General features: G+C 56.0%; 57 protein-coding genes and 1 riboswitch (2 of these 58 running past the window's edge). Of the genes, 26 read left to right on the top strand and 31 right to left on the bottom strand.

The window, feature by feature from the left end; translation table 11 throughout:
* The 8 genes from M2Q46_RS14445 to hpaI form a co-directional block, all read left to right on the top strand.
* Positions 1-115, top strand: partial view of a glycosyltransferase gene (locus tag M2Q46_RS14445; RefSeq protein WP_302357534.1) — the end only. Its footprint begins 902 nt before the window's first position; only the last 115 of its 1,017 coding nucleotides appear in the window; its start codon lies off the left edge, out of view; its stop codon occupies positions 113-115.
* Between the two features lie 204 nt (positions 116-319).
* On the top strand, positions 320-1,111 hold the full coding sequence (locus M2Q46_RS14450; RefSeq protein WP_302357535.1) for an ABC transporter permease: 792 nt from the start codon (positions 320-322) through the stop codon (positions 1,109-1,111).
* A gap of 1 nt (position 1,112) precedes the next feature.
* Positions 1,113-2,357, top strand: a complete 1,245-nt coding sequence (locus M2Q46_RS14455) for an ABC transporter ATP-binding protein (RefSeq protein WP_302357536.1) — start codon at positions 1,113-1,115, stop codon at positions 2,355-2,357.
* The gene (locus M2Q46_RS14460) at positions 2,357-4,567 is read left to right on the top strand and encodes a methyltransferase domain-containing protein (RefSeq protein ID WP_302357537.1); all 2,211 of its coding nucleotides are present in this window, start codon (positions 2,357-2,359) and stop codon (positions 4,565-4,567) included. Before M2Q46_RS14455 ends, M2Q46_RS14460 begins: the two co-directional genes overlap by 1 nt.
* Before the next feature lie 157 nt (positions 4,568-4,724).
* The gene (locus M2Q46_RS14465; RefSeq protein ID WP_302357538.1) at positions 4,725-5,738 is read left to right on the top strand and encodes an ABC transporter substrate-binding protein; all 1,014 of its coding nucleotides are present in this window, start codon (positions 4,725-4,727) and stop codon (positions 5,736-5,738) included.
* Positions 5,738-6,565 carry an ABC transporter permease gene (locus tag M2Q46_RS14470; RefSeq protein WP_259672633.1) on the top strand — a complete coding sequence of 276 codons (828 nt, stop codon included), beginning with the start codon at positions 5,738-5,740 and terminating at the stop codon, positions 6,563-6,565. Before M2Q46_RS14465 ends, M2Q46_RS14470 begins: the two co-directional genes overlap by 1 nt.
* On the top strand, positions 6,541-7,284 hold the full coding sequence (locus M2Q46_RS14475; protein WP_226791389.1) for an ABC transporter ATP-binding protein: 744 nt from the start codon (positions 6,541-6,543) through the stop codon (positions 7,282-7,284). The genes M2Q46_RS14470 and M2Q46_RS14475 overlap by 25 nt, the downstream gene beginning before the upstream one ends.
* A 181-nt stretch (positions 7,285-7,465) precedes the next feature.
* Entirely contained in the window at positions 7,466-8,272 is an 807-nt protein-coding gene (gene hpaI, locus M2Q46_RS14480) for a 4-hydroxy-2-oxoheptanedioate aldolase (protein WP_302357541.1), read from the top strand.
* Between the two features lie 95 nt (positions 8,273-8,367).
* On the opposite strand, the gene M2Q46_RS14485 is transcribed toward hpaI, so the two are convergent.
* The 5 genes from M2Q46_RS14485 to rimO form a co-directional block, all read right to left on the bottom strand.
* Complete coding sequence (locus M2Q46_RS14485; RefSeq protein ID WP_302357542.1) at positions 8,368-9,255, bottom strand: LysR substrate-binding domain-containing protein; 888 nt, start codon at positions 9,253-9,255, stop codon at positions 8,368-8,370.
* Positions 9,256-9,355: 100 nt separating this feature from the next.
* Complete coding sequence (locus tag M2Q46_RS14490; RefSeq protein ID WP_302357543.1) at positions 9,356-10,120, bottom strand: aspartate/glutamate racemase family protein; 765 nt, start codon at positions 10,118-10,120, stop codon at positions 9,356-9,358.
* 240 nt (positions 10,121-10,360) lie between these two features.
* The gene (locus M2Q46_RS14495) at positions 10,361-10,885 is read right to left on the bottom strand and encodes a gamma carbonic anhydrase family protein (RefSeq protein WP_115634458.1); all 525 of its coding nucleotides are present in this window, start codon (positions 10,883-10,885) and stop codon (positions 10,361-10,363) included.
* 15 nt (positions 10,886-10,900) lie between these two features.
* Positions 10,901-12,574: a sulfatase-like hydrolase/transferase gene (locus M2Q46_RS14500; RefSeq protein ID WP_302357544.1), complete on the bottom strand. Its 1,674-nt coding sequence runs from the start codon at positions 12,572-12,574 to the stop codon at positions 10,901-10,903.
* A 65-nt stretch (positions 12,575-12,639) separates the two neighbouring features.
* Positions 12,640-13,959 (bottom strand): 30S ribosomal protein S12 methylthiotransferase RimO, encoded by a 1,320-nt coding sequence (rimO, locus tag M2Q46_RS14505; RefSeq protein ID WP_250756182.1) that lies wholly within the window; start codon positions 13,957-13,959, stop codon positions 12,640-12,642.
* Between the two features lie 204 nt (positions 13,960-14,163).
* Here rimO and rsmB point away from each other — a divergent pair, with 204 nt between their 5' ends.
* Genes rsmB through M2Q46_RS14525 form a run of 4 tightly spaced genes read left to right on the top strand, consistent with a single transcriptional unit; the run spans position 14,164 to position 19,154 of the window.
* Entirely contained in the window at positions 14,164-15,468 is a 1,305-nt protein-coding gene (gene rsmB, locus M2Q46_RS14510; protein ID WP_302357649.1) for a 16S rRNA (cytosine(967)-C(5))-methyltransferase RsmB, read from the top strand.
* 48 nt (positions 15,469-15,516) lie between these two features.
* Positions 15,517-16,101, top strand: coding sequence for a DUF4390 domain-containing protein (locus M2Q46_RS14515; RefSeq protein ID WP_026483737.1), 585 nt, complete (start codon positions 15,517-15,519; stop codon positions 16,099-16,101).
* Positions 16,101-18,437 (top strand): ATP-binding protein, encoded by a 2,337-nt coding sequence (locus M2Q46_RS14520; RefSeq protein WP_035270606.1) that lies wholly within the window; start codon positions 16,101-16,103, stop codon positions 18,435-18,437. Before M2Q46_RS14515 ends, M2Q46_RS14520 begins: the two co-directional genes overlap by 1 nt.
* A 21-nt stretch (positions 18,438-18,458) precedes the next feature.
* Positions 18,459-19,154, top strand: a complete 696-nt coding sequence (locus M2Q46_RS14525; protein ID WP_060185356.1) for a response regulator — start codon at positions 18,459-18,461, stop codon at positions 19,152-19,154.
* A 113-nt stretch (positions 19,155-19,267) separates the two neighbouring features.
* Here M2Q46_RS14525 and M2Q46_RS14530 read toward each other — a convergent pair whose 3' ends face one another.
* From M2Q46_RS14530 to M2Q46_RS14540, 3 genes are all read right to left on the bottom strand, one after another.
* Entirely contained in the window at positions 19,268-19,759 is a 492-nt protein-coding gene (locus M2Q46_RS14530) for a 6,7-dimethyl-8-ribityllumazine synthase (protein ID WP_060185355.1), read from the bottom strand.
* Positions 19,760-19,857: 98 nt separating this feature from the next.
* A riboswitch (FMN riboswitch) is annotated at positions 19,858-20,000 on the bottom strand.
* A gap of 33 nt (positions 20,001-20,033) precedes the next feature.
* Positions 20,034-21,374, bottom strand: coding sequence for a HAMP domain-containing sensor histidine kinase (locus M2Q46_RS14535; RefSeq protein WP_302357545.1), 1,341 nt, complete (start codon positions 21,372-21,374; stop codon positions 20,034-20,036).
* Complete coding sequence (locus M2Q46_RS14540; protein ID WP_302357546.1) at positions 21,371-22,051, bottom strand: response regulator transcription factor; 681 nt, start codon at positions 22,049-22,051, stop codon at positions 21,371-21,373. The genes M2Q46_RS14535 and M2Q46_RS14540 overlap by 4 nt, the downstream gene beginning before the upstream one ends.
* Positions 22,052-22,134: 83 nt before the next feature.
* Between M2Q46_RS14540 and M2Q46_RS14545 the strand changes: the two genes are divergently transcribed.
* Positions 22,135-24,156 carry a TonB-dependent receptor gene (locus M2Q46_RS14545; protein ID WP_115634453.1) on the top strand — a complete coding sequence of 674 codons (2,022 nt, stop codon included), beginning with the start codon at positions 22,135-22,137 and terminating at the stop codon, positions 24,154-24,156.
* 7 nt (positions 24,157-24,163) lie between these two features.
* On the opposite strand, the gene M2Q46_RS14550 is transcribed toward M2Q46_RS14545, so the two are convergent.
* On the bottom strand, positions 24,164-25,078 hold the full coding sequence (locus M2Q46_RS14550; RefSeq protein ID WP_031232879.1) for a methyltransferase domain-containing protein: 915 nt from the start codon (positions 25,076-25,078) through the stop codon (positions 24,164-24,166).
* A gap of 81 nt (positions 25,079-25,159) precedes the next feature.
* Between M2Q46_RS14550 and M2Q46_RS14555 the strand changes: the two genes are divergently transcribed.
* Together M2Q46_RS14555 and M2Q46_RS14560 are read left to right on the top strand one after the other, a co-directional pair.
* On the top strand, positions 25,160-25,909 hold the full coding sequence (locus M2Q46_RS14555; RefSeq protein WP_302357547.1) for a ComF family protein: 750 nt from the start codon (positions 25,160-25,162) through the stop codon (positions 25,907-25,909).
* Positions 25,910-25,963: 54 nt separating this feature from the next.
* On the top strand, positions 25,964-26,434 hold the full coding sequence (locus M2Q46_RS14560; RefSeq protein WP_035270260.1) for a tRNA (cytidine(34)-2'-O)-methyltransferase: 471 nt from the start codon (positions 25,964-25,966) through the stop codon (positions 26,432-26,434).
* Positions 26,435-26,582: 148 nt separating this feature from the next.
* On the opposite strand, the gene M2Q46_RS14565 is transcribed toward M2Q46_RS14560, so the two are convergent.
* The 5 genes from M2Q46_RS14565 to M2Q46_RS14585 form a co-directional block, all read right to left on the bottom strand.
* A complete protein-coding gene (locus tag M2Q46_RS14565) occupies positions 26,583-27,581 on the bottom strand; it encodes a tripartite tricarboxylate transporter substrate binding protein (protein ID WP_035270263.1) in 999 nt (332 codons plus the stop codon).
* 78 nt (positions 27,582-27,659) lie between these two features.
* A complete protein-coding gene (locus M2Q46_RS14570; protein ID WP_060185554.1) occupies positions 27,660-28,709 on the bottom strand; it encodes an NAD(P)H-dependent glycerol-3-phosphate dehydrogenase in 1,050 nt (349 codons plus the stop codon).
* Positions 28,710-28,711: 2 nt separating this feature from the next.
* Entirely contained in the window at positions 28,712-29,200 is a 489-nt protein-coding gene (gene secB, locus M2Q46_RS14575; RefSeq protein ID WP_009458614.1) for a protein-export chaperone SecB, read from the bottom strand.
* A gap of 39 nt (positions 29,201-29,239) precedes the next feature.
* Positions 29,240-29,497 carry a glutaredoxin 3 gene (gene grxC / locus M2Q46_RS14580; protein WP_009458616.1) on the bottom strand — a complete coding sequence of 86 codons (258 nt, stop codon included), beginning with the start codon at positions 29,495-29,497 and terminating at the stop codon, positions 29,240-29,242.
* Between the two features lie 23 nt (positions 29,498-29,520).
* Positions 29,521-29,868, bottom strand: coding sequence for a rhodanese-like domain-containing protein (locus M2Q46_RS14585; protein WP_226349166.1), 348 nt, complete (start codon positions 29,866-29,868; stop codon positions 29,521-29,523).
* A 161-nt stretch (positions 29,869-30,029) separates the two neighbouring features.
* On the opposite strand from M2Q46_RS14585, the gene gpmA reads away from it, so the two are divergent.
* The 4 genes from gpmA (at position 30,030) to M2Q46_RS14605 (ending at position 34,816) form a co-directional block, all read left to right on the top strand.
* Entirely contained in the window at positions 30,030-30,776 is a 747-nt protein-coding gene (gene gpmA / locus M2Q46_RS14590; protein WP_009458620.1) for a 2,3-diphosphoglycerate-dependent phosphoglycerate mutase, read from the top strand.
* A gap of 3 nt (positions 30,777-30,779) precedes the next feature.
* Positions 30,780-32,354, top strand: a complete 1,575-nt coding sequence (locus tag M2Q46_RS14595; protein ID WP_302357548.1) for a murein hydrolase activator EnvC — start codon at positions 30,780-30,782, stop codon at positions 32,352-32,354.
* Between the two features lie 164 nt (positions 32,355-32,518).
* A complete protein-coding gene (locus tag M2Q46_RS14600; protein WP_021447177.1) occupies positions 32,519-34,030 on the top strand; it encodes a S41 family peptidase in 1,512 nt (503 codons plus the stop codon).
* 15 nt (positions 34,031-34,045) lie between these two features.
* Positions 34,046-34,816 (top strand): HesA/MoeB/ThiF family protein, encoded by a 771-nt coding sequence (locus M2Q46_RS14605; RefSeq protein ID WP_257112483.1) that lies wholly within the window; start codon positions 34,046-34,048, stop codon positions 34,814-34,816.
* A gap of 19 nt (positions 34,817-34,835) precedes the next feature.
* On the opposite strand, the gene M2Q46_RS14610 is transcribed toward M2Q46_RS14605, so the two are convergent.
* Positions 34,836-35,765, bottom strand: a complete 930-nt coding sequence (locus M2Q46_RS14610) for an AraC family transcriptional regulator (RefSeq protein ID WP_302357552.1) — start codon at positions 35,763-35,765, stop codon at positions 34,836-34,838.
* 195 nt (positions 35,766-35,960) lie between these two features.
* Here M2Q46_RS14610 and M2Q46_RS14615 point away from each other — a divergent pair, with 195 nt between their 5' ends.
* Positions 35,961-37,415, top strand: coding sequence for an aldehyde dehydrogenase family protein (locus M2Q46_RS14615; protein ID WP_302357554.1), 1,455 nt, complete (start codon positions 35,961-35,963; stop codon positions 37,413-37,415).
* A gap of 6 nt (positions 37,416-37,421) precedes the next feature.
* Here M2Q46_RS14615 and M2Q46_RS14620 read toward each other — a convergent pair whose 3' ends face one another.
* The 6 genes from M2Q46_RS14620 to M2Q46_RS14645 form a co-directional block, all read right to left on the bottom strand.
* Positions 37,422-38,147: a pyrimidine 5'-nucleotidase gene (locus M2Q46_RS14620; RefSeq protein ID WP_035270278.1), complete on the bottom strand. Its 726-nt coding sequence runs from the start codon at positions 38,145-38,147 to the stop codon at positions 37,422-37,424.
* Between the two features lie 3 nt (positions 38,148-38,150).
* Positions 38,151-39,047 carry an acetylglutamate kinase gene (gene argB / locus M2Q46_RS14625; RefSeq protein ID WP_009458643.1) on the bottom strand — a complete coding sequence of 299 codons (897 nt, stop codon included), beginning with the start codon at positions 39,045-39,047 and terminating at the stop codon, positions 38,151-38,153.
* A 76-nt stretch (positions 39,048-39,123) separates the two neighbouring features.
* Complete coding sequence (locus M2Q46_RS14630; protein WP_021447175.1) at positions 39,124-39,624, bottom strand: peroxiredoxin; 501 nt, start codon at positions 39,622-39,624, stop codon at positions 39,124-39,126.
* Positions 39,621-40,310 carry a BON domain-containing protein gene (locus M2Q46_RS14635; protein ID WP_060185345.1) on the bottom strand — a complete coding sequence of 230 codons (690 nt, stop codon included), beginning with the start codon at positions 40,308-40,310 and terminating at the stop codon, positions 39,621-39,623. Before M2Q46_RS14635 ends, M2Q46_RS14630 begins: the two co-directional genes overlap by 4 nt.
* Entirely contained in the window at positions 40,307-40,900 is a 594-nt protein-coding gene (locus M2Q46_RS14640; protein ID WP_009458645.1) for a phosphoheptose isomerase, read from the bottom strand. Before M2Q46_RS14640 ends, M2Q46_RS14635 begins: the two co-directional genes overlap by 4 nt.
* Before the next feature lie 186 nt (positions 40,901-41,086).
* A complete protein-coding gene (locus M2Q46_RS14645; RefSeq protein WP_035270287.1) occupies positions 41,087-41,545 on the bottom strand; it encodes a YraN family protein in 459 nt (152 codons plus the stop codon).
* A 34-nt stretch (positions 41,546-41,579) separates the two neighbouring features.
* Here M2Q46_RS14645 and rsmI point away from each other — a divergent pair, with 34 nt between their 5' ends.
* Entirely contained in the window at positions 41,580-42,518 is a 939-nt protein-coding gene (gene rsmI, locus M2Q46_RS14650) for a 16S rRNA (cytidine(1402)-2'-O)-methyltransferase (protein WP_035270288.1), read from the top strand.
* 11 nt (positions 42,519-42,529) lie between these two features.
* Here the strand turns inward: rsmI and M2Q46_RS14655 are convergent, their stop codons facing one another.
* The 10 genes from M2Q46_RS14655 to M2Q46_RS14700 form a co-directional block, all read right to left on the bottom strand.
* Entirely contained in the window at positions 42,530-43,618 is a 1,089-nt protein-coding gene (locus tag M2Q46_RS14655) for a septal ring lytic transglycosylase RlpA family protein (RefSeq protein WP_035270291.1), read from the bottom strand.
* Entirely contained in the window at positions 43,615-44,490 is an 876-nt protein-coding gene (rapZ, locus tag M2Q46_RS14660) for an RNase adapter RapZ (protein WP_009458649.1), read from the bottom strand. Before rapZ ends, M2Q46_RS14655 begins: the two co-directional genes overlap by 4 nt.
* 98 nt (positions 44,491-44,588) lie before the next feature.
* Positions 44,589-45,515, bottom strand: a complete 927-nt coding sequence (gene hprK, locus M2Q46_RS14665) for an HPr(Ser) kinase/phosphatase (RefSeq protein ID WP_009458650.1) — start codon at positions 45,513-45,515, stop codon at positions 44,589-44,591.
* Positions 45,487-45,987, bottom strand: coding sequence for a PTS sugar transporter subunit IIA (locus tag M2Q46_RS14670; RefSeq protein ID WP_051316301.1), 501 nt, complete (start codon positions 45,985-45,987; stop codon positions 45,487-45,489). The genes hprK and M2Q46_RS14670 overlap by 29 nt, the downstream gene beginning before the upstream one ends.
* A 154-nt stretch (positions 45,988-46,141) precedes the next feature.
* On the bottom strand, positions 46,142-46,468 hold the full coding sequence (raiA, locus tag M2Q46_RS14675) for a ribosome-associated translation inhibitor RaiA (RefSeq protein ID WP_009458652.1): 327 nt from the start codon (positions 46,466-46,468) through the stop codon (positions 46,142-46,144).
* 189 nt (positions 46,469-46,657) lie between these two features.
* Positions 46,658-47,449, bottom strand: a complete 792-nt coding sequence (lptB, locus tag M2Q46_RS14680) for an LPS export ABC transporter ATP-binding protein (RefSeq protein WP_009458653.1) — start codon at positions 47,447-47,449, stop codon at positions 46,658-46,660.
* An 18-nt stretch (positions 47,450-47,467) separates the two neighbouring features.
* Positions 47,468-48,118 carry a lipopolysaccharide transport periplasmic protein LptA gene (lptA, locus tag M2Q46_RS14685; protein ID WP_021447173.1) on the bottom strand — a complete coding sequence of 217 codons (651 nt, stop codon included), beginning with the start codon at positions 48,116-48,118 and terminating at the stop codon, positions 47,468-47,470.
* Complete coding sequence (lptC, locus tag M2Q46_RS14690) at positions 48,115-48,735, bottom strand: LPS export ABC transporter periplasmic protein LptC (RefSeq protein ID WP_009458655.1); 621 nt, start codon at positions 48,733-48,735, stop codon at positions 48,115-48,117. The genes lptA and lptC overlap by 4 nt, the downstream gene beginning before the upstream one ends.
* A gap of 2 nt (positions 48,736-48,737) precedes the next feature.
* On the bottom strand, positions 48,738-49,343 hold the full coding sequence (locus M2Q46_RS14695; RefSeq protein WP_080655515.1) for an HAD family hydrolase: 606 nt from the start codon (positions 49,341-49,343) through the stop codon (positions 48,738-48,740).
* A gap of 2 nt (positions 49,344-49,345) precedes the next feature.
* Positions 49,346-50,335 (bottom strand): SIS domain-containing protein, encoded by a 990-nt coding sequence (locus tag M2Q46_RS14700; protein WP_021447172.1) that lies wholly within the window; start codon positions 50,333-50,335, stop codon positions 49,346-49,348.
* 157 nt (positions 50,336-50,492) lie between these two features.
* Between M2Q46_RS14700 and M2Q46_RS14705 the strand changes: the two genes are divergently transcribed.
* The 5 genes in view from M2Q46_RS14705 to cydD are tightly spaced (at most 15 nt apart) and all read left to right on the top strand, a layout consistent with a single transcriptional unit that may run on beyond the window.
* Complete coding sequence (locus M2Q46_RS14705; RefSeq protein WP_009458660.1) at positions 50,493-51,059, top strand: GbsR/MarR family transcriptional regulator; 567 nt, start codon at positions 50,493-50,495, stop codon at positions 51,057-51,059.
* The gene (locus tag M2Q46_RS14710) at positions 51,052-52,635 is read left to right on the top strand and encodes a cytochrome ubiquinol oxidase subunit I (protein WP_009458662.1); all 1,584 of its coding nucleotides are present in this window, start codon (positions 51,052-51,054) and stop codon (positions 52,633-52,635) included. Before M2Q46_RS14705 ends, M2Q46_RS14710 begins: the two co-directional genes overlap by 8 nt.
* 15 nt (positions 52,636-52,650) lie before the next feature.
* The gene (gene cydB, locus M2Q46_RS14715) at positions 52,651-53,802 is read left to right on the top strand and encodes a cytochrome d ubiquinol oxidase subunit II (protein ID WP_035270300.1); all 1,152 of its coding nucleotides are present in this window, start codon (positions 52,651-52,653) and stop codon (positions 53,800-53,802) included.
* A gap of 14 nt (positions 53,803-53,816) precedes the next feature.
* On the top strand, positions 53,817-53,957 hold the full coding sequence (gene cydX / locus M2Q46_RS14720; protein WP_009458674.1) for a cytochrome bd-I oxidase subunit CydX: 141 nt from the start codon (positions 53,817-53,819) through the stop codon (positions 53,955-53,957).
* Positions 53,958-55,170: the 5' portion of a thiol reductant ABC exporter subunit CydD gene (cydD, locus tag M2Q46_RS14725; RefSeq protein ID WP_239054707.1), read on the top strand. 488 nt of this gene lie beyond the right edge of the window; 1,213 of the gene's 1,701 nt are visible here — the first part of the coding sequence; its start codon is at positions 53,958-53,960; the stop codon falls past the right edge of the window.

The following is a 55,170-nucleotide window of genomic DNA, read 5'->3' on the forward strand; positions in this document are numbered from 1 at the left end:
AGCTTTTGCGGTCAAGGACGACGTTCAGTATCGTGCGCGTATGCGTCAGTTGGCGGACGAGAATGACTGGTCGGCCAGAGCCGAGAAAATGGCACCTTTGTTTCCTACCAAGTAGAGTGGGTAGCGCCGATGACAACTGTTGTCGCACTTGGGCAGATTGAGACGGCGTGTGAGTCGTGAAACGGTACGCAGCACAGACGGTTTCAGAATTTACTGATGAGCTACTTGTTTTGTTCTCTCTTTGTGTGATCATCGTCTTACATAGCGTTGTCAAACGTCCGCGGACTCTTTTATCGCCTTGTTTTCATAGTGTTGATTTATGATATTTTCTGATTTAATAAAAAATCGGTATCTTATAAAGGTATTAATTTACAGGGATATTCAAACAAAATATAAAGGTTCTGTCCTTGGTTTGTTGTGGTCTTTATTGATTCCTCTGGTTCTGTTGCTGGTTTACACTTTTGTTTTTAGTGTCATTTTTCAGGCCCGCTGGGGTAAATCAGAAGGAAGCAGAGTTGAGTTTGCGTTGATTCTTTTTGCTGGGCTGATTGTATTCAATTTTTTTTCAGAATGTTTGAACAGGGCTCCGGGTATCGTTCTTGGAAATGTCAACTATGTGAAAAAAGTTGTTTTCCCAATTGAAATATTGGGTGTTGTTACTGTTGGCTCTGCTTTATTTAATTTTTTTGTTAGTTTTTTAGTCTGGCTGCTGGTCTATTTTGTTTTTTTTGGGGTGCCACATCCGACTGTTTTTCTGATTCCTATTTATATCATTCCCCTGTTTCTTTTCGTATTAGGGTGTGTTTGGGTTTTTTCTGCGGTTGGGGTTTATCTTAGAGATATTAGCCAGTTTGTTGGTATTCTGACTACTATTTTTATGTTTCTTTCTCCGATTTTCTATCCTATTGAGGCTCTTCCCGCGCGGTTTCAGAAGGTTATTTATATAAATCCGCTTTCTTATTATATTGAAGCATTTCGTGATATCGTTTATTGGGGGAAAGTTCCTGGCTTAATGCTTAGCCTTTATGCTTTTGCTTTTTCCTTTGTTTTCTTCTTGTTGTCATTTGTTTTTTTCAAGAAAATGAAAAAGGGATTTGCAGATGTGCTCTGACATGGTTATTGTTCAGGATATATCGAAGGTATATAAAATCTACGAAAAGCCTTCTGATCGTCTTAAACAAATGTTTAAGCGAAATAAAAGTTATTATAGGGAATTTGCGGCGCTCCAGAAAGTCAGTTTCACCATTCGTAGTGGTGAAACATTCGGGATTGTAGGAAGAAACGGTAGCGGAAAATCTACTTTATTACAGATTATTTGTGGAACTGTTACGCCAACAACTGGCGAGGTTAAGGTGGGTGGGCGGATAGCAGCATTGCTGGAGTTAGGTGCAGGCTTTAATCCGGAATTTACGGGTAGAGATAACATTCTGCTAAATGCGGCGATTCTAGGCTATCCAAGAGAAAAGATTGAAAGCAAAATAGATAAAGTTATTGAATTTTCTGAGCTGGAAGAGTTTATAGATCAGCCAATTAAAACTTACTCTAGTGGAATGTATGCGCGACTGGCTTTTTCAGTCGCTATTCACGTTGAACCCGAGATTTTGATAGTCGATGAAGCACTGGCGGTGGGTGATGCGCGCTTTGTTGCTAAATGCATGCGACGAATCAATGAAATCCGAGACTCTGGTGCTACCATTATTTTTGTAAGCCATGATATCTCCAGTATCCGTACGTTATGCGATAGGGTGCTGTGGTTGGATAAAGGAAAAATGATTGATATAGGAGAGGTCTTTCCTATTACCAGCAGATATATGGAGTATATGTTCAAGGAAGATGAGGATATAGAAACAGTATCGAATCCGAATCCTCTTCAAGATGTTAAGGAAGATGTTGAAGAAGGCCTCGATGATCGTCCTTCATCTCATTGGGGATCCAATATTGGTATTATAAAATACGCTGCTATCCAGGACAGTACAGGAAAGAAAACTGACCTGGTATCTTGGGGGCAAGATATCAGGGTTAAAGTTAAGTATCAGCTGACAGAATCTATTTCTACTCAGGATCTCGTTATTGCATTTTCAATTAAAGATCTTAAGGGTAATGACATTTTAGTGGCAACCCACAGAAATGGTTTGAAAGATGATTCAAGGCTTCAGGAAAGAAGTATTGAATTTTCGTTTAAGAATTATCTCGCGCCTGGTCGTTACCTCTTGGTGGCTACGGTGGAGAAGCGTAACAATACAGATGTGCATTATTATGAATATTACGAGGGGGCACATTATTTTGTAGGCCTCAGTGAAGAGAAAATGTTTGGTATTTTTTGTCCCGATGTTGTTGTTCAGGAAATGGTCTCTTAATGAAAAATAATATTAATTCGAAAGATTATTGGGAAACTAGATTTCTGGAAAACTGGGACGAGAACTCAGGGCCGGAACAGTCCCGTTTTTTTGCTAGAACAGCCATGACGAATCTGCCTTCATGGTTTCTCAAGGCAGTCAATGCTGAGGGGTTAAGCATTGCTGATTGGGGCTGCGCTCAGGGTGATGGGACAAATGTCCTTGTTGACTATTTTCCTCCGTCTAATCTACATGGAATTGATTTTTCGGAAGAGTCGATACGTGTTGCTAACGAACGCTATCCGGCAATTAATTTCTTGGCTCAAGATTGGCTTCAAGATGATGTGGATGGAAGTAAGTATGATTTTATATTTTCATCCAATACCTTGGAGCATTTTCATGACCCATTTTCGGTCATCCGAAAAATATCCCTTAAGGCAAGATTGGGTTTGATTTTTGCGCTTCCGTATAGGGAGTATCAGCGCATTGATGAGCATTTTTTTACATTTACAGAAAATAATATCCCGATTTATTTGAATGGTTTCAAGCTGGCTTGGTCTAAGGTAGTCGACTGCAGTATCGTTCCTAATAATATGTGGCCAGGCGATCAGGTTATTCTTTTATATGTGAAAGAAAGTTGGGTTGAAAACAGAGGGTTGAGTTTAGGAGATGTACACATTGATGCGGATTCCTTTAATTCTCCTTTGCTAGGGTATGACTCATCAAGCTGGAAGCGAGAGTATGAATTTTCCAGGATTCTTAGAGAATCTATGGAGGAGTTGTCGAGCTTGATTGTGGACTCTAATGTTTACAAGGAAGAGTTACGCATAAAGGAAGAAGCCAATAAGGACTTGCTAGATAGGGTTAAAAACCTAAGTGCTTCTTTAGCCATGAAAGAGAATGATTTAGCTGTAAAAGATGGTTTTTTGGCAGCTAAAGAGGTAGAGGTTAATTTACTTCGTTCCTCCTCTTCGTGGCGTTTAACCCGTCCATTACGCGCATTGAGCCGTTTTGTTAAAGACCCGGTCCATTTTTGGCAGGACGCAAAAAATTATTTTGCATGGAAGCGTGCGGGTGCTTCGCGTGCTGTTGCGGCTTTTGCAGGCACTGCCGGCGAAGGGCAAGGGGATTGGAGTTGGGCCCAGTTTGAGGCTAATGTCCTCGCTTTCCGGCATGAGTACAGAGGGGTGTTCGTTCAATCGGTTGTTATCGATTGGGATGTGCCTTTATACCAACGTCCACAGCATATGGCTAAGGCGTTGGGACGCCTGGGCTTTCTGGTGATTTATGAAACGGTGTGCTGGACAGCCGACAAGGTGAAAGGCGCCCGATACCTTGGCGACAATGTATGGCTGGTGAATGCTGTCGAGTCTCATAGTCTGAAGGGGGTATTGCGGTCGTTTTACAGCACAGCGCATAACGAGTATGGCCCTCATATGCTGGAGGGCAACGCCATGGTGTATGAGTACATCGACCATATTGATCCGGCAATTTCAGGGGACAATGTCCAGTCGCTAAGCCGCTTCAAGGATATGGCCTTTGGGGGTGACGCTGACTATATCGTTGCGTCTTCCAAGGCCTTGCGCGAAGAGGCCATTGAGGGGGTGGGTGCTGAGAAGGTGGTCTTCATTCCTAATGGCGTTGACTGTGCGCATTATCGGCGGGACTGGAGCCATGTCACCTTGCCTGAGCAATACGAGCAGTTTCTGGGTAAGTATCAGCGTATCGTCGGTTACTTTGGGGCCTTGGCGCCTTGGCTGTGGTACGACGTGCTCAATGAGCTGGCAGAGCGATTGCCGGATCATGGTTTTGTGTATTTGGGGCCGGATTATTACGGTGGCATTGAGAAGTTGTCCAAGCGAGATAACGTGTTGTGGTTGGGGGCGATTGATTATGCGGTGCTGCCAGCCTATGCCCAGCGTTTTGATATTGCCATTATTCCGTTCGAGCCCGGTGAGATAGCTCGTACGACGTCGCCGTTGAAGTTGTTCGAGTATTTTGCGTTGGAAGTGCCGGTGGTCGTGACTTCGGCGATGGACGAATGTACTTGTTACCCCGAGGTGTTTTCTGCGGCTTCTTCAGAGGAGTATCTGGAGCAGATCGAGCGAGCTTTTGCGGTCAAGGACGACGTTCAGTATCGTGCGCGTATGCGTCAGTTGGCGGACGAGAATGACTGGTCGGCCAGAGCCGAGAAAATGGCGCCTTTGTTTCCGAGTTTTGATAAACAGTAAGTCACTGTTTTATTAGTATTTTGAGTTGGCTGTCATGCCGGGCTAAGTCGCGGTTACGTAAAGAATCTGATTTTTATAATAAATGGTTATAAACAAATAAAGATGCGTCTCCCCAACAGGTTTAAGCTTCAGTTTTCGCCTGTTTCACGAGATCTTTATGTTTTCCCGTTATTTAGCCCCTGGCCTTCTTGCTCTATCCGTCTCCTTCTCCGCACAGGCTGCCGAGCAAGCGCTGGAGATTGGCTATTTACCCATCATGCCTGCCGCTCAATTGTTCGTGGGCTTAGGATCTGGCGACTTATTGCCAGAGGGACAACCGGACCCCAAGCTGGTTCAGTTCCAAAGCGGTCCAGCGCTGACCCAGGCCTTGATCGCTGGTCAACTGGACGTTGCGTATGTCGGTATTGGGCCCGCCTTGGTGGCCAAGGCTAAAGAGGCCGACGTCAAAGTTGTTGCCTCCAACATCGTGGAACAGGTCAGCGTGGTCGCTATTGGCGATCTGGCCGCTTATCTGGATGCCGATAAGCCTGATTTTGCAGCGGCTGTAGCCAAGTTCACCCAAGAGAAGGGTCACAAGCCCAAGGTTGCCAGCTACCCCAAAGGTGCTGTGCCTGAGGCTGCCTTGCAGTACTGGCTGCGCAATATGCTGAAAGTAGACCCGAATGTGGTCGAGGTTATTTACCAGGGCGAGGCTCAGATTCAGCAGGCCTTGAGCAATCATGCGGTTGATGCCGCCGCCATTCTGGAACCTACTGTTAGCCAGATTCTGCAACGCCAGCCTGATGCCAAGATCGTGGCTCATGGTGGTGAGCTGTTCCCCAATGAGCCCGGTTCGGTGTTGCTGGTACGTGAAGGTCTGATCAACTCTCATCCTGATCTGGTTCAGCATTTGGTGAATGCTCATTTGCGTGCCACTGCCTTGCTGCGCGATGAACCTTCCAAGGCAACACCTTATGTGCAGAAATATGTAGGCGGTGGTCGCTTGCCTAAAGACATTGTGCAGGCCGCTATCGAACGTTCGCGCGATCAGTTCCAGCCTGACCCTCGCAAGATTATTGATGGCACGGTTCAGCTGCAGGATTTCCAGGTGTCTTTAGGCACGCTGGCGACCAAGCTGGACGATGTTCAAAGCCTGTTTGACGTTCGCTTTTATGAGAAGGCGGCACCGTAATGAGCGTTGCGAAACAAGCAAGTTTGCCCGCCGCGGCACCTGCACCGGCGGGTGCCTTGGTTGATGCCTTGTGGCGTCGTGGTCTTGAGCGGATTGTTTACGGTGTAGCCGGCCTGGCTTTGTTTATCCTGGTGTGGCGACTGGCTTATGTCTATGGCTGGGCTCCACGCGGTACCTTGCCTGATCCCTTGAGCTTGCCTTCGGCCTTGTTCCAGGAGATTGAGGCTGGTCGTCTCTGGCCTGCTGCTCAGTCCAGTCTGGTGCATTATTTCTGGGGCTTGGGCATCGGCACTTTCCTGGGTATTGCTTTTGGTCTGGCGGCGGCAACTATCCATCGCTTTGATTTGCTGCAAGCTTATTTGGTTCGTTTGTTGCGTCCTATCCCTCCCTTGGCGTGGGTGGTGTTTGCAATTGCCTGGTTCAAGGTTAGCCATACTGGCGCAGCCTTTGTGATTGCAATCGGTGTGTTCTGGCTGAATTACTTTGCCACTTACAGTGCGGTGCGCTCAGTTGATCCCCGCTATTACGAGCTGGCTGCCGCATTCGGGCATAACTCCTATTTCGCTCGCGCCTGGACGGTGGTTCTGCCAGCGATCAGCCCCGGTTTGTTGAGCGGTGTGCGTGCCGGTATCGGCCAGGCCTGGATGACGCTGATTGCGGCTGAATTGCTGGGTGTGCCTGGCATGGGTCAGGAAATGAATGCCGCTGCGGGTGTGGGTGCTTACGATGCGGTTGTGGTCTATATGTTGATCATCTCGGTGGTCTATACCTTGTGCGACATGCTTTTTCTGACTTTCAACAAATGGGTACTTCAGTGGCAGCCTTGATTCAGTTTCAGGGGTTTGGTTTTCAGTACCCCGGTGCGCCTGCACCTGTGATCCGTGATGTGAATCTGGAAGTTCAGGCAGGGCATTTTGTGGCGATTGTGGGTGGTTCGGGCGTAGGCAAGAGCACCTTGCTGCGTGCTGCGGCCGGTTTGAGCCAGCCCAGTTTCGGGCATCTGCGATCCAATCTGCAAGACAGCCCAGGCCGTCGGGCCAATGCCTTCGTGTTTCAGGACAGCCGCCTCTTGCCTTGGCGACGTATTGCTTCCAACGTGGCTTATGGCCTGGAAGGTCTGGGGCTGTCGCGTGAAGAGCGCGATCAGCGTGTGGATGCTGCCTTGAATCAGGTGGGCTTGGCGCATCTGAAAGACCGTTGGCCTCATCAGTTATCGGGTGGCCAAGTACAGCGTGTTGGTATTGCCCGTGCCTTGGCCGTGCAGCCCGATTTGCTGTTGATGGACGAGCCTTTTTCTGCCGTGGATGCCTTGACCCGTCAGGCTTTACAGGACGAGTTGGTTCAGGTGTGGCAGCGCAGTTCGGCAGCGGTTTTGTTCGTGACGCACGACATTGACGAGGCGGTCTTTTTAGCCGATACCATTATCGTTCTGGGTGGCAGCCCGGCCGGTGTCAGCGCCCGGATAGAGGTAGACCTGCCGCGCCCGCGAGATCGGACTACGCCCCGCTTTGGAGAGTTGGTGAAAGAGGTCGGTCAGGCCCTGTAATGACGCTAGTCATTGCATCAAGAAAAACGGCCCATTGAATGGGCCGTTTCTGTTGCTGACTCTTGTCTGCTGGTTATGCGTGACGATGCTCAGAGACAAAACAATCAGGCCTTGTGCTCACTTCCGCCTTGTGCGCTTTACACTGCTTGTTTGACGCCTAAGCATGTGACAAGGAGAGGACATGAAGCACCCGGTAAATGCATTCAAGCAGGCTTTGCGGCAAGGCAAGTCCCAGATTGGTTTGTGGCATGGCCTGGCCAGCCCGTATGTGGCGGACCTCTGTGCTGGCCTGGGCTATGACTGGATCTTGCTGGATGGCGAGCATGTCCCTAATACGGTACAGACCCTGTTGGCCCAGTTGCAGGCCGTCTCGGCTCATCCCATCACGCCGATTGTGCGTCCCAGCTGGAACGACCCCGTGCAGATCAAGTTGCTGCTGGATATGGGGGCTCAGAATCTTTTAATTCCCATGGTGCAAAACGCTGCACAGGCCAAAGCGGCTGTTGCCGCGACACGTTATCCTCCGCAGGGTATTCGCGGGGTGGGTGCAGCTCTGGCTCGTGCTGCTCGTTGGGGGGCGACCACGGACTATGTGGCGCGAGCCAATCAGGAAATGTGCGTGATTTGCCAGGTGGAAACTCGCGAGGCACTGGATAAGCTGGACGAGATTCTGGCGGTGGAGGGCGTGGACGGTATTTTCATCGGCCCGGCGGATTTGGCGGCCAGTATGGGGTATTTGACCGAACCAGGGCATCCAGACGTCTTGTCAGCAATTGAGGACGCGATTGTGCGTATCAGCAAGGCGGGTAAGGCCCCCGGAATCCTGCAGGCGAATGTTGAGGCAGCGCATCGCTATCTGTCTTTGGGGGCCCTGTTTGTGGCCGTAGGCGTGGACGCGGTGTTGTTGCGACAGGCGGCAACGGCCTTGCTCGCGCAGTTCAAGGACGAGGTGGTAGAGCCTGTGGCTCAGCCGGGTGCGGCGTATTGAGGAGAAGCTGGCATGCCAAGAGCCAAATGCCAACCGTTTTTGGCTTGGCATGCTTGCCTCGTATTTGACGGTGGCCGTAGTGGCGACGCTTGTCGTTAAGCAGCGCTTTCCAGCAGAAAGCTCAGCAAGCTCTCTGCGCTCGGTTGCAGGTCACTGCGGCGGCGCACACCGATCAGAATTTCGCGCTGACTCCACTCTTCGTTCAGCTCAATGACGCGCGTATTCGGGATCTGATAGATGCTGGCGCTTTTGCGCGGCAAGATGCCAATACCCATGCCCGCATTAATCAATAAACACATGGCGTCGTAGCCCGACACTTCGGTCCGGATGCGCACCGAGCGGTTGGCTTCCATGGCGATTTTGGTGATCTGGTAATGCAATTGCGTGCCGGTCAGTAGCGTGATCTGTTCATGCTCCAACGTTTGCTCGAAACGGACTTTGTCATGCTGGGCCAAGGGGTGTTTGATAGGCACCAGCACCACCAGTTTGTCACTGCGAAATGGGTAGGCCTCGATGTCGGCCGCGTAAGGCAAGCGGGTAAAGACACCGAGGTCGGCTTTGCCTTCAGAAAGGGCTCGGATAATGTCCAGGCTGGTTTGTTCCTCCAGTTGCAGGGGGATAGCCGGGTGCAGGCGTCCGAACTGTCCCAGGGGCTCTGCCAGAAACTGAGAGATGGCGGACGTGTTGGCCAGAATATGTACCAGCCCTTGTTGTCCTTGTGAATAGGCCTGCAGGCGCGTCTCGATTTCCTGGGCGCTATTAAGTAAGGCGCGAGAACGATACAGCAGTTCCAGCCCGGCGGCTGTTGGGCTGACACCCTTGTTCGTACGCAGCAGCAAGGTGGTGTTCAGAGACTGTTCCAGATCCGCAATCCGACGGCTGACTGCGGCGGCAGCAATATGCTCACGCTCCGCCGCTTGGCTGATCGTGCCTTCTTCCAGTATGCGGACAAACAGTTTGAGGGTCAGAAGGTCCAGTTTCATGCAGGCATCATATCGTTTTTTTTAGTTTGTACTGCATTCAGACATGAAAAAGCCCTGCCAACGCAAGGTTGGCAGGGCGATGTACTGCAAGCCGAATTGCTTAGGCTTGTTGTGGCTTGGCGCCCGACAGGATGTGGCCAGCGTTAGGAACGCGGGTTTCCAGACCCAGGGTCTTGAGCATTTGGTACACGGTGCAAACAGCGGCGGACAGAACGGGCTTGCCGATCTGGTCTTGAGCGCGCTGGATGGCGGGCAGGGAAGGCATCTGCACGCAAGCGGACAGAATAACTGCGTCCACGCCGTCGTGGTTCAGGCGCTTGACGTGCTCCAGCAGGTTCTCTGGATTCAACAGGCCCACTTCCAGGTTGTCCGACACTTCCAGGCTGATGGAGTCTTGAACTTCGATGCCTTCAGCTTCGATGTAGTCAGCCACGCGCTTGGTCAGCGGTTTCATGTAAGGGGTGATGATGGAGACTTTCTTGTAGCCGAATTCTTTCAGCGTATCGACCAGGGCACCGGCCGAGCTCAGCACAGGAATTTCCACGCCGTTGTCTTTTACGGTGTTTTGCAGACGCTCTTGCGAGACGCGGTGGTAGCCGTCGCCTTGGGCCATGATGGCGACCAGGCAAGCGTAGGCCATCACGCTCATGCGGGCGTCGCTCAGCTCAACAGCGCAGCGATCGCTGGCGATGTCCATGGCTTTCAGCTCTTCGGGATTCACGTGCATCATGCGCATGCGCGAGGAGTGGAAGGTGAAGCGCTCTTCAGGAAACTCGGCGTAACGAGCCTGCAACATGGCAGGAATCTCGGTTTCCATGGTGGTGTTGGAGCTGGGGACGATCTGACCGATGCGGTAGGTTTTCATAGGGATCTGTCTCTGAAGGTGGTTTTTAGATTGACGCCTTCATTCTAGGACCCGTTTTCTTCCTTGCAAATCAATCATCTGTCAACGTGCCATCGCCAACGGCGATGGCAGGAGGGGTAGGGACCAGGGCAGTCCGGATTGCCAGCGTTGAGTGGCCTCGCATATTTTCCGGAGGCTTTTTAAGCGACAGCTGACTGCATGGTGTGTGACAAAGAGGAACCCGGTGTACGCCTGTTTTTCTTAGCCTATGCGTTTCAAGGCCGTTTTGTAGTGGCCACCGCGTTGGGCGTAAACACTGGCGTTTTGACGTAGCTTGGCAATGTCCTCATCGCTCAGGGTACGTACGGCTTTGGCGGGCGATCCGATGATCAGGCTGCGCTCCGGGAACACTTTGCCTTCAGTGACCAATGCGCCAGCACCAACTAGGCTATCGCGGCCGATGACAGCACCGTTCAGCACCACAGCCTGAATGCCGATCAATGAGCCTTCACCGATGGTACAGCCGTGCAGCATGGCCTGGTGGCCGATGGTGACGTGGTCGCCAATATTCAGGGGATAGCCGGGGTCGGTGTGCAGTACGGCACCTTCTTGTACGTTCGAGCCTACGCCTACGGTAATGGTTTCGTTGTCACCACGGATAACGGCACCGGGCCAGACACTGCTGTGCTCTTTCAATACGACCTTGCCAATCAGGGTGGCCTCTGCGGCAACAAAGCTGCTGTCATGGATTTGTGGGCTGTGTTCGTCTAGTTGATAGATAGGCATAACAATGTACAAAAATCAGAAGTCGAAGAGGGAGGCGGAATATAGCCAGCCTGGATAGGATTCACTGCGCTGGGTATAGGTGAGCTTTGGGGTGGAAGAGCAAAGATCATAATGCCTGGCGTATTGGAACGCTGGCAAGACAGCACCTGCGGAGGCGTCATTAATGATCTGGCCAAGGCAGAAAAAGGGCTGATGGTTCAAATGGGCTGTCAGATCCTGACCACGATAGTAAATATAGCCCGGTACGTCACCCAGTATTTCTTTTGGGGCGGAGGGAGCGAACATATAGTCGTCGTTCATTTCCCCCGTTCGTATGAAGAAATCATCTGGAAAGACATTTTCTTGGTGGAAAAAACGGGTCAAGGCTGGCTTGTGGTCTCCAACAAGCATAATAAGGGAGTCCGGATGGTCGGCAAGAAGTCGCTCGGCAAAATCAGCCGCATCACGCAGGCTTTGAGTCAGTTTCTCTTGATAGTGCTGCTCGCCATGGTCGCCATCACGTGGGTAATAGGCCCCATGTGTATAAACGGTTGTGATGAACTGAAAGTTTGGCCGGTCACTGTTTTGCTGCTCTTGGCTGGCGGCCTTGAAAAGAATTCCATCATTGGCCCAGATCGGGCCGTTGTAATCCATGTCTTCCAGGGCGACAAACCGTCGGAACCCAAGTTTGGGATTAACAATGTGCCGGTTCCAGAAGGCCGCATTGTGATTGTGCAGTGAAACGCTGGCGTAACCTGCTTGCTCAAGGCTACGGGGCCAGCTCCAGGCCTGCGAAGAGAGCAGCTCTGTATATTCCTGGTAAATGATGCCATTTAAAGCACCATTGGCGGGCAGTCCGGTAAGGAGTTCAAATGCTGAGTTGACAGTCCCGCCTCCATACACGGGGGCAATGGCGCGAAAGGCTTGAAAGCCTATTGTTTCCAAGGGGGTGAAGGCCTCTTTGAAGTGCTGCTCATCATGCCAGCATGCCTCACAGAGAATCACAATGATGTTTGAGGGGGGAGCTGATGTGCCAGCACTGGATTCTTTCAAAATATCAAATTGCGCCCGTTCTTCGGTCGAGGGCTTCGGGGGCATGCGGCGTTGGCTTGTTTGAACTAAATGGGTAAGCAGGCCATTTTTTCTAATATTCCTGGGCCAGTCCCACACGACATAGTTGATGTCTTGGCGTGTTAATTCAAACTGCGCTAGGTGGCTTAACGGTGTATCTATGCGATTCAAGTAGGGGTGCAGGGACAGCACAGAGAAAAGGGTGGCCAGCACAATCCCTGTCTTTTTTAAGCGTGCTGTTCGATCAAGCCGCAGCAGTAGCACAAGCCCGGCAATGATTAGTAATGCATAGATTATGTGGGACTGGCTTATGTAGTGCGGCACAACTGACAGATTGTCAGTGCGAGTGATATCTGTCCAACTAAGCGGTTCGGTCGTCAGCGCCTGCTTGGTGTTACTGACTTCTGTCAGCAATAAGGAGACCCCTGCCGTCAGGGCCCCTGCGACCGTACAGGGTAGAACTACCCGCAGCAGAAAGTAGAGCGCAAATAGTGGGGCCATGGAGAGGGCCAGCGCAAGCCATCGATATTGGCCTGCCTCATCCAGAAAGAGAAAATCCAGATGGTCCTGCAAAAGATAGTGCTGGAAGTACCCCAGCGCGATAACAACAACCAGATCAATGAGTCGTGTTCTTATCATGTCGTAAGCGAATAGCCCGGCTCGAGGGCCGGGCTATTGTCAAATGAACGTAGGGACGTTCGAGCTTAGCTTGTTTCTCCAAACAAGTCATATTCACTGGAATCCGTAATGCGCACACGCACCATCTGGCCGGGTTCCAGTTTTTGTTCGCTGGTGATGAAGACGTTGCCGTCAATTTCGGGGGCGTCGGCGCTGGAGCGGCCAACGGCATCACCGTCTTCGTCGATCTCATCAATCAGCACGTCCATTTCGCGGCCCACTTTGGCAGCCAGGCGAGCGGTGGAGATGGCTTGTTGATGCTCCATGAAACGTTCCCAACGCTCTTGTTTGACTTCGTCGGGGACGATGCCGTCGAGCTTGTTGGCGGGGGCGCCTTCCACGGGGGAGTATTGGAAACAGCCGACGCGATCCAGTTGGGCTTCGGTCATCCAGTCCAGCAGGTATTGGAAGTCTTCCTCGGTCTCGCCGGGGAAGCCCACGATGAAGGTGGAGCGGATGGTCAGATCCGGGCAGTCCTGACGCCATTGCTTGATGCGAGACAGGGTGCGGTCTTCAAACGCAGGGCGCTTCATGGCGCGCAGCACGGAAGGGCTGGCGTGCTGGAAGGGGATATCCAGGTACGGCAGCACTTTGCCCTCGGCCATCAGGGGAATGATATTGTCCACATGCGGGTAGGGGTAGACGTAGTGCAGACGCACCCACGCACCCAGCTCGGACAGGGCGGCGCTCAGATCCAGCATGCTGCTCTTGACGGGGCGACCATTCCAGAAGCCCGTACGCTGGCGGATGTCCACGCCGTAGGCGCTGGTGTCCTGCGAGATCACCAGCAGCTCTTTGACACCTGCCTTGACCAGACGCTCGGCTTCGCCCAGCACCTCGCCGACAGGACGGCTGACGAGCTTGCCGCGCATGGACGGGATAATACAGAAGCTGCAGCTGTGGTTACAGCCTTCGGAAATCTTCAGGTAGGCGTAGTGACGCGGGGTCAGCTTGATGCCTTGTGGCGGTACCAGATCAATATAGGGATTGTGGTCCAGCGAGGGTGGGGCGGCTTCACGCACGGCGCGCAGTACCTGCTCGTATTGCTGGGGGCCGCTGACGGACAGCACCGAGGGGTGTACGTCGCGAATCAATCCTTCGTCCACACCCATACAACCGGTGACAATGACACGGCCGTTCTCAGCCAGTGCCTCGCCGATCGCTTCCAGCGATTCAGCCTTGGCGCTGTCGATAAAGCCACAGGTATTGACCACCACCACATCCGCATTGTCGTAGCTGGGGGTGATCTGATAGCCGTCGGTACGCAGCTGGGTAAGAATTCGTTCGGAATCGACCAGGGCCTTGGGACAACCCAGGCTCACGAATCCGACTTTGGGGGCGCTCATAGAGGGTCCTTCTGGAGCTTGAGGGCTCGAAATTGGGAAATAGGCTTGATTTTACCGTCCCATGCCCGGATGCGTGCGTATCTTGTGCGTTTGAGCCCGGTTTATGCGGCAAATAGTGCTACAGTCGCAGTCATATTTTTCTTTTCTAGCGGTTGTTCTGTGTCCGACGCCCATCTTTCTCCCTCTTTGCCCCTGTCTGAAGTCATGTTGCTGAGTGCGCGCAATATTGAAGGCGTACTGGCAGGCAAGTCCCTGACTGAAAGCCTGGCTGCAACGCCAGCGCCAGCCCGTGCGGCGGTGCAGTCTGTCAGCTTCCATGTTTTGCGCCGTCTGGGCCATGCCCGTCAGATCCGTATCACGCTGGTGCCACGCCAGCCCAGCAATACCTGGCTGGATGCCTTGCTGATGGTGTCGCTGGCCTTGCTGGATACAGCCATGCGTGTGAAAGAGGATGCCAAGGCTTTTGAGGATCGCCCGGATGTGCCGGTCTATGCCGTGCATACGGTGGTGGATCAGGCTGTGCGTGCGGCTGATAGCCAGGCTGCGCTGCGTCTGTCCAAGGGCTTGGTGAACGGGGTGCTGCGTCGCTTTACACGCGAGCGCAAGATGATCCTGTCTCAGGTGGAGAGCCGCCCCGAAGCACGCTGGAATCATCCTGGCTGGTGGGTCAAGGAATTGCGTCGTGCTTACCCTCGTGATTGGGAAGCGTTGTTGCAAGCGGCCAATCGCCCTGGTCCTTTGACCTTGCGCGTGAATCAGCGTCGTTGCTCGGTGGAGCGCTTGCAGGCGGTGCTGACGGAAGCCGGTATTGCGTCCAGCAGCCCCGGCACGGGTGCCGTTACCTTGGACAAGGCCATGCCGGTTCAGGCGATTCCTGGGTTTGATCTGGGCTGGTGGTCGGTGCAGGACTGGTCGGCTCAGCAAGCCGGTCTGCTTTTGCCGGTCAAGGATGGCATGCGCGTGCTGGATGCGTGCGCGGCCCCGGGTGGCAAGACCGCTCATTTGCTGGAGCAGGCGGATGTTTCCTTGTTGGCCCTGGATTCGGACGGCGAGCGTCTGGAGCGCGTAGGTCATAACCTGCGTCGTCTGGGCCTGGCCAGCGACAAAGTTCAATTGAAACGGGGCGATGCGGCTCGTCCTGCTCAGTGGTGGGATGGGCAGCCCTTTGATGCCATCCTGGCTGATGTGCCTTGTACCGCTTCGGGTATTGTGCGTCGTCACCCCGATATTCGCTGGTTGCGCCGCGAGTCGGACATTGCCGATACCGCGCGTTTGCAAAGCTCTATACTGGATGCCTTGTGGTCCACATTGCGGCCCGGCGGGCATTTCCTGTATTCGACCTGCTCGATTTTCCCGGCTGAAGGGGAGCAACAGGTCGAGGCATTTTTGGCCCGTCACCCCGAGGCGCAGCTTTTGGACTCTCCTGGCCAGATTTTGCCCGGCGTTGCGGGACGATCGCTGGCAGATGGCGACGGTTTTTTCTACGCCTTATTTACGCGCCCGGTTTGACTTGTCACAATTAGGGCTCTGACTTTGTCCTTTTTGCGGTTAATCACGATGTGGCGCGTTTTTCTGTCTTTTCTGCTGATTTTCAACTGCGCGCTAAGCTCGGCCAATACCATTGTGCCGGTCGCTACGTCGGGAGAGCGGGTCGTCAAGGTCGAGCCCCATATTCGGGATGAAAAACTGTATATCGACGCGGATGTCGAATTCGAGTTAAGCCCGGAATTGCGCACCGCTGCCGAGAAAGGGGTGCCGCTGTATTTCACGGTTGAAGTGGAATTGGCCAAACCCCGCTGGTACTGGTTTGACAAAAACGTTGTCAAAGAACAACAAACTTGGCGGGTCGTGTATAACGCCCTGACCCGTCAGTGGCGCGTGGGCACCGGGGACCTTTCTCTGCCCGAATCCTCCATGAACGACGCATTGGCCATGCTGCGGCATATTCGCGGCTGGGCCGTGGCCTATGTGGCTGATCTGGACCGCGACCAGGAATACCAGGGTCGTGTGCGTTTGCGCCTGGATACCTCTTTGCTGGCCCGTCCGTTTCAAGTGGACGCCATCAATAGTTCTGCCTGGACATTGGCTACTCCATGGAAAACCTTTTCCTTTTCCGTCTCCGTCGACGAGCCCCAACCTTGATACGTTGGATCTTGCGCACCGCTCTGTTCGGAGCGGGTGTCAGCGCGTTGGCGCTGTTTTCTCTTCTTGTCTGGTCTACGGGTAACGCTTCGCGCTATGCGCAGCAGTATGACTTGCTGCTGGTGCTCAACGGTGTACTGGCCGCCACGCTGATTTCCTGGGTGCTGTTGCTCACGATTCGTCTGTTCAGACAAATACGCCGGCGTCAGTTTGGTGCCCGCATGACGGCGCGCTTTGCCTTTTACTTCACCTTGATCGGCATTATTCCGGGGGCGCTCATCTACCTGCTCTCGGTGCAGTTCATGTCGCGCTCGATCGAGTCCTGGTTCAACGTGCGGGTGGATACGGCCCTGGAGTCGGGCTTGAGCCTGGGCCGTGCCGCCCTGGATTCGCAGCTCAATGAGCTGGAAGGTCGTGCCAATGAAATGGTGTCGGCACTGAACAAGGCGGATAGCGCGCAGTACAGCAGCTTGCTGATCTCCTTGCGTGAGAACAGCGGGGTGACGGAGGCAATGGTGTTTTCGGGCAATGGTCGTCTGATTGCCTTTTCCTCGGGCCGTTACGACACGCTGCTGCCTGATATGCCGCCCTCCAGCGTGATGAATCAGCTGCGTATTGCAGGCCGCTATTCGGCTGCCGAGGTGGATGACGATGCGCCTGTTCACGACAACGGCCTGGACGAAGGCGGGGTTCCCGCAGAGTCCACAGGTTTGCGTCTGCGCACGGTTCTACCATTGGCCGATCCCAATCGCTTTGCGGCAACCTTGAGTGGCACGGCAGACTCGCGCTGGCTGCAGGTCATTCAGCCTGTGCCGGACAAGATTGCACGCAATGCCAACCAGGTGCAGCAAGGTTTCCGGGATTATCAGGAGCTGGCCTTATCTCGTCAGGGCTTGCGCAAGCTCTACGGCATAACGCTGACGCTGGCCTTGATTCTGGCGGTGTTTACGGCTGTGGCGGCTGCCTTGGCCTTGTCGCGCCGCCTGACGCGTCCTTTGCTGACATTGGCTGCCGGTACGCAGGCGGTAGGGGTAGGGGATTACCGGGCTTTGCCTGAGCCACCTGCCAAAGATGAAGTAGGCCAGTTGACTCGCTCTTTCAATGCCATGACTCGGCAACTGGATGAAGCGCGCCGCATGGTCGAGAAAAATCGTCTGCAGCTGGAACGCTCCAATATGTACCTGGAGTCCGTGCTCAGTAATCTGTCCAGTGGTGTACTGGCTTTTGACGAGATGTTCCGTGTCACCATGTTCAACCAGGGAGCGCAGCGTATCTTGCAGGTGGATTTGCGCTCCATCAAGGGGCGTCCTCTGGAAACGCTGGAAGGGGCCATGACCTTTGCCTCGGTGATACGTGAAGCCTTTTCCACGCATCAGGCCATGGGCTCGGATCATCCTTACTGGCAGCAGCAGTTTGAATTGGAAATGCAAGAAGGTAATGAAGCGCGTGATACTATCGTCACCGTTTTGGCCCGTGGTACCTTGCTGCGTGTAGATGGTCAGCCAACCGGGTATCTGGTGGTGTTTGACGATATTACCGACGTGATTTCCGCCAGCCGTCTGGTGGCCTGGAGCGAGGTGGCTCGACGCCTGGCACACGAGATCAAGAACCCGTTAACGCCTATTCAGTTGTCGGCCGAACGACTGGCCATGAAACTGGAGTCGCAGCTGGATGAAGTCCATGCTGCCATGTTGCTGCGCTATACCAATACCATCGTCAATCAGGTCAGTTCGCTCAAGAAGATGGTGGAAGATTTCCGAGAGTATGCTCGTAAACCGGCGACTCAGATGCAAGCTCTGAATCTGAACGAGCTGATTACCGAAGTGCTGACTTTATATGGTTGGGACCCGGAAGAAGGCATGGTCCGGGACGATGGTTATAGTGTGGCAATTGATGTGGAGCTGGACCCTGATTTGCCCATGGTTCAAGGCGACCCCACGCAACTGCGGCAGGTTATCCATAATCTGCTGGCCAATGCTCGTGAAGCGGCTGCCCAGGATCAATCACTTGACCAGGCGCATGTATTTGTTAAAACCATGATTGCGGGCGTAGAAGGTTCCGACTCTTCTGATGCGGTCAGTTTTGTGGTGTCAGATAACGGGCCAGGTTTTGATCCCCAGATGCTGGTGCGCGTTTTTGAACCTTACGTAACCACCAAGCCCACCGGCACGGGTCTGGGACTTGCTATAGTTAAGAAAATCATCGAGGAGCACGGCGGCAGAATCGATGTTTCCAATCGTCGTGAGGGGGGGGCTCGCATTTCCATCCTCTTTACCCGGCTTGCTGGCCAGCATATTCGTCTGGACTCTGGGCGGCGAGCAAACGATAATGCGTAAAAATCACGTAGGTGACGTTTTATGGCCAGAATTCTGGTAGTTGATGACGAAATCGGCATTCGGGAACTTTTGTCGGAAATTCTTTACGACGAAGGGCACACCGTGCAATTGGCAGAGAATGCCGCCCAGGCTCGCGAGGCACGCTTGCGGGGCCGCCCCGATCTGGTCTTGCTGGATATCTGGATGCCAGACACTGACGGTGTCAGCCTGCTCAAGGAGTGGGCTTCTCAAGGCTTGCTGGATATGCCAGTGGTCATGATGAGTGGCCACGCCACGGTGGATACCGCGGTGGAAGCAACCCGTATTGGTGCGGTGGACTTCCTGGAAAAACCCATCACCATGCAGCGCCTGCTCAAGACCGTCGCCTCGGGTCTGGAGCGTACCGTTGCACCCAAGGCGCTGGCAGCCGCTGCCCGCCCGGTGGTTCAAGGTGGTGATCGCCGCCCTGAAACCGCCACAATGGCTCCCGGTATGGCACCTGCCATGGCCGTCCCTGAAGTCGAGCAGGATGAGTCTCAGCTGGGTAGCATTTCTTTGGATCTGCCTTTGCGCGAAGCGCGTGACGAGTTCGAGCGCATTTATTTTGAATATCATCTGCGCCGCGAAAATCACAGCATGACGCGTGTGTCGGAGCGTACTGGTCTGGAACGCACTCACTTGTACCGCAAGCTTAAACAGTTGGGTATAGACTCGTCGCGCAAGCGTAACCAGTCTTGATACAGTAGTTACCAAATGCATGGCCAGTAAGCTTTTGGCCAGCTCTGGCGCTGCGGGTAAAAGCAGCCTGGGGGGTTTGGGATTGAGGCGGCCTTTTCAGGCCGCCTTGCCGTTTAGAGAGCGGCGACGGATGTCGCAGGCAGTGCCTGCAATTTGCTCACGGTATCCAGGCATGTACGGGCCGCTTCCTGGCCCTTGATCACAAAGTGACGGTGGAAGTAATCGTGGTGCTCTTTGCCATCATGGAAATGGTGAGGAGTCAGCACGACTGAAAACACCGGCACGTTGGTGCTGAGCTGGACTTGCATCAAGCCTTGAATCACTGCGGTAGCCACAAAGTCGTGGCGATAAATACCGCCATCAACCACCAGACCGGCAGCCACAACAGCGGCATATTGACCCGATTGGGCCAGACGTTGAGCATGCAGTGGGATTTCAAAGGCGCCGCCCACTTCAAAGAAGTCGATCAGGCTGCTGTCGTGGCCCATGGCTTTGACTTCGTCGATAAAACCCAGTCGGGCCTGATCCACAATGTCCTTGTGCCAGCAAGCTTGAATAAAGGCGATACGGGGAGCCAGAAGATTGGCTGGGGTAATGCTGTTCATGTTGGTTTCCTGTTTTATGACAACAAAAACAGGGCATGCAGGAAGCAGGATAGCTCAAGCCCATAGCAGGATGACTCCTGTACAGGTGCGTGAGCATATCCCGTTCTCTCTTTATCCGGACTATACCGTCGGCCCCGGAATCACACCGGGTCTGCTGTCCCTGACCTCAGGCCAGGCGCTCGCGGGCTAGGCTAATGCCATTACCGCCGGTGGGGACTTGCACCCCGCCCTGAGAACGTAGTTGGCCGGGGAGGCCAACCGGACGAGTTTACCGCTAAACCGTTTTTTTGTCAGAGGCGGGAGCCGCTAGTGGCAGCAAGAGCCTCAGAGTGCAGGGTGCGCTGGGCAGGAACTGGGCCTGGCCACCGTGGCGCAGCATAATCTGACGCACAATCGTCAGCCCCAGGCCTGCTCCTTTGCTGGCGCTGTCTTGCTTGTGAAAACGCTCAAAGGCCAGATGAGCTGTTTGCGCGTCCAAGGCTGCACCTTGATCGCTGATATCGATCGCGCATTGGTCTGGCTGTGGGTTATGCAAATGCAAGCTGACCGTGCCTTCGCCATGTGTCAGGGCATTGTCCAGTGCGTTGGTAATGGCTTCGGACAGATCGGCCTCGCAGGCTTGAACCGTATCGAGCGAACTATCATCGTGAAATTGAATCTCTCGATTGGTCTGTTCGAAAAGCGGCCATAAGTCTCCCATCACACGGCGGCACAACGGTGCCAGGGCTGTGTGGTCTGTCAGTTCCGTAGCCTGCTCCTGCTTGCGGGCCAGGCTGAGCCATTGGCTGACCAGACGCTGCAAGTGGGTAATATCCTCGCGCAGCAAATCCCAGTCCTGCTCGCTATGGTGTTCAGCCGTTTGCAGACGCAAGGACATCACAGCTAATGGGGTGCGCAGTTGGTGCGCGGCATCTGCGACCAGTTGTTGTTCATGGTGATAGGCCTGCATCAGGCGGTCCAGACTTTGATTGACGGCCTGTGCCAAGGGGCGAATTTCTTTGGGTAGCTCAGTGACTGGCAAGCGCAGCTCGGGTTGTGCGGGACCCAGCGTCGCAGCCAGATTTGCCGCTTGTCGTACCGGGCGCAAGGTCCAATGAATCAGCCAGGCGATCAACAACAGACCCAACGCACACACCGGCAGCCACAAAAGCAGTGAGCGCCACATGCGGGTTTGCAGCAAGGCTCCGATCAGCTCTCTTTCGCGCTGGTCTCGTTTGGCGACCATCAGGATTTCGCCACTGGGCAGCGTGACCGAAACCGACACCACATAGCCACTGCGATGCTTCAGCCTGAACAAGGCCAGCTCGTCTTCGGGCTGAGCAGGGCGCAGGCGTCGTGGACTTGCCAGACTGGATGAAGCCTGGAGCAACTCACCCTCGGCGCTGTACAGCGAATAGGACATTTCCCCACCGGCGTACTGACGCGGCAAGCTATCCAATGATTCCGAGGGTTTAAAGTCGCGGGCAATTTCCTCGGCCTGCAAAAACAGGCTGATGCGGCGCAGCTCGTCTCGTGTATCGAACAAGGACAGGGCCAGAGCGCAAAAGCCCAAGGCCAGCATCAGCAGCAGGCTGATCAGTAATCGCCCGCGCAGACTGAAGGCGCGCCTGCTCACAGAGCGCGCAAGCGGTAGCCCACACCGCGCACCGTGTCGATGCAAACCAGGGCATTTTGCTCGCGCAGCTTGCGGCGTAGTTTGGAGATCAACGCTTCGATGGCATTCAGACTGATGTCGGTCTGGTTTTGATAGAGCTGCTCCAGCAAATAATCCTTGACCAGCAAACGGGGGCTGGCCTGCATCAGCTCCAGCAAGAGCAGGCTTTCCCGCCGTGGCAACATCAAAGCTTGGTCATTGACCCAGGCTTGTCGCACTTCAGGCTCGAATCGTAGATTCGCGATCACCAGTTGCTGGTAACGATGGGGCGCAGCCCGCCGCAGGATTGCGCTAAGGCGGGCCTCCAGCTCAACCAGATCAAAGGGTTTGAGCAGATAGTCGTCCGCACCGCCACGCAGCCCTTGAATGCGATTGTGGACGGCATCGCGCGCACTCAAGATCAGGCAGGGCAGGCGCTGGCTGCGATCTGGACGATGCAGCTGCGCCAGAACTTCCATGCCGTCCATATCGGGCAATCCCAGATCCAGAATCAGGGCATCAAAGCTATGTTCTTGCAGCAGGGCAAGACCAATCCGCCCCGTCGTAGCGGTGCGAATTACATATCCCTGCCCTTGCAGATGGATTGCCAACAGGCTCAACAAAGGCCGGTGGTCTTCAATAATCAGAATAGTTTTCATCAGACTACGGTCAGAAACCGGGCTCATGATAGTAGCAAATAGAAATGAGTTTGGTTCGTATTATAAATAATGGAAGAATTCTGATGAAAATGAGAACGGGCCTGCGTTGGCCCTTGGCCGCCTTATCCTTGGCGTGCATGTCCGCCTGGGCTCAGGAACGCAATGAAGTTGAGCAGTTAAGTGCAATCTCGGTGACCGCCTCGGGATTCGCTCAGGAAGTGGTGAGCGCACCAGCCTCTATCACCGTGATTACGCGAGAGGAGCTGGAGGGGAAACGCTTTGAGTCTTTGGCCGATGCCTTGCGTCAGGTGCCGGGCGTCAGCATTTTAGGTGGCGACAAAGGGGCTATCTCGATTCGCGGCATGGAGTCCGAGCATGTGCTGGTCTTGATTGATGGTCGCCGCCAGGACATGCGTCAGATCACTATGAAGGGTGGGGTGTCTGAGGCTCTGGACATGAACTGGATTCCCCCGCTGGAAGCCATTGAGCGTATCGAAGTGGTGCGTGGCCCCATGTCGACCTTGTACGGCTCTGAGGCTTTGGGCGGGGTCATCAATATTGTGACGCGCAAAGTGGCCGACAAATGGCACGGCTCCTTGACCGGTGGCTATACCTTGCAGGACAGTGGTTCGGCTGGAAATAGCGGCTCGGCTGATTTGTACTTGTCTGGCCCCATCGTGCCGGGGCGCTTGGGCTTGCAGTTCTGGGGCTACCACAAGCAACGTCAGGAAGATCAGGTGTTGAATGGCTTTGCGCGTGCCAAACGTCAAAACGGTACGGTGCGTTTGTGGGCAACCCCCAATAACAATCATGAGTTCATGTTTGAAGCTGGCCGCACGACCCAGCATTTCTGGACCACCCCCGGCAAGTCATTGGCTTTGACGGGCAAGGCCAATGAAAACGAGTACGTGCGCGACAGCTATACGCTGGCCCATACGGGGCGTTGGGGCCGCTTTGATACGGAGCTAAGCCTGAACCGTGAACAAGCCTATCGCGATGGCCCCACTCAAAGCGCCCGCCCTGATCTTCGCAATACCGTGATTGATGGCAAGCTCACCCTGCCTTTGGCCGATCACATGCTGGTGGGTGGTTTTCAGTGGCGCAAAAGCGAGTTGAAGGCCGATGGCTACTACGCCAATCCGAATGGCGCAGGCGTGGATACTTCCGTGCGTGAATACTCCCTGTTCCTGGAAGATGAATGGAGCCTGAGCCCGTCCTTTGCTCTGACGGGCGGGGTGCGCATGGACGACAATGAGTTTTATGGCCGTCACTGGACTCCCCGTTTGTACGGTGTCTGGAGTGCGACGGATGCCTGGACGCTGAAAGGCGGGATCGCCAAGGGTTTCAAGTCTCCGACCATCATGCAAAGCAATCCGCAAATCGGTTTGCCGCAGCGTGGCGGTGCTTATACCTGGGGCAATCCGGATCTGGAACCTGAGGTCAGCACCAACGTAGAACTGGGCTTGTACTTTGACGATGGCGGACCGTTGAGCGCCAACGCTACTTTGTTCCACACCCGCTACAAAAACAAGATCGCCAATACCGGCTCGCGTCAGCTGTACTACCCCGATGGCCGTCCTGTGCCACCGGACCCGTATACCAACAGCATGTATAGCACCTACTTCAATATCACTGAAGCACGGGTTCAGGGTCTGGAACTGGGCTTGGCCTATCGCTTTAACGAGCAATGGAAAGTGCGCGGCAGCTATACCTTTACGGACTCCAAGGTGCGTAATGGCAGCGCCACTATCCTGGGCTTTGGCTACCCGCAGTCTGAAGGACAGCCCTTGGTGGCGACCCCACGCAATATGGGCAGCCTGACCGTGGACTGGACGCCGAATGAAGCCGTGTCAGCCTTCTCGACCTTGAACGTGCGTGGTCGGGAAACCAATATTTCCTGGGGACAGGGCGGTGCTGTCAGCGAAAGCATGGGGACGATTGCTACGGTGGATCTGGGAGCCAGCTGGCGTGCCAGAAAAGATCTGAGCTTGAGCGCGGCCGTCTATAACCTGACCGATCGTCGTCGCGACTCGGGTACCAGCGGAGCCTATTCCTATGCGGAAGATGGCCGCCGCTTCTGGTTGCAGGCCGAATACCGCTTCTAAATGCGGTTTATTCCTGGGGTTTGGGGCGGCGGCTGATTGTGGAGATCGGCACGCTGACCTCGCCCTGGGTGCTGCGACGGCTACGAGCGCGCCAGGCGTGCCCGTACGCAATTTCCAAGCTCAAATGCAAGGTGCCGTCCATATGGCGCTGTTTCTCCAGCGCATTGAGCAGGCGTTGACGCCAGGGCAGGGTGCTCAGGCTGGCCTTGCGTTGTGGGTGCGGATTGCCGCCCAGCAGACGCAAATCATCCAGCAGTTTTTCAGCGCTGCGGTAGGTTAGCGTCACGACCTCCTGATCCATCACGGGATCAGCAAAACCGTTTTCCAGCAACAGATCGCCAAAGTCGTGCATGTCCACGAATTCCAGCGTTTGGGTGCCCAGATCCGCTTGCTCCATGGCACTGCGCAGCTCGGCAAAAGAGCCGGGACCCAGGCAGGAGAACATGACCAGCGTCTCGGGTTTCAGCAGGCGGTTCCATTCAGCCAGGACTCGATGCGGTTCCGGGTGCCAGTGCAGTGCCATGTTCGACCAGACCAGCTCCTGGCTTTCTGCGGGCAGGCCGCTGTTGGCCATATCGGCCTGAACCCAGTTGGCAGCAGGGGTAGGTTGGTTGCGCAGTTTTTGCCACAGGCTGGGTTTGGATTGGTAGCGCTCGCGGGCAACCTCCAACAGCTTGGCGCTGCGATCCAGACCGGTGTAGTTCATATCCGGGTAGCGGGAACGCAAAGGCTCCAGCGCGTGGCTGGCACCACAGCCGGCATCCAGAATATGAGTGGGTTGCAAGCGCACCAAAGCCAGCCGGGACAACATCCGTTGGGCGACTTCACCATAAAGAAACTGAGCGTGATCCAGGGGAGCGCGGCGATTGAATTGCTGCTCGACGTGGGCGGAGTTGATTGGTAAAGAAGGTAACTGGGACATAGTTGCGCGGACGTTGCTGGCCTGGATCAGTGGCATGTGCTGTGATCGAATCAGCCTGGCTCTGAAAGGTAATGATCTATTATGGCGCATCCCCTGTTTCGGCGCGAGCCGACCCACCGTCTTGTAGGGATTCCACTGTTGGCACGGCCTTGTGTGCTGTGCGGATTGCGTTCGCAAAGTGGCGCACTGTGCCGCTTTTGCCGACACGCGCTGGCAACACCCGCCCAGGATTTGCGCTGCCCTCGTTGTGCTTTGGCCTTGCCGCCCTTGGCTTTACTGGCCTGCCCGGATTGCGGAGCAGGGCAATTGTCCCTGCAAGCGACGGTTGCCGGATTCGATTATGAACATCCTGGCGATATGTTGATACATGCGTTTAAAATTTCCCGTCGGCTGGAAATGGCAGCGGTGTTGGCGGAGCTGATGGTGCAGCAATGGCGTAGGCATGGGCCTGTGCTGAACGCCGCTTGCTGGGTCATTCCAGTGCCTTCGCAGCGTAAAGCCTTGCGCCGGCGGGGCTTTAACCCGGCAGCCGTGCTGGCCAGGCGCGTGGCGCATTCATTGGGATTGTCAGCTCGTTTGCATATCGTCGTGGCGCAAGCACGGCATGAGCAGGCACAGAAGAACTTGGGGCGTCAGGCTCGCAGGCAGGCCATGCGGGGTGCTTTTAACCTACGGGAGTCGCTACAAGGTTGTGATGTGCTGTTGGTCGATGATGTGCTGACCACAGGAGCCACTTTGGATGCCCTGGCACGGGCCTGCCGTTTGGCGGGTGCACAGTCTGTTTATGCCTTGGTCGCTGCACGAGCTCCCTGGAAACTGAAGGCATCCTAGCCCTGTATACTTCCTCGCTTGTTTGCGGCTTTTTCTGCACTTTTTAGGTTTTTCATGTTTCATATCGTCCTGGTTTCGCCCGAGATCCCCCCCAACACGGGTAACGTCATTCGACTGGCGGCCAATACAGGCTGTGTCCTGCACTTGGTGCGGCCCCTGGGCTTTGAGCTTGAAGACAGCAAGCTGCGTCGTGCCGGGCTGGATTATCACGAGTGGGCGCAAGTGAAGGTGCACGACAGTCTGGAAGAAGCCCTCCAAGCCACGGGCTCCGCGCCTGATCGCGCGTTTGCCCTGACTACACGTGGTAGCCATTTGCTGGCTGAGCAAAGCTTTCAGCCGGGTGATGTATTTGTATTTGGCCGCGAAACTGCAGGCTTGTCTGCAGAACAACTGGCTTTGTTTCCCAACGAGCAGCGGATTCGTCTGCCCATGTTGGCGGGGCAACGCAGCTTGAACCTGTCCAATGCCGTGGCGATTTGTGTTTTTGATGCCTGGCGGCAAGCGGGTTACGAAGGTGGGGTTTAAGCTTGTGTAGAGACAGGCCGCCAGGGTGTAGTCCTGGGCGACGCCACGTTTTTCATTGAACTGCGCGTATTTATTTTTGAGTGATGGCTGCAAAGAAAACGGCCCCGCAAATCTTGAATTTGCAGGGCCGTTTTTTTCGATCGTGTCCTTACTCCAGCGACAGATTCAGGCGTTCAATCACTTCATCCCAACGAGCCTTGTCGGCAATGATCTTGTCCGTCATCTCCTGCGGGGTGGAAGGCTCGGACGAGAAGTAAAAGGCGTTGAGCTTGGCCTTGATGTCGTCGCGTTGCAGGATGGTGGTGATTTCCTGGTTCAGGCGTTTGACCACATCGTCCGAGGTATTGTGGGGCACAAAGAAGGCGTCCCAGGAAATCGCCTCGAAGTTTTCCAGACCGGCTTGTGCCATGGTGTCCAGACCGGGCAGCAATTCGCTGGGCTGCAAGGAGGTTACGGCCAGAGCTTTCACCTTGCCCGCTTCAACCTGGGGCATGGCAATGCCGGGCACCATGAAGGCGGCGTCAATGTCGCCACCAATAATGGCGGTCAGGATTTGTGGAAAGCCCGAGTAGGGGATTTGTTCCAGTTTGATATCAACCGCATGTTCCAGCATGGCCATGGCCAGGTGGGCCGAGCTGCCGGGACCAACTGAGCCGTAGTTCAATTCGCCAGGACGAGATTTCGCCAGGGCAATGAACTCTTCTACCGTGTTGGCGGGCGAGTTGGCCGGCACGACCAGCACGTTGGGGCTGGTGCCAATCATGGAGATGGCCTGCAAGTCTTTCAGCGGGTCATAGCCCAGCGAGGTCTTGTACAGGGTGGGAGCGGTCACCATGGGACCATTGATGGTCAACAGCAAGGTGTAGCCGTCGGGCTTGGCATGCGCCACAAAGCGCGTGCCGATATTGCCACCAGCACCAGGACGGTTATCAACAATGACAGTTTGGCCCAAAGCTTGGGACAGGGGCTCGGAAATGGCACGGGCCAGGGCGTCAGGCGAGGAGCCTGCTGGAAAGGGCACGACCATTTGAATCGGGCGCTCAGGCCAGCTGGATTGGGCCAGAGCCGATTGAGCCAGCAAACCAGTGCAGGCCAGCCCCAGGACGGAGCGGATCAGAAGATCACGAGAACGAGCAAGCAATGACATTGTTTTATTCTGAGTAAGAGACGGTTGACTGCAGTTCTGGCAGCGCGGGTGAAGTGCCAGATCGGGCAGACGAAGGTATTAGTGGCCTTCCTGCTTTGCCTCGCGGGTAAGCAAGGCGTGGACAGCTTCGCGCGGGGCCAGTTTTTCAAACAGGATTTGGCAGACCGCGGCGGTAATCGGTAATTCAATCTGGTGCGCTCGGCCCATTTCCAGAACCGAACGGGCACAGCGTACACCTTCAGCGGTAATGCCGGTGGCCAGGATGCTGTCCAGGCTTTCACCAGCACCCAGCGCCAGGCCTACTTGGCGATTGCGGGACAATTCGCCCGTAGCCGTCAGGACCAGATCTCCCAGACCGGCCAGGCCGGAGAAGGTTTCTGCTTGACCACCCAGGGCAACACCCAGGCGCTGCATTTCAGCCAGGCCTCGGGTAATCAGGGCAGCACGGGCGTTATGGCCCAGGCCCAGAGCGTCGGCAATGCCACAGGCAATGGCCATGATGTTTTTGACAGCGCCGCCCACTTCCACGCCGATCATGTCGGTGCTGGTGTACAGGCGCGCTTGCTTGCCATGCAAAGCCTCCAGGGCAATGCCGGCCATATCAGCAGGTTCGCAGGCCAGTGTCAGCGCAACAGGCAGGCCTTTAGCCACTTCCAGGGCGAACGAAGGGCCAGAGAGCACGGCACGGCCTAGCCAGGGATGGTCGGGCAGGCTTTCACGCACAATTTGGTGGGGTAACAAGCCGCTTTCCTGATGGAAGCCTTTACAGGTCCAGACCAGCAGGACGGGATGGCGGCGTGTGGCAGGCAGGTACTGCGCCAGATCCACACAGGTTTGCGCCAGGCCACGCACAGGCACGCCCAGAATCAGCAGGGCAGGGCCGGTGTCATCAGCCAGGGCAAATTCCATGACTTGCTGCAGGCTGTCGCTGGCCTGTAGCGAGTCGGGCAGCACGACATCGGGCAGGTAGGCTGGATTGCGATGATCCTGCCCGATGGCTTGTGCGGTTGATGCTTTGCGCGCCCATACCATCGTGGGAGCCTGGGTGCTGGCCAGAGCGGCCAAGGCCGTTCCCCAGCTGCCTGCGCCCAGGACTGCAACACGAACAGGAGTGTGCGCGTTTGACATCATCAGGCCTGCAAAGGCTGGCCGTCAGCGGGGGCGGCTTGCTGGGCCAGACGCTGCTCGTACAGGGACTGGAAGTTCACTTCAGTCAGGTGCAGGGCAGGCAGGGACGTGCGGTTGATGGCGTCGGCCACGGCAGCGCGCAAGTAGGGGTACAGCATGGTGGGGCACACAATGCCCAGCAGGGGTTCGAGCTGCTCTTCAGGAATGTTGGCAGCTTCAAAGATACCGGCTTGGGTGGCTTCCACCAGGTACATGACCTTGTCGCCAATGCGTGTGGTCACAGTAGCGGTGACGGTGCTTTCGTAGACGGTGTCAGCCAGGCGTTGGCCGCCCACATTGATGGACACTTCCACGGAAGGGGCCTCTTGCTCCAGAAAGATCTGGGGAGCGTTGGGCATTTCGATGGACAGGTCTTTGATGTAGGTGCGCTGCAGGCTGAAGCTGGGTTGTTGAGCTTCTTGGTCAGCGGCTGGGGTGTTCTGGTCGGCCATGGGTGATCCTATGGGATAAAAAAATTGTTAGAAAAAAAATCAGGCAGCCAGCAGAGGCAGCAGGCCACCTTCGCGGTCCAAAGCGGCCAGATCATCGTAGCCACCTACATGGGTGTCGCCAATGTAGATTTGGGGAACGGTACGCCGACCGGTGCGCTCCATCATGAGAGCGCGCTGTTCGGGCTCGCGATCAATCATGATTTTATTGATTTCAGTTACGCCGCGTTGCTTGAGCAGCATTTCAGCGCGCACACAATAAGGGCACACCATTGTGGAGTACATCGTGACTTTTGCCATGAGAGCCTCGTAGAAGGGGGAGCTTACGATTTTTTGACGGGCAGACTGGACTGCAGCCAGCCTTGAATACCGCCTTGCAATGTGTAGGCTTCGTTGATGCCGTGCTTGCGCAGGACGGCCACGCTGCGCGGAGCGCTGCGACCGGTATCGCACACCAGAATGACAGGCTTGTCTTTGGGCAGTGTGCTGGCCTTGGCGTCAAGGTCGGCAGCAGGAATGTTGCGAGATTGTGCAATTGCCCCGGCCTTGAACTGATCGGCGCTGCGCAGATCAATCAAAATAGCGTCTTTCTGGTTTACCATCTGTACCGCTTCCGAGCTTGAAACTGCGCGTCCCGCACGGCCTTTGAAAAAGCTGGGTATTAACAGCATAATGCCGGCAAGCACCGCAATTGCTAAAATTAGAAGATTGTTCTGACTTAAGATGAAGTCCACGTTAAATCCTGTTGATTACCAAGAAAAGCAAGAAAAAAGGGCAAGATCACACGATTATAGAGTGGCGCCAATTTTTCAACCTCGAGGCTGTTTTTACCATGTATAAACTTGTACTGATGCGGCACGGCGAAAGCCAGTGGAACCTGGAGAACCGGTTTACTGGCTGGACCGATGTCGATCTTACCGAAACCGGGCGTCAACAGGCAAAGCAGGCCGGTGATCTGCTTAAAGAAAACGGTTTTGAGTTCGACCTGGCTTTCGCGTCGGTCCTCAAGCGCGCTATCCGTACCTTGTGGATCGCCCTGGATTCGATGGACGCCATGCACACCCCCATAGGTTTGAGCTGGCGCCTGAACGAACGCCATTATGGTGCTTTACAGGGCTTAAATAAAGCCGAAACCGCACAAAAGTACGGTGAGGATCAAGTCCTGGTCTGGCGTCGTGCCTACGCAATCGCTCCCGAGCCCGTCGCTGAAGACGATCCACGCAATCCGCGTTTTGATGCTCGCTACGCTCGTGTGCCAGCTGATCAACTGCCTCGCACCGAGTGCTTGCAAGACACCGTGGCCCGCGTGGTTCCTTTCTGGGACGAGTCTATTGCTCCTGCAATCCGCTCCGGCCGTCGCGTTCTGGTGACGGCTCACGGCAACAGCTTGCGCGCGCTGATCAAGCACCTGGACGGCATCTCTGACGAAGACATCGTTCACCTGAATATTCCTACCGGCCAGCCTTTGGTGTACGAGCTGGACGAAAACCTGCGTCCTATCCGTCATTACTACCTGGGCGACCAGGAAGCGATTGCGGCTCAGATGCAAGCCGTGGCCAATCAGGGCAAGGCGCAGTAAATAATGTGGCGCTACAGCGTTTGCCTGTTGCTGGCAGCCTGGACCTTACCGGCCCTGGCTGCTGATCCGGACTTGGCCGCCCGCCAGGCCCAGGCTCAAAAGCAGCAGGCAGAGCTGCGCCAGAAGATCGAATCGCTGCGCAAAACCATCGACACCAGCGAAAGCTCGCGTCGTGACGCCGCCAATGCCTTGCGCGAATCCGAGCAGGCTATTTCCGATATCGATCGCACGCTGGCTCAGATTGAGCAGCGGCAGGAACAATTGCACCAGCAGCTAGGTACGCTGGGCAAACAGATCAGCGAACAGCAAGTGATCAAAGAGCAACGTCAGCAGGAGCTGGCCGAGCAATTACGAGCACAATACGCCAATGGTGTGTCGCCCTGGTCTGCCCTCTTGTCGGGTGATGATCCCAACGCCATTAACCGCGAATTGCATTACCTGGGCTATGTCTCGCGTCAGCAGACCGAGCAGGTTCATAAAGTACGTCGCACCGTAGAGCGTCTGGATCGCTTGCAGACCCAGGTTGCCGCGCGTGAGAAAGAGCAGGAGCAACTGGCCAAGGAGGCCGCGGCTCAGAAGGAAGCTCTGGAAGAACAAAAAGAAAAACGAGCCAAGGTGGTGGCTGACATCAGCGCCGAGCTGGAACGCCAGCGCGGTCAGGCTGCCAACCTGCAAAGTAATGACAAACGGCTGGGAGATTTGATCTCCGGCCTGGAAACTGAAATTGCTCGACAGGCCGAGCTGGCCCGTCGCGCCGAAGAACAACGCCGACGGGAAGCGGCGCGCCGTGCAGAGGAAGCGCGCAAAGCCGAGCTGGCTCGTCAGCAAGAGTTGCAGCGTAAAGCCAAACAAGAGCAGGCCGCCCGTGAACAGGCGCGTCTGGAGCGCGAGCGGGAGTTGCTGGAGCGGGCTCGTGCCACGCAACCGCCTTTGCCTGCGGCCTTGCCATCTAGCAAGCCGGAACCTGCTGCGCCACAGAAGCCAGATCCGGAACCCATGATTCCGCGTCCACCGCTGACCTACACGCCGCCGACCGCGAACGAGCGTCTCTTGTCAGACAGCCTGGAAGCGTCGTCCGAGCCTAGCGAGCCGATCAGCAAACCAGCCGCTCCCAAAGTGCGCGAGGTTCAGGTCGTTGAGGAGCCCGTCGAGCAGGCATCTGCTCCCGCCTTGGAACCAGAAGGTGGTTTCCAGGGTCTGAAACGTGGCTTGCCTTATCCGGTACGCGGCGAAATGCAAGGCAAGTTCGGGGCTGAACGTCCTGATGGCGGCATTTGGCGCGGTATTGTGTTGCGAGCACAGGCCGGCACCACGGTTCGCGCGGTAGCTCCAGGCCGAGTGGTTTTTGCCAGCTGGATGACCGGTTTTGGTAATTTGCTGATTATTGATCATGGTCGCGATTACTTGAGTGTCTATGCCTATAACCAGAGCACCCTCAAGCAAGTAGGCGATATTGTGGGGCGTGGGGATGCGGTTGCGCGGGTGGGAGCCACCGGCGGCCAGGTTGAACCCGGCCTGTACTTTGAGTTGCGCCATCAAGGCAAGCCAATCAATCCGCAGGTTTGGTTAGGTTCCTAAGCCACTTTTGCCTGCGGTGCTTACGTTTGCTCGCATTTGTTGCGCGGGGTAGCGACTCCAGCCCAGTTCACGCTGGTCGACGCTTTACGCTACTCTTATAATGCATGGTCGGGTCAGCTCCGGGAGGTGGCCCCGTCTTGAATCTGAAAATAATGGGAATGTGCATGAGCACTCGAAGGATTGGCAGCATTGGTCTAGTGGCAGCAGGTGCTGTGGGCGGTATCTTGATCAGCCTGGGCATTACTGCGGTCGCTCAACGCGGCGAGCCATTGCCTTTGCGCGAACTGCAGCAGTTCGCCAATGTGTTCGCTGCCATCAAGAACACGTATGTGGAGCCCCTGACGGATCAGGCCCTGGTCAATAACGCGATCAAGGGTTTGTTTACCGATCTGGATCCGCACTCGGCCTATCTGGATGCCGACGCTTTCAAGGAAATGGAAGCCATGACCCAAGGCGGGTTCGGCGGTCTGGGCATAGAGATTGGTAGCGAAGACGGGATGCCTAAAGTTATCTCGCCTATCGAGGATACGCCTGCGGCGCGCGCCGGTATTCTGGCGGGCGACATCATCACGCACATCAATGGCAAACCCACCAAGGATTTGAGCCTGAATGATGCCGTCAAGCAAATGCGTGGCGAGCCCAAAACCTCCATCAAGCTGACTATCCGTCGTGCCGGACGTGACAAGCCGCTGGAGTTCAACCTGGTGCGTGATGTCATCAAGGTGCGCAGTGTGCGCTCCAAGATGCTGGCTGACGATGTGGCTTATGTACGCATTGCCCAGTTCCAGGAACGTACCGCTGCTGATCTGGTCAAGCAGTTGTCCGAAGTTCATAAAGGCCCAGGCGCACCAAAAGGCTTGGTGATTGACCTGCGTAACGACCCTGGTGGCTTGCTGGAAAGCGCGATCGGCGTGACTTCCGCCTTCCTGGATTCGGGTGATCTGGTGGTTTCCACCAAGGGCCGTATTCCTTCCTCCAACCGCGAGTACTACGTCAAATCCATGCAGTCCGTTCTGGGCGAGCTGGATACGGACGCGGATGTTCTGAAGAAACTGGATTGGCTCAAGAACGTGCCTATCGTGGTGCTGGTAAACGTGGGTTCGGCCTCGGCGTCGGAAATTGTGGCCGGTGCTTTGCAAGACCACAAACGCGCCACCATTATCGGTAACCGCACCTTCGGCAAGGGCTCGGTGCAAAGTGTGGTCCCTCTGTCCGAGGAATCGGGCCTGAAACTGACGACTGCCTTGTACTACACACCTAACGGTACTTCCATTCAGGTAACGGGTGTCCAGCCGGACGTGGTCGTGGATGACACCGCCCAGGGCAATCTGTTCCGCCTGCCGCGTGAAGTGGACTTGAAGCGTCACCTGGTCAACAGCAAGGTGGATGAAACTACCGAAGAAGAACAGCCTGATCTGGGCATGAGCCCGGAGTTCAAGATGTTTGAATTCGGTGGTGACGACGACTTCCAGTTGCAGCAAGCGCTGAACCATCTGGCTGGCCGTCCTGTGATCAAGAACGATCCAGCCAAAGTAGCTGCCGCCAAGGAAGCCGCTGCCAAGCGCGAGAAGGAAGTGGAGTCCGAGTCGCCGGAAAAAAAAAGTCCCCTGAGTCAGCAACCCAGCGTTGAGCGGTTCCGAATCACCCCCAAGGGGCTCGAACCGGTAAAGCCGTAAACACAGGTTCCTGACGTGGAAGATCAGCAATTACTGCGCTATGCGCGGCATATTCTGCTCGATGAATTCGGGGTAGAAGCGCAGGAGCGAATTCTGGCTTCTCGCATCCTGGTCGTTGGAGCCGGGGGACTGGGTTCCCCCGTGGTGGCTTATCTGGCGGCCTCGGGTGTGGGCTCCATCATTCTGGTGGATGATGATCAGGTGGAACTGAGCAATCTGCAGCGTCAGATTGCTCACACCACCGATCGTCTGGGCTGGGACAAGGTTGAATCTGCCAGGCTGCATATCGAGCAGCTCAATCCCGAAGTGAAGGTGACACCCGTCGTTCAGCGTCTGGACGAAGCGGGCTTGATGCATTGGGTTCAGCAAGTGGATCTGGTGCTGGATTGCTGCGACAACTTCGCAACCCGCCATGCGATCAACCGTGCCTGCGTGGCATTACGTAAACCTTTGGTGTCAGGTGCAGCGATTCGCTTTTCGGGTCAGGTCAGTACTTACGACTTGCGTCAGCCCGAAGCTCCTTGCTACCACTGTCTGTTCCCTGAAGCGGACGACGTCGAGGAACTGCGTTGCGCCACCACAGGCGTTTTGTCGCCCTTGTTGGGTATGGTGGGCAGCGCACAGGCGGTTGAAGCCTTGAAGCTGTTAGGCGGCTTCGGAGAGCCTTTGGTGGGCCGTTTGCTAAGTGTGGATGCCTTCAATATGAATTGGCATACCGTACGTTTCCGCAAAGATCCGGCTTGCCCGGTATGCGGTTCAGCGGCTGAACACGCCGATCACGCTTGATCTGTTTCTGATCTCTGCTTCACGACTTCAGGCCATGAGTATGAAAATGGCCTGGTGTGATGCCAAAGCGCCGTCTAAATTGGCGGTGAAAGTAGGACAGATCTGAAAACCCTACTGAATAGGCTATTTGCGCCACCGTGTTTGACGGTGTCTGGCGCAACAGCTGTGCGGCTGCATCCAGCCGCAGCTGCATTAACTGGGCTGTAAAAGTACTTCCCTGTGCTTTGAACAGTTCCTGAACGGTACGCGGTGCCATACCCAGGTGCTTGGACAGGGCCGCAATATTCAAGGCGGGATCACCTAGTCGATCAGACAGATAGCCCAGTGCATCTTCGTACCGAGCCGCGCTTGGAGCAGGCGGGGCAGAGCGCCGCTCGTTAATGCTCATGGCCAGCAGGTCGCGCAGACAACGCCAGGCCTGATCGTGCTGATTCGCCCGCAAGTCATCGGCAGACAACAGCAAGCCTTGCAGATAGTGCTCCAGCAAGTGCAGGCTGGCGCCTTGCGCCAGGGGCTGGGCGACCACGTCATTCAAAGGGCCGGTATAGGGCAACAGCCCATCCAGCGGCAAGCGCAGCGTGGTCATGATGACCTCGTCCACAAAATCCAGTGTGAAGGGGCTGGTGCCTATATTCAGGCTCAGGCTCCCGGCGGGGAGCCATTGCTCACGCCCGTTCTGAATCAGGCGGCAGTGGCCTTGTTGATGCACATTCAAGAACAACCAGGGCTGATCCGTTTGCGGCCTGCTTGTGCTGACCCGATAGGGCTGAGCGGTCAGCCGGTTGATCGCTACCTCCCCCAGACGTTGCGAGCGCAAGGTGCCATGAAAGTTTTGTCCGTGGCACTGCGTTTGCACATGCTGAAAGGACAGTGAAATGGCTTGAGTCCAGAGCTTGGCGCCTTGTCCGGGTGGCAAAGCCTGCGTATCCCAGTGGTAGTTCGTGCTCATGCGTTTTTTTCCGTCTTCTGCGCCATTGTCCAGATTGGGCTGCGCCCCAGTCCACGACACAGAGAGGCATTCGGCTCAAGAATAGTATCTAAGACAGTACTGCATGGTGAGCTATGGCGCACCTCGGTGGCTATCGGGTTTAACCATGAAGGGTGCCCAAAGCGCACCTGGAGACAACACAGGAAAGGAGCAGTCATGACAGAGCAGCTAAAGCAGGTCTACCCCTACATCAACGGACAGGCCTGGAAATCAGAAGGTCAGTTGCATAAGGACCTGGTCAATCCCTATACGGGCAAACCGCTGGCTCGCGTTTTTCTGGCGACCCAACAGGACATTGAAGAAGCGCTAGCCAGTGCAGAACGTGCACAGCGCATCTGGGGCAAGATGCTGGCCCGTGAACGTGAAGCGATTTTGTGCCGTGCGGCTGACATTGTGGAACGCCGTCGCGACGACATCGTGCGTGTGCTGGTTGAAGAGGGCGGTAACGTCTTTGGCAAGGCCATGTTCGAGTGCGATTACATCGTCAGCACCTTCCGTATTGCCGCCGGTCAGACCCGCGATATTCGGGGTGAAACCATGCCGTCGGACCTGCCAGGGCGTATTTCCATGAGCATTCGTCGTCCTTTGGGCGTGGTGGCTGGGATCGGGCCTTTCAATGCACCTTTGCTGCTCAATGGCAAGAAGTTGGCCCCGGCACTGGCGGCGGGTAACAGTTTCATCCTGAAGCCTTCGCCGCATACGCCTATGGCTGCCTTGATGTTTGCCGAGATTCTGGAAGAAGCCGGTCTGCCTCCCGGTGTGTTGACCGTTCTGCTGACCACCGACGAAGCTCTGGGCGATACCTTGTTCTCTGATCCGCGCGTCAAACTGGTGACTTTCACGGGCTCGGCTCGAGTGGGTCGTATCCTGGCGGATCTGGCTGGTCGCCATCAAAAGCGCATTGTGCTGGAGTTGGGTGGTAAAAGCCCGGTCGTGGTGCTGGATGATGCCACGCTGGATTACGCTGTGCGCTCCGCCGCTTTCGGCATCTATTTCAATCAGGGCCAAGTGTGCATGGCCAACTCGCGCATCATTGTGGAGCAGGGCATTTACGATGCGTTCTGCGAAGCCTTTGCCAAGCAGGTGGCTCGTATTCCTGCTGGTGATCCTGCTTTGCCACAAACCGCGGTTGGTCCGCTGATCAGTTCCGAACAGGCTGATTTTGTGCAGGCCCACATTCAGGACGCCGTCTCCAAGGGGGCCACCTTGCTGGCAGGTGGCGGCCGCGAAGGCAATGTGATCCAGCCTACGGCCTTGTGCGATGTGACCCCGGACATGCATCTGTACCACGAAGAGACTTTTGGTCCTGTGGCTGCCATCTACAAGGCGCGCGACTACGAGCACGCCCTGGAAATGGCTAATGATACTTCCTACGGCTTATCCTCTGCCATTCTGACCAACGATCTGCAAAAGGCCATGGATTTTGCCGAGCGTATCGAGGCAGGTTCGGTCCACATCAACGACAACTCCTTTGATGATGATCCGAATGCGCCTTTCGGTGGCTTCAAGGACAGTGGCTACGGCAAGGAAAATGGCCGCTACTCGATTGCGGACATGACCGAATTGAAGTGGGTCACCATTCAGCAAGGGGAGCGCCAGCTGGCGTTCTAAGCAGGCCTAGGGACGTGGCCAGTTCTTGACCAGTTGTGCGATGCGGTTGATGCGATGGTCAACATACGGGCTGCGTCCATGATACAGAGCGCTAAATGGAGTGCCTGCGTTATAGATATGGATGGTTTGCATCCCTAACTGGCGGGCACTTTTCAAATTGCGCAGGGTGTCTTCGACCAGAACAATGTCGCGGGCCTGGGATTTCAGCACGGCCAGAGCCTGCTTCATCAATGCCTGAGAGGGCTTGGGGCGATAACGGCCTTGCAGCTGCATATGCTCGATGGCCCATAGCCCGTCAAAGACAGGCAGCAGATTCAGGGCTTTCAAGACGCGCTGTGCGTACTCCAGCGGTGCATTGGTCAGCAGCAGTTTGTAGCCAGGCAGACGGCGCAATTGGTAGGCCAGGCCTGGTTCGGCGCTGATCAGGGAAGGCACGTCAAAGTCGTGAGCGTGTCTCAGGAATGTCGCCGGGTCTGCTCCGTGGTGGCGTTGCAGGCCGATCATGGTGGCGCCGTAACGTTTCCAGTACTCCAGACGCAGCCGGTCGGCCTCGTCCATATCCACGCCCAGCGTTTGCGCCACGCCGATGCGCATGCGTCCATCAATCGCCTGGAAAATGCCTTTGGAGGCATTGTGCAGGGTGTTATCCAGATCAAACAGCCAGATGGTTTCATCTGGCTGACAGGCTGACAAAGGCCGTGCCCAGGCATGGGCACGGATAGGAGCGCGCACGGATTAGTGCGAGCTGATCATGGTGCCCACACCACGGTCAGTCAGGATTTCCAGCAACAGGCAGTGAGGGACACGGCCATCAATGACATGTACGGAGTTGACGCCATTGCGCGCTGCATCCAGGGCCGAAGAGATCTTGGGCAGCATACCGCCGGAGATGGTGCCATCAGCGAACAGTTCGTCGATGGTCTGAGCTGACAGGCGACGCAACAGTTGACCTGCCTTGTCCAGCACACCGGGAGTGTTGGTCAGCATGACCAGTTTTTCAGCGCTAAGCACTTCGGCCATCTTGCCGGCAACGACGTCGGCATTGATGTTGTAGGCCTGACCGTCCTCACCGTATCCAATTGAGGAGATCACGGGGATGAACTGATCGTCCTGAAGGGCTTTGACCACTTCTGGCTGGATGCTTTCAATATCACCCACAAAACCAATATCCAGCAGCTCGCCAGGATGCTCGGCATCCGGCAGCATTTTCTTGGTGACGCGAATCATGCCACCGTCTTTACCGGTCAGGCCCACGGCCTTGCCACCGGCTTCATTAATCATCATCACGATGTCTTGCTGCACCTGCCCGCCCAGCACCCACTCCACCACTTCCATGGTTTCGGCATCGGTGACACGCATGCCCTGAATAAAGGTGCCTTCTTTGCCCACTCGCTTGAGCGCGTCATTGATCTGGGGGCCGCCACCGTGCACCACAACGGGGTTCAGGCCAACCAGCTTGAGCAAGACGACGTCATGGGCAAAGCTGCGCTGCAACGCTTCTTCAGTCATGGCGTTGCCACCGTATTTGATGACGACGGTCTTGCCGTGGAAACGACGAATATAAGGCAGGGCCTCGGACAAAACTTCTGCTTTGACGGTCGAGGAGTAATTCTGCGAATCTGTGGTGCTCATTGATGCGCTCACTTGAAGAAAACCCGGGTCCACTGCTGGTACCCGGGGTTATGTGGCTGGGGGCAGAAACAGGCTTTTAGCTGCTGGCCAGGGCTTTTTCGACGGTGGCAATGAATTCCTGCTTGTCGTAGTTACCCAGGTAGCGCTTGATGATGTGGCCCTGTTTGTCGAGTAAAAAGGCAGTGGGCGTCAAACGGACGTCCCCAAAAGCCTTGGCGATTTCGCCCTTGTCGTCATGGACAACCGTGAACGGCAGTTGGCGGGATTGGGTGAAGTTGCGCACGTAGTTGATGGGGTCGTGCTTCATGGCCACGGCCACAATATCAAACCCTTTGCCAGACATGGCATTGAAGTTCTCAATGTTGTCAGGCATTTGCGCCACGCAAGTGGTGCAGTCCGTGGCCCAGAATTTCACCAGGACGACCTTGCCTTGCAAGTCTTTGGTTTCAAAGTGCTTGCCATTCAGATCGGTAAAGGCGACATCCGGGGCGCTGGCCTTGGTGCTGCCGGACATGGTCCAGACGCCCAGACCCACGGCAATGGCAACAGCAAGGGCAATGATGACTACTTTTTTCATTGGACGGGCATGACTTCTACAGAGGAGGCGGGCGCAGGCTCAGCTGCAGGGGCCGCTGTGCCAGAACTATTGCTTGGCTGATTATTGGTGCTCAAAGGCTGTGCCAGGCTTTCGGCGCTGACGTATTCAAAGAGCTTGGCCACCTTGTTCACGCCAGGGACGCTGGAGGCAGCAATCGCGGCGCGTTCGCCTTCTTCACGGGTGACGCGACCCAGCAGATAGACCACGCCACGCTCGGTGGTGGTGGAGATCGTGCGGCTGGGAACGTCTTTGGCGTTCAGCAAGGCGGTGCTGACTCGGGTGGTGATCCAGGAGTCATTCGAGCGTACGCCCAAGGGGGTAGGTTCACCCACACGCAGCTCGTTGACCACGCGGTTTACCTTATCAACTTTGGAAACCAGGCGAGCGGCTTCTTCCTTGTCGGCCTGGGTAGGCACATCACCCGTCAGCAGGGCAACCCCGGCGTAAGACGTAGTATTGATGCGGCCTTCCTTGTTTTCCAGCAGGCGGCGTGTTTCCGCACCGGCTTTCATGACAATGGTTTTGTCCTCGACCTGCTCGCCCGTAGTGCGGCGGTCGGTAGCGACAACGGCGGTTGTGGCAGCAGCGCCGCCAACTACCAGCAGACCGCAACCGGTCAGCGTAGTGCTGGCCAGCAGGGCGGCCAGAATCAAACGGTGTTTCATAGTGGATCTCCGAGCAGCAGCGCATCAATGCCATCGCACATGGCGTGCAACAGAACAATGTGTACTTCCTGAATACGCATGGTTCGATCGTGCGGGACGCACAGATGGATGTCGGTATCCGAGAGCAGATCGGCAATTTGTCCGCCGCCCTTGCCAGTCAGGGCAATGATGACCATATCGCGCTCGCGAGCCGCTTCGATGGCGCGGATTACGTTTGGCGAATTGCCGCTGGTGGAGATGGCCACCAGAATATCGCCAGTCTGGCCCAAGGCACTGACCTGGCGTTCAAAGATGCTGTCAAAGCCATAGTCATTACCCACCGCCGTCATGATGGAGGTGTCGGTATTCAAGGCAATGCCAGCCAAGGGCAAACGGTCGCGCTCAAAGCGGCCCACCAGCTCAGCTATAAAGTGCTGGGCGTCGGCTGCTGATCCGCCGTTTCCGCAGGCCAGAATCTTGCCGTCGTTGGCCAGGGTGGCAAACAACAGCTCGACAGCGGCGGCCAAAGGTTCGGCCAGTTCGCGTGTGCTGGCTTTGAGAGTATCGACGGAATCGTCGAAATGCGAAGTCATTAAGGCGATAAGGTCCATAGCGCGCATTATCGCACGGAGAATTTCCCCGTGGGGCAGGCAGATCGTGTCATGTTGAAAAAAACGCCACGGTATTGAAACCAGATGCTGTAACAGGGCCGAAATACGGCGTGGCGGCTGGGTTTTTTGTATAGGACAGCGTTCTTGTCTGAAAATTCCCAGGGTGGCTTTGCTATTTTTTATTTTTCAGCGCTGCTCGAAGGCGTTCTGGATCCAGGTCAGGGTGTCGTCTTCAATGGCGATAACGTCAAATCGGCAGGCGGGCAGCCTGCCCTGGAAATAGCGCTGGCATAGCGTCGGCAGCCATTGTTGGGCTGTCAGGATCAAGCGCCGTTGCTTGTCCCGGTTTACACTGGCAAGCGCTCCGCCGTAGCCCTTGTGATTGCGCTGGCGCACTTCCAGAAAGACAAGATGATCTTGATGCCACAGAACCAGGTCAATCTCCCCAAAGCGAGCACCCAGTTGACGGGCCAGAATATGGGCACCCTGCGCGGTGACATGATCGCAGGCGCGCTGTTCAGCCTGGTCGCCGCATTGCTGGCTGGGAGAGCGCCGTGGCCTGTCCTTTCTGGCTGCAGGACGACTACGCTGTTTGCGCCGCAGTTGCCGGTTTTGAGCCTGGCGAGCGTATTCAAAGGGATTCATAGGGATACACGATGATCAATAAGCAGGATCAAGCATGAGCGATACCGAAAACCGAACAGGGAATGCCGGCGTCTGGCAAAGCATGATGGACAAGGTGCAAGGTCAGGTCTGGCCACAGTCTTGCCTGTATGTGGTGGCCACGCCCATTGGCAATATGGGAGACCTTAGCCTGCGCGGCTGGCAGGCGCTGGAACTATGCGACATTATTGCGGCAGAGGATACGCGGGCAACCCGTCCTTTCCTGCAGGCTTGGGGCATACAAACGCCTTTGATGGCGGCGCATCGCCATAACGAGGCCCAAGCCGCTCAGGCAATTATCGAGCGTCTGGAGCAGGGGCAGCGAGTGGCCTTGGTATCGGATGCGGGTGCGCCTGCTGTCAGTGACCCCGGTGCTCGCGTCGTACGTTCAGTGCGGGAGGCGGGCTTTCAGGTGATTCCTTTGCCCGGTGCCTCGGCAGTTATTACCGCCCTGATGGGTAGTGGTGCAACCAGTGACGAGAACCCCGCTTTTGCTTTTGCCGGTTTCATGCCGCCCAAAACTGTGGCGCGCCGTAAGTGGCTGCAGCATTGGTCCAGCCTGGGTATGCCGGTATTGATGTTTGAGTCCCCTCACCGTTTGCGTGCGGCCTTGCGCGATATGGAAGAGGTGTGTGGCCCGGAGCGCGAACTGACTTTTGCACGTGAACTCAGCAAGCGTTTTGAGCAGATTCATACCGTGCCTTTGGGGCAGGCCTTGGGCTGGCTGGATGAAGACAGCCATCGCGAGCAGGGTGAATTTGTCCTGATTCTGCATGACGCTGTGCGCGAAGTGGACGAAGATGCGCCTGCGCTGGATGCCACTACAGAGCGCTGGATGAAAGCCTTGCTGGAGCAGGTCTCGCTGCGTGATGCAGCCCGGATTGCCAGCCAGGCGACCGGAATTCCTCGTGATGTTCTGTATGCCTGGGGTCTGGCGAACTCGCCCAAGGACTAGGGCGCCTGGGTTTAGCGAACGGCAACCGAAGGGCTCAAGCCAGTTTGCTGCTGGATACGGTAAGCCGCGTTAATTGCTTCGGTCCGATTCTGATACGGGCCAATTTGTACCCGGTACAGATCGTTGTGCATCTGTACTTGGGCATCGCGATACTCTATCTGCGCAATCTGGCGATTCAACTGCTGTGCCAGGGCAGCCGCATTTTCACGGGCAGAAAAAGCGCCAAATTGCAGGTAGACCCGGCTTTGGCCGGACGGGGCCTGCGGCTTGCTGGTGGCAGCGGGTGAGGACTGCACAATCAACTGCTGATCGCTGGCGTCGCTGCTCCAGCTAGGCGAATCGTCCAGCTCCACCTCTATGTCTTGCTCAGACAAGGCGGCCAAGGCGTCCGGCGTGGGCTCCAGCTTTTCGGTAATCACCAGGCTGGATTTGGGGGCCGGAGCGGCGGGAGCCGGCTTGGGAGCCGGAGCCTCGGCAAGTTCAATGTCACCCCGGCCAAAACTGCCACTCCGTATTTCTTCCTGTGTGATGGATTCAACCACCACGGTGCCGCTGCCGGGCGCAATCAAGTCCAGCTTGGCGGCGGCAACGTAGGACAAGTCGATGATGCGTGAGCTATGAAATGGCCCGCGGTCGTTAATACGCACAATGACGGATTTGCCTGTTTTGGGCCGGGTCACGCGAGCATAGCTGGGAATGGGCAAGGTGGGATGCGCCGCCGTCATGGCGTACATATCGTAGGTTTCGCCATTGGCTGTTTTCTTGCCGTGAAACTTGCGTCCGTACCAGGAGGCGGTGCCGGTCTGGGTAAAGGCTTTGTGTGAAGTGTGGGGAACAAAGCTTTTGCCGAGCACGGTATAGGGGCGGGTATTGCTGCGGGCGATGGGTTCTATTCGGGGAACTGCGTCGGGGGTGGCTTGAAGATTGGCTGGGATGCGGGCGTCGGGGCCATCGTCTTTGTAGTAGCCCCCGCCTCGGGGAGCTGAAACGGTGGCCCCTGATTTGGCTTTGGGCTTGGCGCGTTTGGGGCTGGAAGCGCATCCAGCCAATAAGGCCAGGATGCTCAGGATGGCGCCTAGTTTGCGTACAGTTGGGCTCATGGGACGGGATTAATGGGCGGTTGATTGCGATGGCGCACCAGCAAGGGGGCGTAATCAGCAAAACGCAGCGCCAGTTGTTCGGTAACGTATACAGAACGGTGCTGACCGCCGGTGCAACCAATGGCGACCGTCAGGTAGTTGCGGGTGTCCTGCATATACAAAGGCAACCAGCGACGTACAAAGCCGGCGATGTCATCCACCATGGTCTCGACGGAACCGAATTGGGCCAGCCATTTGGCTACTGGTTCGTCGCGGCCTGTCATGGGGCGCAGCTCCGGGTCGTAGTGGGGGTTGGGCAGGCAGCGAACGTCGAACACCAGATCTGCATCGCCGGGCACGCCACGCTTGTAGGCAAAGGATTCGAAAGTCAGCACCACGCTGGCGCGGTCGGCCTGCACCAAATCCCGAATCCAGGCGCGTAATTGGCCAGGGGTTAGGTCGGTAGTGTCGATGATGTGGCCCAGCTCGCGCAAGGGGGCCGTCATTTCACGCTCAACGGCAATACATTCTTCCAGGGAAGGCGAGCGGCCATCCTGACGCAAGCGGTCTGTCAACGGATGACGACGGCGTGATTCCGAGTAACGCTGCATCAGCGTGTGATCGCTGGCGTTCAGGAACAGGACGCGCAGGGAGTAGCCTTCTTCATTCAGTTTGCTGATGACACCGGGAAGGATGTCCAGATCACCGGCGCCGCGCACGTCAATGGCAACGGCCAGACGCTCCAGCCCTTGTTCGGCAGAGCGCTCGACAAATTCGGCCAGAAATCGGGGTGGCAGGTTGTCGATGCACAGGTAGCCGGTATCTTCCAGCAGGCGCAAGGCAACTGATTTTCCCGAACCGGATATGCCGGTAATCAATACAACTTTCAGCATCGTGGCAAAGGGCTCCGAGTCGCCGCCCGTCGGGCAGCGTTTAGGTGAAACAGGACAAAGCTGTCAGGGCCGTTAAGTGCCAACCGGCCCTTGAGCGCCTAGTCGTCGCGACTATTCATGATAGCCAATGCCTGGCGCTCGATGAAGTCGCCCATGGTATCAATGCCGCGGAAGGCCAGAATGGTGTTGCGCACGGCGGCTTCCACCAGCACGGCCAGATTTCGGCCGGCTGCCACTTGAAGCATGACGCGTTTGATGTCCACCCCCAGCACTTCCTGGGTCTGGTCCTGTGTAGGCAGACGCTCGAAGCTGTCGGGGTTGGAACGAACCAGGTGCACAATTAGTTTAAGCTTCATTCTACGACGAACGGAGGTTTCGCCGAAAATGGTGCGAATGTCCAGCAGTCCCAGCCCGCGTACTTCCAGCAGGTTCTGCAGCAGGGGCGGGCATTGGCCGTCAATCATGTTGGGAGCCGTGCGGGACAGCTCAACCGCATCGTCTGCAACCAGCCCGTGCCCACGGGAGATCAGCTCCAGTGCCAGTTCACTTTTACCCAGACCGGATTCGCCGGTAATTAGCACGCCCAGACCCAGCACATCCATGAACACGCCATGCATGGTGGTTTTGGGGGCCAGACGTTTGCCTAGGTAGATGCGCAGCAAATCGATCAGTTGGGCCGCATCGATAGGGGTGTAGAGCAGCGGCACCCCTTGGGTTTCGCAAAACTGGATCAGATCGTCGGGCGCAACGGCGTCGTTGGCAATGAACAGGGCAGGAACACCGCCTTGCCTGAGATCATCCAGATGATGCAGGCGACGTTTGACGTCAAAGCGGTTGTAAAAAGAGAGTTCTTCAGGACCGAAAACCTGAATGCGGCCAGGGTGGATCAGGTTCAGGTGGCCGACCAAATCCGCGGCAGAGGCGCCAAGATCGGGGATGGGGCGTTGGGCAGCTTGTTTTCCGGCTGCCCAGCTTACCTCGAGCTTGTCATGATTATCATTGACCAGTTCTTGAACTGTCAGCATCGGGGTGTTCCGCGTTGAGATCAGGGGTCTGGGTCAGGAGTTGGTGGATTTGAACAGGGTCCGTTTCCTGGGCCAGCGCCTGGCGGATGTCCTGATCGGCCATCAAACGGGCGATCTCGGCCAACAGGTCCAGGTGAATTTGAGTAGCCGTTTCGGGAACCAGCAAAAAGAACAGCAAGCTGGCGGTACGACCGTCGCTGGCATCAAAACGCACTGGTTCGGCCAAGCGCATGAAAACGGCACAAGGCTCTTTCAAGTCCTTGATGCGGCCATGCGGGACGGCTACGTCGTGGCCAAGGGCAGTGGAGCCCAGACGCTCGCGAGCGATCAGGCTATGGAAAACGGCTGTCCGGGCAATGCCGTGATGGTTCTCGAAAATCAGTCCGGCTTGTTCAAAAGCGCGCTTCTTGCTGGTAACAGCAAGATCCAGAACCACGTTGGACAAAGGCAAAATACGCGACAAGAGATTCATGACGGCCATTATAGGGGGGAATGTTTTTTAGCTAAACATTTTTTGGATGGCTAACAACAGGCGGACACTGTGCCAAGAAACACAAAACCCCGAACTTCTGAAAGAACGGGGTTTGTCGGCAGGCGGCTATGCCTGCTGTAACAGTTCGGCGTGATCAGGCTGCCGGAACTTCGAGCCGCTTGGCGGGCTCATGCGCATGGCTGTTTGCCTTTTCCTTGTATTTCAGAATCTGGCGGTCGATCTTGTCGGCTAGCAGATCGATGGCGGCATACAAGTTTTCGTCTGAAGAGGCGCAGTGTATATCTTTGCCGGGGACACGGACGGTCACTTCGGCATTGTGCTTCAGGCGTTCAATGGAAAGCATAACCTGCGAGTCAACCACGTTGTCGAAGTGCTTTTCAATTCGACCAATTTTGCTTTTGACGTAGTCGCGAATGGCAGGAGTTATGTCAAGATTACGGCCAGTGATGTTAAGGCTCATATAGGCTCTCCGTAGTAGTCAAACAACATGTTTCAGAGGGGGGAATATCTTCGTGTTTAGCCTCCTTACTACTGATCTTGGATATTCCAGTATACCTATATGTTGGTCAGATAACATGACCTGGATCAATCTGCGGTGTGCAGGAAAACCCTTGCTCCGACAGGCCCCGTTACAGGGCCACAAGTCGGCTTACATTCGGAAGTTCGAGCCCAGGTAAACCTTGCGCACGGCTTCGTTATCGATGATCTCGGACGGGTGCCCGCTGGTCAGTACCGTGCCTTCGCTGATGATGTAGGCGCGGTCACAGATGCCCAGGGTTTCGCGCACGTTGTGGTCGGTAATCAGCACACCAATATTGCGGCCTTTCAGAAATTGCACAATGCGCTGGATTTCAATCACGGCGATCGGGTCCACCCCGGCAAAGGGTTCGTCCAGCAGAATGAAACGGGGGTTGCTGGCGAGCGCTCGGGCAATTTCTACGCGGCGGCGCTCGCCACCAGACAGGGATAGGGCGGTATTTTGACGAATGTGCGCAATTTGCAGCTCGCTGATCAAGGTTTCCAGGCGCTCGTTGATGTCGTTCTTGCTGATGCTGCGGCCGTTATCGTCCAGTTGCAGCTCCAGCACAGCGCGGATGTTTTCTTCGACCGTCAGGCGGCGAAAGACGGACGCATCCTGGGGCAGATAGGACAGGCCCAGCCGTGCCCGCTTGTGCATGGGCATGGCGGTAATGGGCGTGCCATCAATTTCAATACGGCCTGCATCGGCGGGCACAATGCCTACAATCATATAGAAGCTGGTGGTTTTACCAGCCCCGTTCGGGCCTAGCAGGCCCACCACTTCGCCGCTTTCCACATTCAAAGAAACATCCTGCACGACCGTACGTTTGCCGTAGGTCTTGCGCAGTCCTTGTGCAATCAAGCTGCCTTTGGTCGAGTGGCTGGCGCGAGTAGGGGTAGACGGGTTGTTAGAAGCAACCATGATTCAAGGGGGTCCGGGCTATTTGCGGGGGGAGGACTTGCGTTGGCATTCGGCCAGAGCAGCATCGGCATTGGCGCGTGGGCGGGCCACAGAGCGGACCCGGCCATCACGTGTGGCGGAGTCCGAACCACCAAAGGCTTGGTACGTGCCATCTTTTTGGCGGTAGATAATGCGCTGGCCCTGGACAGAGTCCTGCAGCTTGCCGCAAACATAACGATTGACGACTGCCTTGCCAATCAGCTCGACCTCTTCGGTTTTGCCGTTATAGATAGCTCGGACACCTTCGGCGACCATCAGTTCAAACTTGGCCGGGTCTTCCTGACGAATAGTGACACGGGCGCGCTCGGTCACCGTTGCGGTGCCATGCTGGAAACCTTCCGCGTCCTGCTCGATGGCCAATTGGTCAGCCATCAAGGTCATGGCGCCACGGGTCAGGATGATGTTGCCTTTGTAAATGGTCTGCTTGGCAATATCGTCGTAAGTCAGGGTATCGGACAGCACGGAGGTGTCCGGTTCGGCGGCAGCAGAGGCAGCCGCTTGGGCCAGAGCAGGGGCCGTAGGCAGCAAAGCCAGGCTGGCAGTGCTCAGGCACAGGGCCAGGGCACCACGCAAAAGGCTAAGAGAGAGCTTGGGCTTGTGGCCCAGGCGGGCGCTGTCAGGCGTGGTCATGGAGGGGAATCCTTAGAGCTATTGGAAGAACGCGCTTTTTGTGTTTGTTGGCCAGAGATTTTAACGTCGGATTCCGACATGACGTTCAATTGGCGAACGCGATTATCGTAACGCATCCCGGTACCGCGCATGGTGGATTGGCCGTTGACGACCAGGGCCGGTTCGTTGGTGTACACCACGTCCTCTTCGGGCAGGATGATCAGCACTTCGCTGCGCACGTCCATCGCCTCGTCATCAGGTGTGGCCTGGCGGTGAATATGGGCATTGCCTTTCATGGTGATGGTGTCCCCGCCTGCATTCATATGTGCCGTATCGGAAGTGGCAATGGTCAGGGGCGAATCGGCCCGGTTGCTGACCGCGCGTGGGGAAGTAATGTCGTGCGAGTCGTCATCCGGGTAGTGATAGGCAATCTTGCCATCCAGGCGGCTGATGGCCATCCCGGTTTGGTCGGAGCTGATCATGGTGAAGTCGCGCGCCCAGGAGTCGGGTTCGTGGGTAATGCGGCGCGGCGGGTCAATGGCGACCGAGCTTTGGGTGTAATCGACCGCCCACAGCGTTGCCAGCACCAGCAAGGTCAGCAACAACAGGGAAATGACGGTGGGTAGACGGTCACGCATGATTACTGGATGACTCCCGTGGTCTTCAAAGGACCACCTGTAATAAAGGGCGCAAGGCGACCCTGGGAGGCCAGGATGGCATCACAGCATTCGCGCACTGCGCCGTGGCCGGCGGGCTGTGTGGCTACCCAGCTGGCAATTTGACTGATATAGAAGGGGGCTTCAGGCACGCTGGCGGAAAAACCCACGCGCTGCATGGCGGGCAAGTCGATCAGATCGTCGCCCATATATCCCACTTCACTTAGGGACAGGCCGTTTTCCTGAGCCAGTTGGGTCAGGATGGCAATTTTGTCGCGTACGCCCTGGTAAACAAAAGGAATGCCCAGTTCGGCAGCGCGACGCGATACGATGCCGCTTTCGCGTCCGGTAATCAGGGCGACATGAATGCCGCTTTCGCCCAGCATGCGTAAACCGTGGCCGTCCAGAGCGTGAAAGCTCTTGAACTCCTCGCCGTTCGCGCTGTACCACAGGCGTCCGTCGGTCAGCACGCCGTCCACGTCAAACACCATCATGCGCAACTGACGTAATTGGGTGCGCACGTTCTCGGGCAGCTTGGCCAGAATTTGAGCTTCAGCGGGATGGAGCGGGATGGTGGGCGTATTCATCATGATCAGATTACCTTTGCAGCCAACAGGTCGTGCATGTGCAGAGCTCCCAATAGTAGCCCGTTTGTGTCCAATACCAGCATTTGGCTGATACGCAGGGCATCCATTTGCTCGGCTGCTTCAATGGCCAGGGCTTCGGCGGCAATGCTGCGCGGTTCGCGCGACATGCCTTCAGATACTGGCAGATTGCGTATATCGCCGGCACGAGCAATCAGGCGGCGCAGGTCGCCATCGGTGAACATTCCAACGGGGTGGCCTTGTGCGTCCGTGACAATAGTCATGCCCATGCCTTTGCTGGACATTTCTATCAGGGCATCGGGAATCAGGGTCTCGGGGGAGACGATAGGCAGTTGTTCGCCGCTGCGCATGATGTCGCGCACAAACGTCAGTAGTTGACGGCCCAGCGCACCACCGGGGTGGGAGCGGGCGAAGTCTTCGCGGCTAAAGCCTCGTGCTTCCAGGCAGGCAACGGCCAGTGCATCGCCTAATACCAAGGCGGCTGTGGTACTGGCCGTGGGAGCCAGGTTGAGTGGGCAGGCTTCATGTTCTACATGGGCATCCAGATGCAGGTCGGCATTTTGGGCCAGTTCGGACTGGGCATTGCCGGTGATCGCAATCAGTTTGGCGCCCATGCGGCGAAGCACAGTCAGCACCGTGACCAGTTCCTGGGCCTGCCCAGAGTAGGAAATGGCAATGACCACGTCCTGCTTGGTAATCATGCCCAGGTCGCCGTGCAAGGCTTCGGCAGCGTGCATGAAAAAAGCGGGAGTGCCGGTCGAGGCCAAGGTAGCCGCGATCTTGCGCGCTACGTGGCCGGACTTGCCTATGCCGGTCACCACCACACGGCCCTGACAGTGCACGAGCAGTTTGGTGGCTTCTACAAAACTTTGGTCCAGACGCCCGCCCAGCGCTTGTAACGCGTCAACTTCAATGGCGAAGGTGCGTTGTGCCGAGGACAGGATATGTGCGGGGTCTAAAAGTGCCGGTGTATTCATGGCGAAATTGTAAACGTGAAGTGTCTGCTTGGCATGTAGATTTGCAGGAGGCAAATTGTAAGGTCAGATGGCCTTGGACCAGTGGCAAGCCGAATAGTTTAGGGTTAAGATACGTCTTGTTTTGTAATTTCAGTAATTACTGAAAATTCAGGAAGCCATGAATCTAGGACCACAGGCAGAGCGTTTTATTCTGCACTTTGGGGAGATGGGCGGGCGCTGGGGGGTCAACCGGACGGTGGGCCAGATCTATGCGCTGCTGTTCATTGCCCCCGAAGCCCTCCACGCCGACGAGATCGCTGAAACGCTAGGCATCTCCCGCTCCAATGTCAGCATGAGCTTGCGCGAGTTGCAGTCCTGGCGACTGGTCAACATGACGCACAAGATTGGCGAGCGCCGCGAATACTTTGAATCTCCCAAGGATGTATGGGATATTTTCCGTACTTTGGTGGAGGAAAAGCGTAAGCGCGAGATTGATCCCACATTGACCTTATTGCGAAGTATCCTAATGGAAGCGCCCGTCAATGACGAAGAGGAATATGGGCAGCAGCGCATTAACGAAATGCTGGAATTGATCGAGTTGGCTTGTGGTTGGTTTGACGAGGTTCATCACTTACCGCCCGAAACCCTGCAAAATCTGATGCGTTTAGGTAGCAAAGTTCAGAAAGTGCTGGGGTTCGCCGGGAAGATTCGCAAAGCTGATCAAACTGGGGGTCGTCATGATTGATCTGGATGTCGTTACCTTGTCGCGGTTGCAATTTGCTTCCACCGCGATGTTCCACTTTTTATTTGTTCCCTTGACGCTGGGCCTGTCTTTTTTGCTGGCCATTATGGAAAGCGTCTATGTCATGACGGGCAAGGCCATCTGGCGCCGCATGACCAAGTTCTGGGGCGTACTCTTTGGCATTAACTTTGCCCTGGGTGTCGCAACCGGGATTGTGATGGAGTTTCAGTTCGGTATGAATTGGGCCTATTACAGTCACTATGTAGGCGATATTTTCGGCGCACCGCTAGCCATTGAAGGTTTGATGGCTTTTTTCCTGGAAGCAACCTTTGTCGGCCTGTTCTTTTTCGGCTGGGATCGCCTCTCCAAGCTGGGACACCTGATTGTTACCTGGCTGGTTGCCATCGGTACCAACCTGTCGGCCCTATGGATTCTGGTCGCTAACGGCTGGATGCAAAACCCGGTCGGTGCCATCTTCAACCCCCACACCATGCGTATGGAAATGACCGACTTTGCCGAGGTCATTCTCAATCCCGTTGCGCAAGCCAAAGTTGTTCATACCGTTAGTGCCGGCTATGTCCTGGGTGCCATGTTCGTGATGGGCATCAGTGCCTGGTACTTGCTGCGTGGTCGCCATATTGATCTGGCCAAGCGCTCGATGACGGTAGCGGCCAGTTTCGGCTTGGCAGCGTCCCTGTCCGTGGTGGTGCTGGGTGATGAAAGTGGTTACCTGACTACTGAACACCAGCAAATGAAGATTGCAGCCATGGAATCCATGTGGGAAACCGAGGAAGCCCCTGCCAGTTTCAATCTTTTGGCCTGGCCTGATCAGGAGGCCCGTGAAAATCGCTTTGCCGTGGAAATTCCATGGGTGATGGGTTTGATCGGTACACGCTCAGTCAGTACCCCCATGCTGGGCATTAATGAACTGGTCGAACATGCCAAGATTCGTATTGCCAATGGCTTGCGCGCTTACGAGGCACTGCAGCTGGTGCGCGCTGATGACAGCAATATCGAGGCCCGCCGCGTCTTTGACAATAACTGGAAAGACCTGGGCTATGCCTTGCTGCTCAAGCGTTATACGGACGACATTACCAAAGCCGATACCGAGACCATCGCCCAGGCTGCCTGGGATACGGTGCCACAGGTTGCACCCCTGTTCTGGAGCTTCCGTGTGATGGTGGCGCTGGGGCTGTACTTCATCCTGTTCTTTGGCGTGGCTTTTGTGCTGGCATCGCGTGACCGACTGCAACGTCACCCGCGCTTGCTTAAAGCAGCGGTCTGGAGCATTCCCCTGCCTTGGATTGCGATCGAATGTGGCTGGTTTGTGGCCGAGTTCGGACGTCAGCCCTGGGCGATTGAAGGTGTCTTGCCTACCTACTATGCGGCCTCTGGTCTGTCCTTTGTGGACTTGATGATCAGTATGACCATCTTCCTGTTGCTCTATACCACCTTGGCGGTGATTGGCATCAAGGTCATGTTGCACTCGGTGCGTAAAGGGCCGGACGAGGCTGGCGAGACCGCCACACCTTCCGCTTTGTCTTATGGTTCGCGCAACGCTCCGTTGCTGCGCGGTTAAGGAGGGGGAACCATCATGGAAAATTTGATTCTTCTCGATTACGACACCTTGCGCATCATCTGGTGGTTGCTGCTGGGCGTTTTGTTGGCGGCATTTGCCATCATGGACGGGGCCGACCTGGGTGTGGCCATGGTGTTGCCGCTGGTTGCTCGCACTGATGATGAGCGGCGCACGTTGTACAACGTGATTGGCCCGGTCTGGGAAGGTAACCAGGTTTGGTTGATCGTGGCCGGTGGTGTGGCCTTTGCGGCCTGGCCTTTGCTGTATGCCATGGCTTTCTCGGGCTTTTACCTGGCCATGATGTTGCTTTTGGTCGCCTTGATTGTTCGCCCGGTGGCCATCAAGTACCGCAGCAAGCTCAGCTCGTCGCGCTGGCGTCGTAACTGGGATGCGATCTGGACCGCCTCCGGTCTGGTTTGTGCTCTGGTGTTTGGTGTGGCTATTGGGAACGTGATGCTGGGCGTACCTTTCGGCTTTGACGAGACCACGCTGCGTCCCATGTACCAAGGCAACTTCTTCGGTCTGTTCCAGCCCTTTGCCATTCTGTGTGGTTTGCTCAGCGTTCTGATGCTGGCTTTCCAAGGTGCGGTGGTTGTTGCCTGGAAGGGCAGTGATCATGTGGCTCGTCGTGCGCGTGCCTGGGCCATGCCTTTGGGCCTGCTGTCCATTGTGGCTTTTGCTGCCGGCGGCTGGTGGATCAGTGCCATGAATGGCTATAGCATGCCTTGGCCCGAGGCGGCCCACGCCATGTCCAACCCGATTGGCAAGACGGTCGATATGGTTGAAGGTGCCTGGTTGGCTAACTATCGTACCTGGCCTGCCTTGTGGGCAGCCCCCATTGTCGGTTTTGCGGGCTTGCTGTTCGGTGCCTTGCTGGCTGGTCGTGGTCGCGGCTTGTTGGCTCTGCTGTTCTCGTCCTTGGCACTGGCTGGCATCATCCTGACTTTTGGTTTTGCCGTCTTCCCATTCCTGCTGCCTTCGTCCTTGAACCCCGGTTCCAGCCTGACCCTGTTTGATGCCTCTGCCAGTCATCTGACCTTGTGGATCATGCTGCTGGTGACACTGGTGTTCCTGCCCATCATCGTGCTCTATACCTCCTGGGTGTATAGCGTAATGCGTGGCAAGGTGTCGGTTGCCAGCATGAAAGATTCTTCTCATTCTTACTAAGGAGGCCAGCGCATATGTGGTACTTCTCTTGGGTTCTAGGTTTGGGTCTGGCCTGCGCATTCTCCATCCTGAATGCGATGTGGTTCGAGCTGCGTGAAAACACGGCTTTGCAGAGCGCAGCCGCCTCCAAGGCTAAAGCAGATATCGAGGTCTGATTGACACCGCAAAGTCCAACGGCGCAACAATGGCTGGGGCAATTTTCCAGCCGCGCCCGCACGGCTTTGCGGGCTTCCATGCTGGCCCCTGTGCTGGCCGGCGCTTTACTGATTCCTCAGGCCTGGTTGCTGGCAAAGATTGTGCAGGCAATTGTGGTCGATGGCTTGCCCTGGACCGGGCAGCTTTTCCCTATCCTGATGGTGGCCGCACTTTTGTTGCTGCGTGCCGCTATTTCCGCTTTTGGCGAGCGCCGTGCGCAAAAGGTTTCAGAACATCTGAAACAAGGACTGCGCTCCGAGCTGTTTGCCCGACTCTTCCGCAGTACGATGCCGCGTTTGCGGGCCAGCAATAGCGGCGAACTGTCCACCAGCTTGATCACGCAAATTGAAGCCCTGGATGGCTTTGTGACTCGCTATATCCCTTGCATGGCAGCGGCAGCCCTGGTTCCTTTGGCGCTAGTGCTGGCGGTCTTGCCGGTGGATGGCATTGTGTCCTTGATTCTCTTGTTGAGCACGCCCCTGATTCCCCTGTTCATGGCCTTGGTGGGCTGGGGGGCGGAAGCGGCCAGCCGTGAACAACAACAAACAACGCTGCGACTGTCCGGCTTTTTCGCCGACCGGCTGCGCGGCATTTTTACCCTTAGCTTGATGGGGCGTGGGCAGGACGAGTTGCAGCGTGTGGAATTGGCCAGTCAGGAGCTGCGCACACGTACCATGAAAGTGCTGCGAATCGCGTTTTTATCGTCGGCTGTGCTGGAGTTCTTCGCGGCATTGGGTGTGGCCGGGATAGCCGTCTACATTGGCTTGGGTTACCTGGGCTATCTGGGCGAGTCCTTCTCGGGCATTAGCCTGCAACAAGGCTTGTTCTGTTTGCTCCTGGCTCCGGAGGCCTACCAGCCCTTGCGCCAATTGGCCGCTAATTATCATGATCGGGCAGCGGCGCGTGCGGCTGCAGTAGAAGTCGACAGACTGTGGGCAAACTTGGGCCAGGATTTGATTCCTGCGGCTCCCACCAGCGCCGACAATGAAGCGGTTTTCCCCAACTTGCCGGTACTGGTATTGCGTCATCTGCATTTGCCGCAGTTGGGCGGGCAGGGGACCTTGCTGGAAGTGCCCGGCCTGCAACTTTATATAGATCAGTCTTACGCCTTGCTGGGGGCCAGCGGCTCCGGCAAGACCAGTCTGCTGGAAAGTCTGATTGGTTTGCGCCCCT

This window comes from Alcaligenes sp. YSL9 (genome assembly GCF_030515105.1).
Lineage (GTDB): Bacteria > Pseudomonadota > Gammaproteobacteria > Burkholderiales > Burkholderiaceae_B > Alcaligenes > Alcaligenes phenolicus.

What these genes read in the sequence shown, in the direction of transcription:
- M2Q46_RS14555 (WP_302357547.1), top strand. Translation starts at nt 25,160, where the DNA reads ATGGCGCATCCCCTGTTTCGGCGCGAGCCGACCCACCGTCTTGTAGGG.
- M2Q46_RS14630 (WP_021447175.1), bottom strand. Translation starts at nt 39,624, where the DNA reads ATGAAAAAAGTAGTCATCATTGCCCTTGCTGTTGCCATTGCCGTGGGT.
- M2Q46_RS14645 (WP_035270287.1), bottom strand. Translation starts at nt 41,545, where the DNA reads ATGAATCCCTTTGAATACGCTCGCCAGGCTCAAAACCGGCAACTGCGG.
- rsmI (WP_035270288.1), top strand. Translation starts at nt 41,580, where the DNA reads ATGAGCGATACCGAAAACCGAACAGGGAATGCCGGCGTCTGGCAAAGC.
- hprK (WP_009458650.1), bottom strand. Translation starts at nt 45,515, where the DNA reads ATGCTGACAGTTCAAGAACTGGTCAATGATAATCATGACAAGCTCGAG.
- M2Q46_RS14570 (WP_060185554.1), bottom strand. Translation starts at nt 28,709, where the DNA reads ATGTCAAACGCGCACACTCCTGTTCGTGTTGCAGTCCTGGGCGCAGGC.
- M2Q46_RS14525 (WP_060185356.1), top strand. Translation starts at nt 18,459, where the DNA reads ATGGCCAGAATTCTGGTAGTTGATGACGAAATCGGCATTCGGGAACTT.
- hpaI (WP_302357541.1), top strand. Translation starts at nt 7,466, where the DNA reads ATGAAGCACCCGGTAAATGCATTCAAGCAGGCTTTGCGGCAAGGCAAG.
- M2Q46_RS14670 (WP_051316301.1), bottom strand. Translation starts at nt 45,987, where the DNA reads ATGAATCTCTTGTCGCGTATTTTGCCTTTGTCCAACGTGGTTCTGGAT.
- M2Q46_RS14560 (WP_035270260.1), top strand. Translation starts at nt 25,964, where the DNA reads ATGTTTCATATCGTCCTGGTTTCGCCCGAGATCCCCCCCAACACGGGT.
- M2Q46_RS14495 (WP_115634458.1), bottom strand. Translation starts at nt 10,885, where the DNA reads ATGCCTATCTATCAACTAGACGAACACAGCCCACAAATCCATGACAGC.
- M2Q46_RS14515 (WP_026483737.1), top strand. Translation starts at nt 15,517, where the DNA reads ATGTGGCGCGTTTTTCTGTCTTTTCTGCTGATTTTCAACTGCGCGCTA.
- M2Q46_RS14710 (WP_009458662.1), top strand. Translation starts at nt 51,052, where the DNA reads ATGATTGATCTGGATGTCGTTACCTTGTCGCGGTTGCAATTTGCTTCC.
- M2Q46_RS14460 (WP_302357537.1), top strand. Translation starts at nt 2,357, where the DNA reads ATGAAAAATAATATTAATTCGAAAGATTATTGGGAAACTAGATTTCTG.
- M2Q46_RS14635 (WP_060185345.1), bottom strand. Translation starts at nt 40,310, where the DNA reads ATGAAACACCGTTTGATTCTGGCCGCCCTGCTGGCCAGCACTACGCTG.
- M2Q46_RS14530 (WP_060185355.1), bottom strand. Translation starts at nt 19,759, where the DNA reads ATGAACAGCATTACCCCAGCCAATCTTCTGGCTCCCCGTATCGCCTTT.
- M2Q46_RS14475 (WP_226791389.1), top strand. Translation starts at nt 6,541, where the DNA reads ATGGGTACTTCAGTGGCAGCCTTGATTCAGTTTCAGGGGTTTGGTTTT.
- rapZ (WP_009458649.1), bottom strand. Translation starts at nt 44,490, where the DNA reads ATGCTGAAAGTTGTATTGATTACCGGCATATCCGGTTCGGGAAAATCA.
- lptC (WP_009458655.1), bottom strand. Translation starts at nt 48,735, where the DNA reads ATGCGTGACCGTCTACCCACCGTCATTTCCCTGTTGTTGCTGACCTTG.
- lptA (WP_021447173.1), bottom strand. Translation starts at nt 48,118, where the DNA reads ATGACCACGCCTGACAGCGCCCGCCTGGGCCACAAGCCCAAGCTCTCT.
- M2Q46_RS14615 (WP_302357554.1), top strand. Translation starts at nt 35,961, where the DNA reads ATGACAGAGCAGCTAAAGCAGGTCTACCCCTACATCAACGGACAGGCC.
- M2Q46_RS14610 (WP_302357552.1), bottom strand. Translation starts at nt 35,765, where the DNA reads ATGAGCACGAACTACCACTGGGATACGCAGGCTTTGCCACCCGGACAA.
- cydX (WP_009458674.1), top strand. Translation starts at nt 53,817, where the DNA reads ATGTGGTACTTCTCTTGGGTTCTAGGTTTGGGTCTGGCCTGCGCATTC.
- M2Q46_RS14550 (WP_031232879.1), bottom strand. Translation starts at nt 25,078, where the DNA reads ATGTCCCAGTTACCTTCTTTACCAATCAACTCCGCCCACGTCGAGCAG.
- M2Q46_RS14585 (WP_226349166.1), bottom strand. Translation starts at nt 29,868, where the DNA reads ATGCTGTTAATACCCAGCTTTTTCAAAGGCCGTGCGGGACGCGCAGTT.
- M2Q46_RS14490 (WP_302357543.1), bottom strand. Translation starts at nt 10,120, where the DNA reads ATGAAAACCTACCGCATCGGTCAGATCGTCCCCAGCTCCAACACCACC.
- grxC (WP_009458616.1), bottom strand. Translation starts at nt 29,497, where the DNA reads ATGGCAAAAGTCACGATGTACTCCACAATGGTGTGCCCTTATTGTGTG.
- M2Q46_RS14500 (WP_302357544.1), bottom strand. Translation starts at nt 12,574, where the DNA reads ATGATAAGAACACGACTCATTGATCTGGTTGTTGTTATCGCGCTGGGG.
- secB (WP_009458614.1), bottom strand. Translation starts at nt 29,200, where the DNA reads ATGGCCGACCAGAACACCCCAGCCGCTGACCAAGAAGCTCAACAACCC.
- M2Q46_RS14545 (WP_115634453.1), top strand. Translation starts at nt 22,135, where the DNA reads ATGAAAATGAGAACGGGCCTGCGTTGGCCCTTGGCCGCCTTATCCTTG.
- gpmA (WP_009458620.1), top strand. Translation starts at nt 30,030, where the DNA reads ATGTATAAACTTGTACTGATGCGGCACGGCGAAAGCCAGTGGAACCTG.
- M2Q46_RS14700 (WP_021447172.1), bottom strand. Translation starts at nt 50,335, where the DNA reads ATGAATACACCGGCACTTTTAGACCCCGCACATATCCTGTCCTCGGCA.
- M2Q46_RS14595 (WP_302357548.1), top strand. Translation starts at nt 30,780, where the DNA reads ATGTGGCGCTACAGCGTTTGCCTGTTGCTGGCAGCCTGGACCTTACCG.
- M2Q46_RS14455 (WP_302357536.1), top strand. Translation starts at nt 1,113, where the DNA reads ATGGTTATTGTTCAGGATATATCGAAGGTATATAAAATCTACGAAAAG.
- raiA (WP_009458652.1), bottom strand. Translation starts at nt 46,468, where the DNA reads ATGAGCCTTAACATCACTGGCCGTAATCTTGACATAACTCCTGCCATT.
- argB (WP_009458643.1), bottom strand. Translation starts at nt 39,047, where the DNA reads ATGAGCACCACAGATTCGCAGAATTACTCCTCGACCGTCAAAGCAGAA.
- M2Q46_RS14540 (WP_302357546.1), bottom strand. Translation starts at nt 22,051, where the DNA reads ATGAAAACTATTCTGATTATTGAAGACCACCGGCCTTTGTTGAGCCTG.
- M2Q46_RS14655 (WP_035270291.1), bottom strand. Translation starts at nt 43,618, where the DNA reads ATGAGCCCAACTGTACGCAAACTAGGCGCCATCCTGAGCATCCTGGCC.
- M2Q46_RS14640 (WP_009458645.1), bottom strand. Translation starts at nt 40,900, where the DNA reads ATGGACCTTATCGCCTTAATGACTTCGCATTTCGACGATTCCGTCGAT.
- M2Q46_RS14465 (WP_302357538.1), top strand. Translation starts at nt 4,725, where the DNA reads ATGTTTTCCCGTTATTTAGCCCCTGGCCTTCTTGCTCTATCCGTCTCC.
- rimO (WP_250756182.1), bottom strand. Translation starts at nt 13,959, where the DNA reads ATGAGCGCCCCCAAAGTCGGATTCGTGAGCCTGGGTTGTCCCAAGGCC.
- M2Q46_RS14450 (WP_302357535.1), top strand. Translation starts at nt 320, where the DNA reads ATGATATTTTCTGATTTAATAAAAAATCGGTATCTTATAAAGGTATTA.
- cydB (WP_035270300.1), top strand. Translation starts at nt 52,651, where the DNA reads ATGGAAAATTTGATTCTTCTCGATTACGACACCTTGCGCATCATCTGG.
- rsmB (WP_302357649.1), top strand. Translation starts at nt 14,164, where the DNA reads ATGTTGCTGAGTGCGCGCAATATTGAAGGCGTACTGGCAGGCAAGTCC.
- M2Q46_RS14565 (WP_035270263.1), bottom strand. Translation starts at nt 27,581, where the DNA reads ATGTCATTGCTTGCTCGTTCTCGTGATCTTCTGATCCGCTCCGTCCTG.
- lptB (WP_009458653.1), bottom strand. Translation starts at nt 47,449, where the DNA reads ATGGTTGCTTCTAACAACCCGTCTACCCCTACTCGCGCCAGCCACTCG.
- M2Q46_RS14470 (WP_259672633.1), top strand. Translation starts at nt 5,738, where the DNA reads ATGAGCGTTGCGAAACAAGCAAGTTTGCCCGCCGCGGCACCTGCACCG.
- M2Q46_RS14705 (WP_009458660.1), top strand. Translation starts at nt 50,493, where the DNA reads ATGAATCTAGGACCACAGGCAGAGCGTTTTATTCTGCACTTTGGGGAG.
- M2Q46_RS14695 (WP_080655515.1), bottom strand. Translation starts at nt 49,343, where the DNA reads ATGATGAATACGCCCACCATCCCGCTCCATCCCGCTGAAGCTCAAATT.
- M2Q46_RS14485 (WP_302357542.1), bottom strand. Translation starts at nt 9,255, where the DNA reads ATGAAACTGGACCTTCTGACCCTCAAACTGTTTGTCCGCATACTGGAA.
- M2Q46_RS14600 (WP_021447177.1), top strand. Translation starts at nt 32,519, where the DNA reads ATGAGCACTCGAAGGATTGGCAGCATTGGTCTAGTGGCAGCAGGTGCT.